The sequence below is a fragment of the Aequorivita todarodis genome (genome assembly GCF_028561335.1).
Classification (GTDB): Bacteria; Bacteroidota; Bacteroidia; order Flavobacteriales; family Flavobacteriaceae; genus Aequorivita; species Aequorivita todarodis.
On record NZ_JAQQTG010000048.1, the window covers coordinates 1 to 56985 of the forward strand.

Annotated in this window: 60 protein-coding genes and 1 tRNA gene; 28 read left to right on the top strand and 33 right to left on the bottom strand. The window is 40.9% G+C overall.

The window, feature by feature from the left end; genetic code table 11:
- A partial coding sequence (locus POV26_RS12990; RefSeq protein ID WP_272856902.1) for a hypothetical protein occupies positions 1–225 on the top strand: 225 nt, incomplete at its 5' end.
- A 27-nt stretch (positions 226–252) separates the two neighbouring features.
- On the opposite strand, the gene POV26_RS12995 is transcribed toward POV26_RS12990, so the two are convergent.
- The 7 genes from POV26_RS12995 to POV26_RS13025 all read right to left on the bottom strand — a co-directional run bounded on the left by POV26_RS12995 (position 253) and on the right by POV26_RS13025 (position 5516).
- Complete coding sequence (locus tag POV26_RS12995) at positions 253–603, bottom strand: hypothetical protein (RefSeq protein ID WP_272856903.1); 351 nt, start codon at positions 601–603, stop codon at positions 253–255.
- An 89-nt stretch (positions 604–692) separates the two neighbouring features.
- Positions 693–1058: a hypothetical protein gene (locus POV26_RS13000; protein ID WP_272856904.1), complete on the bottom strand. Its 366-nt coding sequence runs from the start codon at positions 1056–1058 to the stop codon at positions 693–695.
- Between the two features lie 142 nt (positions 1059–1200).
- On the bottom strand, positions 1201–1641 hold the full coding sequence (locus tag POV26_RS13005; RefSeq protein WP_272856905.1) for a cbb3-type cytochrome c oxidase subunit I: 441 nt from the start codon (positions 1639–1641) through the stop codon (positions 1201–1203).
- Between the two features lie 21 nt (positions 1642–1662).
- Positions 1663–2040, bottom strand: a complete 378-nt coding sequence (locus tag POV26_RS13010) for a hypothetical protein (RefSeq protein WP_272856906.1) — start codon at positions 2038–2040, stop codon at positions 1663–1665.
- Positions 2041–2243: 203 nt separating this feature from the next.
- Positions 2244–3770 (bottom strand): short-chain fatty acid transporter, encoded by a 1527-nt coding sequence (locus POV26_RS13015; RefSeq protein WP_272856907.1) that lies wholly within the window; start codon positions 3768–3770, stop codon positions 2244–2246.
- Between the two features lie 39 nt (positions 3771–3809).
- Positions 3810–4286, bottom strand: a complete 477-nt coding sequence (locus POV26_RS13020) for a DUF6155 family protein (RefSeq protein WP_272856908.1) — start codon at positions 4284–4286, stop codon at positions 3810–3812.
- 93 nt (positions 4287–4379) lie between these two features.
- Positions 4380–5516: a tyrosine-type recombinase/integrase gene (locus POV26_RS13025; RefSeq protein WP_272856909.1), complete on the bottom strand. Its 1137-nt coding sequence runs from the start codon at positions 5514–5516 to the stop codon at positions 4380–4382.
- 129 nt (positions 5517–5645) lie between these two features.
- On the opposite strand from POV26_RS13025, the gene POV26_RS13030 reads away from it, so the two are divergent.
- Together POV26_RS13030 and POV26_RS13035 are read left to right on the top strand one after the other, a co-directional pair.
- Entirely contained in the window at positions 5646–6002 is a 357-nt protein-coding gene (locus POV26_RS13030) for a hypothetical protein (RefSeq protein ID WP_272856910.1), read from the top strand.
- A 368-nt stretch (positions 6003–6370) separates the two neighbouring features.
- A complete protein-coding gene (locus POV26_RS13035) occupies positions 6371–8242 on the top strand; it encodes a vWA domain-containing protein (RefSeq protein ID WP_272856911.1) in 1872 nt (623 codons plus the stop codon).
- 69 nt (positions 8243–8311) lie between these two features.
- Here the strand turns inward: POV26_RS13035 and POV26_RS13040 are convergent, their stop codons facing one another.
- The 5 genes from POV26_RS13040 to POV26_RS13060 form a co-directional block, all read right to left on the bottom strand.
- Complete coding sequence (locus POV26_RS13040) at positions 8312–10738, bottom strand: T9SS type B sorting domain-containing protein (RefSeq protein WP_272856912.1); 2427 nt, start codon at positions 10736–10738, stop codon at positions 8312–8314.
- Positions 10739–10965: 227 nt separating this feature from the next.
- Positions 10966–11802 (bottom strand): ABC transporter permease, encoded by an 837-nt coding sequence (locus POV26_RS13045; protein WP_272856913.1) that lies wholly within the window; start codon positions 11800–11802, stop codon positions 10966–10968.
- Between the two features lie 7 nt (positions 11803–11809).
- Positions 11810–12706, bottom strand: a complete 897-nt coding sequence (locus POV26_RS13050; protein WP_272856914.1) for an ABC transporter ATP-binding protein — start codon at positions 12704–12706, stop codon at positions 11810–11812.
- 160 nt (positions 12707–12866) lie between these two features.
- The gene (locus tag POV26_RS13055; RefSeq protein WP_272856915.1) at positions 12867–13211 is read right to left on the bottom strand and encodes a hypothetical protein; all 345 of its coding nucleotides are present in this window, start codon (positions 13209–13211) and stop codon (positions 12867–12869) included.
- A 2-nt stretch (positions 13212–13213) separates the two neighbouring features.
- Positions 13214–13768 carry an ADP-ribosyltransferase gene (locus tag POV26_RS13060; RefSeq protein WP_272856916.1) on the bottom strand — a complete coding sequence of 185 codons (555 nt, stop codon included), beginning with the start codon at positions 13766–13768 and terminating at the stop codon, positions 13214–13216.
- A gap of 202 nt (positions 13769–13970) precedes the next feature.
- Between POV26_RS13060 and POV26_RS13065 the strand changes: the two genes are divergently transcribed.
- Positions 13971–14903 carry a peptidylprolyl isomerase gene (locus POV26_RS13065; RefSeq protein ID WP_272856917.1) on the top strand — a complete coding sequence of 311 codons (933 nt, stop codon included), beginning with the start codon at positions 13971–13973 and terminating at the stop codon, positions 14901–14903.
- A 143-nt stretch (positions 14904–15046) separates the two neighbouring features.
- Here the strand turns inward: POV26_RS13065 and POV26_RS13070 are convergent, their stop codons facing one another.
- Positions 15047–15610 carry a thioredoxin family protein gene (locus POV26_RS13070; RefSeq protein ID WP_272856918.1) on the bottom strand — a complete coding sequence of 188 codons (564 nt, stop codon included), beginning with the start codon at positions 15608–15610 and terminating at the stop codon, positions 15047–15049.
- A gap of 223 nt (positions 15611–15833) precedes the next feature.
- Between POV26_RS13070 and POV26_RS13075 the strand changes: the two genes are divergently transcribed.
- Genes POV26_RS13075 through POV26_RS13085 form a run of 3 tightly spaced genes read left to right on the top strand, consistent with a single transcriptional unit; the run spans position 15834 to position 17025 of the window.
- The gene (locus tag POV26_RS13075) at positions 15834–16145 is read left to right on the top strand and encodes a phosphoribosylpyrophosphate synthetase (RefSeq protein WP_272856919.1); all 312 of its coding nucleotides are present in this window, start codon (positions 15834–15836) and stop codon (positions 16143–16145) included.
- Complete coding sequence (locus tag POV26_RS13080) at positions 16135–16473, top strand: tRNA-binding protein (protein WP_045081475.1); 339 nt, start codon at positions 16135–16137, stop codon at positions 16471–16473. The genes POV26_RS13075 and POV26_RS13080 overlap by 11 nt, the downstream gene beginning before the upstream one ends.
- A gap of 45 nt (positions 16474–16518) precedes the next feature.
- On the top strand, positions 16519–17025 hold the full coding sequence (locus tag POV26_RS13085) for a DUF6265 family protein (RefSeq protein ID WP_272856920.1): 507 nt from the start codon (positions 16519–16521) through the stop codon (positions 17023–17025).
- 36 nt (positions 17026–17061) lie between these two features.
- Here POV26_RS13085 and POV26_RS13090 read toward each other — a convergent pair whose 3' ends face one another.
- The 7 genes from POV26_RS13090 to POV26_RS13120 form a co-directional block, all read right to left on the bottom strand.
- Positions 17062–18024, bottom strand: a complete 963-nt coding sequence (locus POV26_RS13090; protein ID WP_272856921.1) for a cation diffusion facilitator family transporter — start codon at positions 18022–18024, stop codon at positions 17062–17064.
- Positions 18021–18443, bottom strand: coding sequence for a transporter substrate-binding domain-containing protein (locus POV26_RS13095; protein ID WP_272856922.1), 423 nt, complete (start codon positions 18441–18443; stop codon positions 18021–18023). The genes POV26_RS13090 and POV26_RS13095 overlap by 4 nt, the downstream gene beginning before the upstream one ends.
- 79 nt (positions 18444–18522) lie before the next feature.
- The gene (locus tag POV26_RS13100; RefSeq protein WP_272856923.1) at positions 18523–20139 is read right to left on the bottom strand and encodes a SulP family inorganic anion transporter; all 1617 of its coding nucleotides are present in this window, start codon (positions 20137–20139) and stop codon (positions 18523–18525) included.
- A gap of 77 nt (positions 20140–20216) precedes the next feature.
- On the bottom strand, positions 20217–22094 hold the full coding sequence (locus POV26_RS13105) for a mechanosensitive ion channel family protein (protein ID WP_272856924.1): 1878 nt from the start codon (positions 22092–22094) through the stop codon (positions 20217–20219).
- Positions 22095–22134: 40 nt separating this feature from the next.
- Positions 22135–23730 carry a phytoene desaturase family protein gene (locus POV26_RS13110; RefSeq protein WP_272856925.1) on the bottom strand — a complete coding sequence of 532 codons (1596 nt, stop codon included), beginning with the start codon at positions 23728–23730 and terminating at the stop codon, positions 22135–22137.
- 118 nt (positions 23731–23848) lie between these two features.
- Positions 23849–24244, bottom strand: a complete 396-nt coding sequence (locus POV26_RS13115) for a PUR family DNA/RNA-binding protein (RefSeq protein WP_272856926.1) — start codon at positions 24242–24244, stop codon at positions 23849–23851.
- Positions 24245–24310: 66 nt separating this feature from the next.
- Positions 24311–26068, bottom strand: coding sequence for an ABC transporter ATP-binding protein (locus POV26_RS13120; RefSeq protein WP_272856927.1), 1758 nt, complete (start codon positions 26066–26068; stop codon positions 24311–24313).
- A gap of 184 nt (positions 26069–26252) precedes the next feature.
- Between POV26_RS13120 and POV26_RS13125 the strand changes: the two genes are divergently transcribed.
- From POV26_RS13125 to yajC, 4 genes are all read left to right on the top strand, one after another.
- Positions 26253–27350, top strand: a complete 1098-nt coding sequence (locus tag POV26_RS13125; RefSeq protein WP_272856928.1) for a Glu/Leu/Phe/Val family dehydrogenase — start codon at positions 26253–26255, stop codon at positions 27348–27350.
- Positions 27351–27436: 86 nt separating this feature from the next.
- On the top strand, positions 27437–28381 hold the full coding sequence (gene nusB / locus POV26_RS13130) for a transcription antitermination factor NusB (RefSeq protein WP_272856929.1): 945 nt from the start codon (positions 27437–27439) through the stop codon (positions 28379–28381).
- Between the two features lie 56 nt (positions 28382–28437).
- Entirely contained in the window at positions 28438–28920 is a 483-nt protein-coding gene (locus POV26_RS13135; protein WP_272856930.1) for a DUF1573 domain-containing protein, read from the top strand.
- Positions 28921–28948: 28 nt separating this feature from the next.
- The gene (gene yajC / locus POV26_RS13140) at positions 28949–29239 is read left to right on the top strand and encodes a preprotein translocase subunit YajC (RefSeq protein ID WP_272856931.1); all 291 of its coding nucleotides are present in this window, start codon (positions 28949–28951) and stop codon (positions 29237–29239) included.
- 82 nt (positions 29240–29321) lie between these two features.
- Here yajC and pepT read toward each other — a convergent pair whose 3' ends face one another.
- The 3 genes from pepT to POV26_RS13155 all read right to left on the bottom strand — a co-directional run bounded on the left by pepT (position 29322) and on the right by POV26_RS13155 (position 31320).
- Complete coding sequence (gene pepT, locus POV26_RS13145; RefSeq protein WP_272856932.1) at positions 29322–30584, bottom strand: peptidase T; 1263 nt, start codon at positions 30582–30584, stop codon at positions 29322–29324.
- 84 nt (positions 30585–30668) lie between these two features.
- Positions 30669–31025, bottom strand: coding sequence for a helix-turn-helix domain-containing protein (locus POV26_RS13150; RefSeq protein ID WP_272856933.1), 357 nt, complete (start codon positions 31023–31025; stop codon positions 30669–30671).
- A 1-nt stretch (position 31026) separates the two neighbouring features.
- Positions 31027–31320: a type II toxin-antitoxin system HigB family toxin gene (locus tag POV26_RS13155; RefSeq protein ID WP_272856934.1), complete on the bottom strand. Its 294-nt coding sequence runs from the start codon at positions 31318–31320 to the stop codon at positions 31027–31029.
- A gap of 249 nt (positions 31321–31569) precedes the next feature.
- On the opposite strand from POV26_RS13155, the gene POV26_RS13160 reads away from it, so the two are divergent.
- The 10 genes from POV26_RS13160 (at position 31570) to guaB (ending at position 40768) form a co-directional block, all read left to right on the top strand.
- The gene (locus tag POV26_RS13160; RefSeq protein WP_272856974.1) at positions 31570–32628 is read left to right on the top strand and encodes a quinone-dependent dihydroorotate dehydrogenase; all 1059 of its coding nucleotides are present in this window, start codon (positions 31570–31572) and stop codon (positions 32626–32628) included.
- Between the two features lie 95 nt (positions 32629–32723).
- Complete coding sequence (locus POV26_RS13165; RefSeq protein WP_272856935.1) at positions 32724–33338, top strand: LysE family translocator; 615 nt, start codon at positions 32724–32726, stop codon at positions 33336–33338.
- A 61-nt stretch (positions 33339–33399) separates the two neighbouring features.
- On the top strand, positions 33400–34263 hold the full coding sequence (locus POV26_RS13170; RefSeq protein WP_272856936.1) for a hydroxymethylglutaryl-CoA lyase: 864 nt from the start codon (positions 33400–33402) through the stop codon (positions 34261–34263).
- A complete protein-coding gene (locus POV26_RS13175) occupies positions 34264–35805 on the top strand; it encodes a bifunctional metallophosphatase/5'-nucleotidase (RefSeq protein ID WP_272856937.1) in 1542 nt (513 codons plus the stop codon).
- 2 nt (positions 35806–35807) lie between these two features.
- A complete protein-coding gene (locus POV26_RS13180) occupies positions 35808–36290 on the top strand; it encodes a heme-binding domain-containing protein (protein WP_272856938.1) in 483 nt (160 codons plus the stop codon).
- Positions 36291–36404: 114 nt separating this feature from the next.
- Positions 36405–37583: a hypothetical protein gene (locus POV26_RS13185; RefSeq protein ID WP_272856939.1), complete on the top strand. Its 1179-nt coding sequence runs from the start codon at positions 36405–36407 to the stop codon at positions 37581–37583.
- A 54-nt stretch (positions 37584–37637) separates the two neighbouring features.
- The gene (locus tag POV26_RS13190; protein ID WP_272856940.1) at positions 37638–38165 is read left to right on the top strand and encodes an FMN-binding protein; all 528 of its coding nucleotides are present in this window, start codon (positions 37638–37640) and stop codon (positions 38163–38165) included.
- Positions 38166–38660 carry a hypothetical protein gene (locus POV26_RS13195; RefSeq protein ID WP_272856941.1) on the top strand — a complete coding sequence of 165 codons (495 nt, stop codon included), beginning with the start codon at positions 38166–38168 and terminating at the stop codon, positions 38658–38660.
- 115 nt (positions 38661–38775) lie between these two features.
- Positions 38776–39219: a hypothetical protein gene (locus POV26_RS13200; protein ID WP_272856942.1), complete on the top strand. Its 444-nt coding sequence runs from the start codon at positions 38776–38778 to the stop codon at positions 39217–39219.
- A gap of 76 nt (positions 39220–39295) precedes the next feature.
- Positions 39296–40768: an IMP dehydrogenase gene (gene guaB / locus POV26_RS13205; protein WP_272856943.1), complete on the top strand. Its 1473-nt coding sequence runs from the start codon at positions 39296–39298 to the stop codon at positions 40766–40768.
- A gap of 75 nt (positions 40769–40843) precedes the next feature.
- On the opposite strand, the gene POV26_RS13210 is transcribed toward guaB, so the two are convergent.
- The 3 genes from POV26_RS13210 to POV26_RS13220 all read right to left on the bottom strand — a co-directional run bounded on the left by POV26_RS13210 (position 40844) and on the right by POV26_RS13220 (position 42110).
- Complete coding sequence (locus POV26_RS13210; protein ID WP_272856944.1) at positions 40844–41359, bottom strand: OmpH/Skp family outer membrane protein; 516 nt, start codon at positions 41357–41359, stop codon at positions 40844–40846.
- Positions 41360–41427: 68 nt separating this feature from the next.
- On the bottom strand, positions 41428–41871 hold the full coding sequence (locus tag POV26_RS13215; protein WP_272856945.1) for a DinB family protein: 444 nt from the start codon (positions 41869–41871) through the stop codon (positions 41428–41430).
- Positions 41868–42110, bottom strand: coding sequence for a hypothetical protein (locus tag POV26_RS13220; protein ID WP_272856946.1), 243 nt, complete (start codon positions 42108–42110; stop codon positions 41868–41870). The genes POV26_RS13215 and POV26_RS13220 overlap by 4 nt, the downstream gene beginning before the upstream one ends.
- A 242-nt stretch (positions 42111–42352) precedes the next feature.
- On the opposite strand from POV26_RS13220, the gene POV26_RS13225 reads away from it, so the two are divergent.
- The 6 genes from POV26_RS13225 to POV26_RS13250 all read left to right on the top strand — a co-directional run bounded on the left by POV26_RS13225 (position 42353) and on the right by POV26_RS13250 (position 50660).
- The gene (locus POV26_RS13225) at positions 42353–44308 is read left to right on the top strand and encodes a peptidylprolyl isomerase (protein ID WP_272856947.1); all 1956 of its coding nucleotides are present in this window, start codon (positions 42353–42355) and stop codon (positions 44306–44308) included.
- Complete coding sequence (locus tag POV26_RS13230; RefSeq protein ID WP_272856948.1) at positions 44305–45162, top strand: peptidylprolyl isomerase; 858 nt, start codon at positions 44305–44307, stop codon at positions 45160–45162. The genes POV26_RS13225 and POV26_RS13230 overlap by 4 nt, the downstream gene beginning before the upstream one ends.
- The gene (locus POV26_RS13235; protein ID WP_419180019.1) at positions 45119–46591 is read left to right on the top strand and encodes a peptidylprolyl isomerase; all 1473 of its coding nucleotides are present in this window, start codon (positions 45119–45121) and stop codon (positions 46589–46591) included. The genes POV26_RS13230 and POV26_RS13235 overlap by 44 nt, the downstream gene beginning before the upstream one ends.
- Before the next feature lie 12 nt (positions 46592–46603).
- A complete protein-coding gene (locus POV26_RS13240) occupies positions 46604–47551 on the top strand; it encodes an AAA family ATPase (RefSeq protein WP_272856950.1) in 948 nt (315 codons plus the stop codon).
- Positions 47552–47761: 210 nt separating this feature from the next.
- Positions 47762–50026, top strand: a complete 2265-nt coding sequence (locus POV26_RS13245; RefSeq protein ID WP_272856951.1) for an aconitate hydratase — start codon at positions 47762–47764, stop codon at positions 50024–50026.
- 70 nt (positions 50027–50096) lie between these two features.
- Entirely contained in the window at positions 50097–50660 is a 564-nt protein-coding gene (locus POV26_RS13250; protein ID WP_272856952.1) for a TlpA family protein disulfide reductase, read from the top strand.
- Here the strand turns inward: POV26_RS13250 and POV26_RS13255 are convergent, their stop codons facing one another.
- From POV26_RS13255 to POV26_RS13280, 6 genes are all read right to left on the bottom strand, one after another.
- The gene (locus tag POV26_RS13255; protein ID WP_272856953.1) at positions 50661–51245 is read right to left on the bottom strand and encodes an SET domain-containing protein; all 585 of its coding nucleotides are present in this window, start codon (positions 51243–51245) and stop codon (positions 50661–50663) included.
- A 119-nt stretch (positions 51246–51364) separates the two neighbouring features.
- Positions 51365–52069, bottom strand: coding sequence for a lycopene cyclase domain-containing protein (locus POV26_RS13260; protein WP_272856954.1), 705 nt, complete (start codon positions 52067–52069; stop codon positions 51365–51367).
- Positions 52070–52071: 2 nt separating this feature from the next.
- Entirely contained in the window at positions 52072–52521 is a 450-nt protein-coding gene (locus POV26_RS13265; RefSeq protein WP_272856955.1) for a sterol desaturase family protein, read from the bottom strand.
- A 93-nt stretch (positions 52522–52614) separates the two neighbouring features.
- On the bottom strand, positions 52615–53457 hold the full coding sequence (locus POV26_RS13270; RefSeq protein ID WP_272856956.1) for a phytoene/squalene synthase family protein: 843 nt from the start codon (positions 53455–53457) through the stop codon (positions 52615–52617).
- Positions 53454–54917, bottom strand: coding sequence for a phytoene desaturase family protein (locus POV26_RS13275; protein ID WP_272856957.1), 1464 nt, complete (start codon positions 54915–54917; stop codon positions 53454–53456). The genes POV26_RS13270 and POV26_RS13275 overlap by 4 nt, the downstream gene beginning before the upstream one ends.
- A 119-nt stretch (positions 54918–55036) precedes the next feature.
- The gene (locus POV26_RS13280; RefSeq protein WP_272856958.1) at positions 55037–55939 is read right to left on the bottom strand and encodes a MerR family transcriptional regulator; all 903 of its coding nucleotides are present in this window, start codon (positions 55937–55939) and stop codon (positions 55037–55039) included.
- Positions 55940–56239: 300 nt separating this feature from the next.
- On the opposite strand from POV26_RS13280, the gene POV26_RS13285 reads away from it, so the two are divergent.
- A complete protein-coding gene (locus POV26_RS13285; protein ID WP_272856959.1) occupies positions 56240–56716 on the top strand; it encodes a c-type cytochrome in 477 nt (158 codons plus the stop codon).
- A gap of 104 nt (positions 56717–56820) precedes the next feature.
- Here the strand turns inward: POV26_RS13285 and POV26_RS13290 are convergent.
- Positions 56821–56903 (bottom strand) — tRNA-Leu (locus POV26_RS13290).
- Positions 56904–56985 lie beyond the last annotated feature (82 nt).

A 56985-nucleotide genomic window follows, 5' to 3' on the forward strand; every position in this document is an offset into this window, starting at 1 on the left:
CAAACAGGCACCGCCCCAAGTGGGGGTTTTGCGGTCCCACAGCCCAAAAACCGTGTTTTCACCTTTGCGGACATTCCCGGACTTTTTTTGGGATATGCTCTCTTGCCCAACTGGCCCACAACGGTCTTGTGTATGGCTCGTTGCGGAAAATCAGCTATGATTTTCCGCCGAAACCGAAAGATAGCAAATTGCAATGAATTCCGATTAGGAATTCAGCCGCAATGAGCTATACACGTTGTTGCCACACGTTTTTTATTCCGTTGTTTGTTTTTCCAGTATTTTTTCTCTAAACCTTGAGATAAAACCAACAACCTTTCTTTTTTCAGTCGTCCATTTCCCATTATATCTTTTATTACCTTTATCATAATCGTGCTGTAATTCACCACCTAAATCCGCCAGATAAATATCCAAGTCCATTTTAATTGAATGTAGCCAAGGGTCGAATTCATTATTTTGTTGTCTAATCTGTTTTACTAAATCCAAAAGAGTATTTCCAGCTCGTTCCAAACTGTATATACTTGGTGTTTTTAAAAACTCGCCTTCAAATAGCTCTTTTTTAATAGGTTTTAATTTCTCGTCAAAATCCTCAATTGTTATATTCATAGCCTTTCTATTTTATATAGAACAAAGATATGAAAAATATCAATACAATAGTTTTTGCCTATAGCTCTCTTAAAGTTTATTTGTCAAAACTATTTATCCCCTTGATGTGGAAGAGCCACTTTTAAACTGAACTTTATTCGGGACGTTGTTTCGTTAGTCAAATTTTCAGAAGTTGAAGCGCCCAAATTCAGAACTTGAATTTTAAGTCCGCCACCTATTTTGCTGTTTTCTTCATTAGAAGCAGTTACAGCAACGTCAAAATCCACAGTTGTTAAATGTCTTCTGCCATCTTTACCATCCTTTCTCCAAATAGAAGTTGTTTGGTCGTGGTCTTCTATTCGTTCCATTATGACTGGATTTATTATTGCTCCATTCGATTCGGCAAATTCCTTTGTATCATTAACAGACTTAATAATCGATTTCAAGGTTGTGGTAATAAATTGGTCTAATTCCATATGTTTTCTCAAATGTGTGGCAACGTAATTGTGTATGGCTCGTTGCGTAAAATGTCCAACGGACTTTTACGCCGTAACCGAAAGATAGCAAATTGTAATGAATTCCGATTAGGAATTCAGCCGCAATGAGCTATACACGGTGTTAGCCACTGGTTTTATTTTTCTTTTTTATTAATACGTAAATAATATTAATCGGAAAAATAAGCTGTCCGACAATTATAAGCAAGATAATCAGAGTGATAACTAAAGTCAGATTATTATTGAATTCATATTCCATAATTTCAGTCCGATAAAATTTGGTTAAAATCCAGACAATTAAAGTTCCGCCAAAAGTCAGTCCAATGTGAGTCCAATTTAGCCATTTTGATAGTTTTCTATCCGCTTTTATCATAATCCAATATCCAATTCCAATTATTCCAAACAATATTGATATCAGCGTTGTTAAATGTAAATAAGCAATCACATAATATGTGTCGTGAACATTTATGTCCAATACTGCATCACCGCTCAAAATTCCAATTAGCATTATAATTGGAATAGCGAGTAAAAAAATCAGATGTGGTTTATTAGTCAGGAATTTCATTTTCCTTTTTAAGCTGCTTTTTTATTCAATATAATCGTTCACGTCATCTTCAGGAATCCATTCTTTCATTTCTGGCAAAACTCTTTTTTGCATAAATTCAAAAAAATCCAAATGTTCAGATTCGATAATATCCCAACCTTTCACATTTGTCCCGAATGAAGGATGAAAGACTATTATATTTTCTTTTACTTTTCCGTTTACAATTTCAAATCCAACAAAGGTGTCCATATCTTGCCTGCGTCCGAAAGTCAGAACTTCTCGATTCTGCTCGCATTCAATTTTAAATCTTTCGTTGATTGATGAATTAGGATTAATTTCCGTTTCAAAATTCCAAGGAATGAATTGGGTTAAATTCAGTTTTGCAAACCAATTATATGAATTAGGTATTTCGTAGTTCATCTGTTTCTTCAACTTGTGGCTAACGTTTGGTGTATGATTAGGTGCGTGGCTAGCGACTAATTTAGTAAACAAATACGAACCCGAAAAAATTCCGCAGGAATTTTCCAAGTACGCACTAGCCAAAGCAATTAATTATACACGGTGTTGGGCAATCGTTTTTTGTTATTGTAAAAATACTATTATCTTTTTTTAAAAGGATTAAATTATAGCGGACAGAAAGAAACTAAAATAGATTGAATAATAAATAGGATGATAAAAGGTAAAACTAAATAGCCCATAATATCACGTGCTTGTATTTTAATACCCGTCGCCATTATTGGTAATACAAGTAACAAGTAAAAAGGTTGTAATAAATTACTTAAGCTTTCTCCATACGCTACAGATAAAGAGGCTCTTGCAATCATTGCAGTAATTTCTTCTGCAGGTAATCCAACACCTATTTCTTTTACGGCATTAATTATACTTGGGCCTACCACGGCAAATTCACCTCCAGCCGATGGAATTGCAAAATTGGCGATGCCTCCGGTTAAATACGCGAAAAAAGGATAAGAATTCACACTCGCTTGTGATCCTAATATTTGTCCAAGTTTTTCACCTAACCCTGTATATAACATAATACCCATAATGCCAGCATAAAAAGGGTACTGAAATAATATTCCAGAAATATTACTACTTGCTTGCTTCATTGAAATAACATAGCGCATCGGTGTTTTATGCAGAAGTAAACCAAGAATAAGGAATATGAAAATCATGATATTAAAATTCAAATCAAATCCTTTTGTTATAAAATGATAAAAGATATAAACAAAGCCCATTAAAACAATGATCATCTGAAGGATTACGCTATTATTCAACTTGTCAGAATATGATTTAAATGGCAATTTTGAACTTAAAGCCTCTTCTTTTATAGTTTGAGTACTTGAAGATTCTTTAACGATCATTAAATCTGTTATTTCTTTATTATGTGTGTCCCTAGGTCGTAGAAAAAGTAAAATCAATGGTGTTGCAATAAGCAGTGTAATGATCATTGTAATATTTAAGATTGACCCCAAGGTATAAGAGGTTGGAATAACTTCAGTCAATACATCAGATTTAATCAAAAAATTATTTTCTGTATTTAAAAGTAAAGGAATCGAACTTGATAACCCTGAAACCCAACTGCCACTTGAAATATAAACACACGCAATCAAAAAAGGATAGTTAATCCCTTTAACTCGTAATGCCAATTCTCTTGCTAAAACACAGGTAATAACGATCCATCCAAAACTTACAAGGGTTAATAATAAACCGATTAAAACAACTAAAAAGTATACCTGTTTTGGAGAATTAATATGTCGAGCAATGGAATCTATTCCACTTTTAATTATAGGAGACAACGCGATGCTGAATCCAGTAATAATAATTAAAATAATTTGCATCGCAAACCCTAATAAATCAAAAAATCCATCATACCATGAGGTTATGATTTTTATTGGTGTGGTGTCTATCCAAAGAAAAGCTCCAAGAGCGGTTATAAGAGTTAAGAGTATTGCAAAAACAAATGCATTTGGCATATATTTTAAAAATAGATGCGTTAGTTTTTTTCCAAGTTTTTCAATCATATTTAACTTATAAATGGTGCCCAACGTGTTTGTATAAGGAAAGTTGCGTGTTTGTGTGCGAGGATTTTCCGAAGGAAAATCAGAAGCTAGCAAACGAGCAATTAACTTTGGTTTAGCTAAAACTAGCAATTTTTTTTATACGGTGTTAGCCACTGGCTTTTTTTTTCGTTAATACTCTAATTCAATTCCATATTCACTGGCTTTTGAAGATAAAGATATTACTTTCTCGTTATATTTATCTTCCATTCCAAGTTCAGAAATTCCATTTATTGCATTGTCAAACATTTTTTCTAATGCTATATAATAATTCTCATCCCAATATCCAAAATCCTCAATAATTTCTAGGCAACAGCTTACATAATGTAATTCCAATTCAATATTGAGTTCTGTGATATTCATTTTGCGAACTGTGCGAATTATTTTTCGAGCCTCAGTCTCACGTAAATCCATATTTCTCCCATTTGGATAAATATATCTTTCGATTTCTTTTTTATATTTTTCAGTTAGCTGTTCAATATCACCTGTGGTGAATATGTTCAAGTAGTTTTTTGCATCAGGAATTTTTTTATACATCTCTAAAATCAGTTTAATGATTTCAGTTTTGTTCATTTGATTTAATTCCTTTTTCAATTCTCTAAGTGCCATATTTAGCTCTAATGTTGTTGTTTTTCCCAGCTTGTGGCTAACATGTTTATAAACAACATGGCAATTGCGTTTATACCGCACATGTACACCATGCTATTTCAGTTTGTTTTTATCAAATGTAACCGATTCGTACAACGTATCCAAAGGACTCTTTAATGTTTTGTTGTTTATGCCCAAAACGCGTGTGTAAACCTCCGTGGTTTTGGTACTGGCATGGCCCAGCGCGCTTTGTATATACCGAATGTTAACACCCCGCTCCATCAAATGGGTCGCGAAACTGTGGCGTAGCGTATGTGGCGTACTCCAAGGGTTGCAATTGGTGGCCTTTACCGCGGTTCTAAATATTTGCTGAATGCTCGTGGCGCTATATTGGCCGCCATCTTGTCCCTCAAAGAGCCAATAACTGGGCTTGTGCTGTTTATAATAGGTTCGCAAGAGTTCCAAAAGCAGCGGACTCAAAACGGTATGCCGGTCTCGTTTGCCTTTGCTGTCTTTTATGAATATGTAGCCGTCCTCGCTCCTAATGTCTTTAACGCGGAGCCTTATTACTTCGCCAATCCGCAACCCTCCCCCGTAAATTACGTGCAGGATGGCCTTGTGTTTTATGTTGCTGGGATGGTTTATGATCAGCCGCACCTCTTCCACGCTCAGGACGTTGGGGAGGTCCTTGCTCTTTTTGGGGCGGGTAATGTTGTAGTATTCCCTCGGCATGCCCAGTGTGTGCTCATAATAGCACTTAATAGCATTGATGACCATATTCTGTTGCCGATCGCTTATTTTATATTTGGTGATAAGGTGAAAAACATAACCCTCAATTTGTTCTTTGGTGATGGTTCTTAAATCTGCGGTTTCAAAATATTTAAAAAACTGCAGCAAACAGCTTTGATAGCTTCGGATGGTGCTGTTGCTATACCCTTTTAAAATCATTTTCTGGTTGCAGCTGTCCAGGGCTTCCTGTATTTTTTTGGAAGGGATAATCTCCGGCATTTTTGCAGGGGTTGCCTCATTTTCCACAATCAGCTTTTTTCCAAAGAGCCGCTGCAATATTTTTATGTTTTCTTCGGTATTTACTATGCTCCACAGCTTTTGGTGATAATGGTAAAAGGTGCTGTCCAGTTTTTTAAAGGCTTCCCGTTCGGCCTTCAGCATATAAGGAATTTTAACCTTTATGCGTCCCGCATTGTTGCGCGGCCAATAGAGAATTATCGAGAGGTTTTCCGTGGTGTTCATTGCTGAAACGTTTTGAGCTATTCCCAAAATTAATCAAAATATTGACCCAAAAGAGGACCTGATATTGCAATAAAAGTGTTTATCCGTTAGGAACGAATAGTGTATATTTGTAGGTATAGCTTAAAACCAATGGACAGGAAATGCAAAATATGCGAAAAACCATTAAAAGGGCGTTCAGATAAAATTTTCTGTTCCACCTACTGCAAAAACCAATACCACAAACACCTTCGGTATGCCGCAAAAAAGGCGGCCATTGAAATAAATGGTTACCTAAAGCGCAACTATTCCATCTTATCCGAATTGTTGGGAAATAATAAAATGCAAATCAAGGTATATAGAAACGTACTCGAAAAAAAGAAATTCCGTTTTATGTATCATACCCATTTCCACATCAACTCCCAAAACAAAATGTTCCACTATATTTATGATTTGGCCTGGATGAAATTTTCAGATGACGAAATCCTCATTGTCAAAAAAAGAAAGTAATATAAAACTGAAAATTCACAGATTCAAAGACACATCACCCTTTTTTACTTCCTTTTTGAAAACCATGCCTCTCGGTATGACACCATTGTATAACTAATTCTCGCCGATGAAGCCGTTGGCGTACCTTGTTTGGCTGCCTTTTTGTCGTTTACGGGCTTGCGCGGCTACTGCTTTTTTTAAATTCCAAATTCCAAGAAATCCAAACCTGCCTGTCGTACCTCTGGCAGGCAGGTTCCAAGATCCAAACCATTCAAAAAATACGGTTCCCCTCTTTCCCTCATCCAAACCCTCCATTCCCTCATTCCTTATTTTGCAGTTCTGTTATGTGCGGTAGTTTTACTTTAAGTTTAACACTAAAACCATATATTATGAAGACACTTTTCACACTTTTAGCAATAGCGTTGTTGGGCCTCCAACTGAACGCACAGACCGTTACCATCAGCGGTACGGTAACCGATGACACACAGCTTCCGTTGCCGGGAGCGAACGTAATAATTAAGGGAACAAGCACCGGCACCCAGACGGATTTTGATGGCCGCTATACTATTGAGGCCCAGATTGGGCAGATTCTGACTTATTCGTATGTGGGTTTCGACACCAAGGAAGTAAAGATTAAAAAGGCTGGGGAAATTAACGTATCCCTTAGTGCCGCTGCGGTTTTGGAAGAAGTTGTGGTTACTGGTTATTCCGGTGAAAATGATGCTATTCGCAAAGCGATGGGTTATGGGGTTCGAAGAAATACTTATACACCCCAAAATAAGAATAGGGAGGCTAAATTGGTTATTCGCGGAACCTCTTCATTACCTGGATCCCGAGGTTATACCAATAATAACCTTGTTTCCGAAAACGAATCTTACGGCCGAATCGAGGAAAACATCTTTAAGAGCGTTACCACCGCACCGCTTTCCACATTTTCAATAGATGTTGATAAAGCGGGTTACAGCAACATTCGCCGAATGCTCAACAATGGGCAGAAAGTGCCGGAAGACGCTGTAAAGATTGAGGAAATGGTAAACTATTTTGCCTATGACTATCCACAACCCAAAGGCGATGACCCTTTTTCCATAACCGCAGATGTGGTAAATTCCCCATGGAATGCCGATGCCAAGTTGGTCCGAATCGGTTTAAAAGGAAAAGATATTTCTTTGGAAAAGGTGCCGCCATCAAACTTGGTGTTCCTATTGGATGTTTCCGGCTCGATGGATTCGCCAAACAAATTGCCTTTGCTAAAATCGGCACTGAATGTTTTGGTGGACAAATTGCGCGAAAAGGACAAAGTGGCCATCGTGGTCTATGCCGGCGCAGCGGGACTGGTGCTGCCACCAACTTCGGGAGCAGAGAAGGCTATTATTCGCCAAGCTATTGACAATCTGAGTGCGGGCGGTTCTACGGCTGGCGGAGCGGGGATTGAACTTGCCTATAAAATTGCAACAGAAAATTTCAGCAAAGGAGGTAATAATCGCGTAATTCTTGCAACAGATGGCGATTTTAATGTTGGCAATTCCAGCGACCGTTCCATGGAAAACTTAATTGAAGAAAAGCGCAAAAGCGGCGTATTCCTAACCTGTTTAGGTTTCGGAATGGGGAATTACAAAGACAGCAAACTGGAAACCTTAGCCGATAAAGGCAATGGAAATCACGCTTATATTGATACGATGCAAGAAGCGCAGAAAGTGCTGGGTACAGAGTTTTTCGGAACGCTTTACACAATTGCAAAAGATGTGAAAATTCAAGTAGAATTCAACCCTGCAAAAGTACAGGCTTACCGGTTGATTGGCTACGAAAACCGTCTGCTGAACGATGAGGATTTTAAAGACGACACCAAAGATGCAGGCGAATTGGGAAGCGGCCACACCGTGACTGCTTTATATGAAATAATCCCCGTGGGAGTAAAAAGCAAGTATCTGAAAGACATCGATAATCTGAAATATACAAAACAGATTACGGGAAATTACACAGATGAAATGCTTACCGTAAAATTCCGCTACAAAGAACCTGATGGCGATGTAAGCAAACTGATTGTAAAAACTGTGAAAGATGAAAACAGCGCTATAGAAAGTGCTTCGGAAGATTTAAAGTTTTCAGCTGCGGTGGCACTCTTCGGGATGCAGCTTCGCAATTCGGAGTTTATTAACACCAAAAAGAAGGCAGACGTAATTGCTTTGGCCGAAGCAGGCAAGGGAACCGATAAGGACGGCTACCGCGCCGAGTTTATCCGCTTGGTGAAAAGCAGTAAATAATTCTAAACTACAGTTTTGTGAGGTGGTTTGGTTTTTTGATGGAAAGGGCGCGCGAGCGCTCTTTCTTTTTTAATAATTCACATAAACCCAGCCAATAACAGCCTCGGGATATTTGGGGTCGTTTAAAACCAAAACATAATAATATGTACCCACGGGAACGGGGCTTCCGGTAAAGAGTAACCCTTTTGTAGCCACCCCATCCCAAAAACCATCGGCGTTGTGGGCGGTATGGATTAGGTTTCCTTCGCGGGAGTAAATATTCAACTCAAAATTTTCGTAAATGTTGAGGAGGTTGCTGATTTCAAATGTATCATTAATGCCATCGCCATTGGGCGAAAAGCCTTGGGGGATAAAAGGCGCGCAATTTTCCGTAGTCAATAAGAAGGAAGCAGTGGCAAAGCATATTTCGTTTTCCAAACGCACATAAATAGTTTGCGGATCTGTACTGTTTTGATATTCGGAAGGATTGCCAATAGGGTTTGTGTTTTGCAAAGCATCTTCAGGAGTTGTGAAATACTGAACCACATCATCGGGCCCTGTTCTAATCAATTCATCCTGTTGGGTCAAGTCGAAAATCGCCGTGTCAAAACCTGTGTCGCACTCCAATAAATCCGGCAAACTGGGGATGGGCGGGATACTTTCAAAAGAAATGGTTTGCGTAAAACTGTTATTGTCTTCCCTAAGTTCTTCCACTGCACCATTGCCGTTGCCGTCATCGTCCACCACGGCGGTGATTGAAAATGTGTTGGGTAAATTATCGGGAAGCAGCATTTCCACTTCGCCATTTTCGCTGCCATCAATGGGGATTTCCTGCTGTGTTTGGGAAAGTGCGAGCAACACACCTTCCGCATAAAAAGCCACCGAAGTATTGGCCGGCAAAGGCCCCGTGGCTTCTAAATTATAAACGGTAAATGGAAGCAATAATGCCCTATCGCGGCAAGCGGACACTTCCGGAATGGCAATAGTAGCGTCGGGCAGTGGGCAGGGGAGCACTTCCACCGTAAAACTATCAACCAAAAAACAGTCTGGATTGGAAACCCGGATGTAAATGGTCTGCGGGTTTTCGGTATTCTGAAAATTTTCGGGATTGACGATTGGGCTCACATTATTTTCGGCATCCGCTTCCGAAAGGTGAAAACTCAATTCATAAATAGGGTCTATTTGTGAAGTGGCTTCGGTTAAATCGAAATACTCTTCGCCAAAAACATCGCAGGTTTCCAGATTGCGCAGCCCCGTGATTACAGGGTTTAACAATAAATGAATAGGCGCTTCGTCTTCATTATTGTCTTCGTTGGTTTCATTGACAATCCCCGTACCGTTGCCGGTATCGTCCACTACCGCTTTCAGAATAAAATCTGCTTCAATATTGTTGGGAACCGTGAACGTAATGCTTCCGTTTTCCTGTCCGTCAATGGGAATTACGGCCACGGTTGCACTTTGGGCCACCAGCGTTTCATCTGCATAAAAAGCGATGGGCGTTCCTGCCGGAAGCACATCGGTGCTGTTGAGGTTGTAAACCGTGTAATCCAGCGTTAGTTCGCGATTGCCGCATTCGGTACCGCCGATAATATTGTCTATGGAAATGGTGGCATCGGGCAACTCCGTGTTTAAAACGGTAATAATATTGTTTACCATCACAAAATCCTGGCCGCTGGTAAGTTGGATGTTGGCCGAAGTATCGCCCGGGTTTATAAAATTTGAAATAGGATACACGTCAATATCCATATTGTAAAGCACATCGCTACCGGTAAAACTGTTGGTACCGTTAAAGGCGTTGTCCGCGGGGTTTAGCGGCGGATTGCTAAGAATATTTCCATTGATGCGAAGGGTTTCGTTTACGGCAATGCCCCGATCGCCTTCCCAAGCCAGGAAGCCAATCTTTGCGCCTTGGGTGTCCAAAACCATCAAATTGTTTAACGTTATATCGAGTGTTTGGTTGTTTCGGGAAACGCTTTCCAAACCATCAAAAACATTTACTTGGTTGTTGGGAAGGGTAGGGTCCTCATAAACAATCGTAACCGCCCAGCCCCCAAAGTTGGTACCCGAGCCCGGCGGACTGCAATATGCTGGAATTATAAGAGTAAGGTCCAAATCGGAAAGCGTATAGTTGCCATTGCCCGTAGTCTGGATCTGTTCGGTAACATCGGCAAAGGCTGAAAAATAGATATAGTCCTGTCCACCCGTATTGTAGGTAACATTGAATGTACGTTCCGCGGTGATGGGAACTTGGTTAAAAGTAACATTGAAATCGCCCGGTCCCGAACCGGCCCAATACAGATAAGCTGCCACCACTTCCTGGTTTGGCTGTAGTTGAAAATCGGCACTGCTGCTTGTGAGGATGAAGCACTGTCCGCCTTGGCCGTTCTCCTCAACGTTTAAGGTATTTCCGAAAGCGGTATAATCGTAGTGCCCATTAAACTGTTTGTACAATGAAATATCCTGTGAAAAAACCACAACGGAAAGCAAAAGAAAAGGTATGAAAAAATAACGTTTCAAAAGAAAAACCCAGGTTGATTGTTTGCTAAATATAGGAAAAAAATGACGCTATATTGTTTTTTAAAGGTAGGTATTTAGTATCCAAAACTCTTTGTGCTCCTTTGCGTTTTCTTTGTGAAACTTTGTGGTATAACTATTCCACAGAGGACCGCAAAGAGCCACAGAGTTGCACAAAGAAAAAAATAACAAAATATTTTCTAAATATTAAGTAACTAGAAGTTATGTTTTTATAAGTCTCTTTTCTTTAAAATTGCATAAGACCAATAAATAAAAAGTGAGGTCCAAATTAAGACAATCAATACGTTGAGCCAAGTAACGTGATAGTCTTTCGTGAAATTTTCACCCAATTGGTTTGCGGCAGATTGTATCGCGCCCAAACGGCTCAGCGGTTCCTTGATGAGGTTTGCCATGGCGTTCAGCGGAAAGAATAGCGAAATAGTATCGGCTATTTCGGTGTCCTTAAAAAATTGCCATTTCATCAAGCCGTACAGCAGCCATTCAATAACCTGCCATACAATTAAGAACCCGAGCGCAAAGGCAGAACGTTTCACCAAAACGCCGAGAAAAAGACAGAAGGAGAAGAAGGCTACGAGTTTTATAAAATAGGCCGCAATGTATTCCATATCGCTAAACATGATGCCTATTTCAGTGTAATCCGAAAAAGCCAGCCCGAGGATAAGGGATACCAAAAAAATAAAAACGGTGGAAATTACGGCAAAAAGCAATACCGTTAAAAACTTTGAAAGCACAAACTCTTTCTTGCTCAACCCATCAATTAAATTCTGTTTTAGGGTGCGGTAACTGTACTCGTTGCTCATCATAGAGACAATTACAATAGCCAAAAACAGTTTTAAAATTGCCGCCACATACGTGTTGAAATGCCAGATATACGGAAAATTGAAAATTCCTTGGTCCGCCACCCGAAAGTGAAAGTCACCAAAATTGAATTCGATGGAAGCAATCAAGGCGATGAAAGTGATAAGCACAAAATAAATAATGGAAATAACCTTTGCCGAACGGTTATAGCGCAGTTTTTGGAGTTCTATATTTAATAATCGTAGCATCGGGTGGTCAATTTTGTTTGGTAAGTTCAAGGAATTGTTCTTCAAGGCTTTCCTTGCGTTTCACAAGGTGGCTCAGGGTGATGCCTTTTTCAAAAAGCAGTTTGTTCACTTCCGAAGCGTCCATTGGATTGATGAGGTAAGCGATGATAAACTCGCCCTCGTGTTTTACGGTGCCAAAGGCCGTGTTTCCTTCCAAAGCTTTTTGCAACTTTTCCATATCGTTGCTCTGCATTGTTAAAAAACCGTGACTGGCGTTCATCCCGTCCACGCTGCCAGAATAGAGACTTACCCCTTTCCGAAGAATTACCACGTGCGTACAAACCTTTTCAACCTCGTCCAATAAATGCGAAGCCAATAAAATAGTTGTTCCCTGGGAGGCGATTACTTTTATAATTTCCCGAATTTGGTGGATTCCCTGCGGGTCCAAGCCGTTTGTGGGTTCGTCGAGAATCAATATTTCGGGGTCGTTCAGCAGTGCCGAAGCGATTGCCAAACGTTGTTTCATCCCTAAGGAAAAGGTGCTGAACTTGCTGTCCTTTCTATCCAAAAGTCCTACGAGCTTTAGTTTTTCAGAAATCTTTTCTTCCGAAACTTCCTTTATTTTACACACCAGTTGCAGGTTTTGCACGGCGGTCATATACGGGTAAAAGTTGGGGCGCTCAATGATGGCGCCCACTTTTTTTAAGGCATTGTGCGTATCGATGTTGCCATCAAACCATTTAAAGTCGCCAGCGGTTTTGTTTACCACATTAAGCACAATGCCCAACGTAGTACTTTTACCGCTACCGTTTGGGCCGAGAATGCCGTAAACGTTGCCTTTTTCAATGGAAAAGGAAAGATTATCCACGGCAGTTAACGCGCCAAATTTTTTGGTGAGGTTGTTTATGGTGAGAATGTTTTCCACGGAATTGTTTTTGGTCCCGATAGTTATGGGTGGTTGTTTGTATGACGAATGGGTTGGGGAATTGTTACAAATTTGTGATTTGGGATTCGCGGAGTGAGTGGATGTGCTGGAAGGTTTTACCGAAGATTATGTCAGCATTTGGCTCTTTACGGGATAGTCCCTAAAATGCGGACTGCGATTTTTTACCCAATCGATTTCCAGCCTTCTCGATGTCGTTGAATTTTATTTTGGATTTTATAACTTCTAAAACTTCCTTTCTAAAACGCAATTTGTCAAGAACATCAATAATTTCAAGTTTCTGGGATTTGTCTTTTACAATGTCCAATTCTAAATATTTCTCTAACAATGAAATGATTTCATCAACCATTTCTTCCTTTTTGTCAACCGTTGAAATTTTTTTGTAGTCTTTTTTGATATTAGTAAAATTAAAAATTGAAAAAATAACTTGATGTAAATTTTCATCTTCAATTTTTGTCTTCTCTATGTATTTATCTATTGCAGTCATCGTTACACCTCTTGTAATGTTATTAACGTTTTGGCATTCTCTTTTCTTACATCTAAAACATAGAACACAGTGTTTGCCTTAAATAAGATTTCCTTTTCGTTTTGCCCACTTTCAATTCCAAATTTAGCAATCTTTTGAATGTCTTTTCCTTTTTTTGATTGAATTCTGAACAATACATTATGATTAAACTGCATAGCGATTAACCGAGAGGAGCTACAAGATAAGAAAGAATGTTCAATTATCTTATTTGAAGATTCAAATGCGTCGATATATTTTTTCAGTTCATTTGGTTTTAAGTGTACTGCACGAAAACATAATTTTCTATAATTAGGCAATTTATCTAAACTAATGTCAAGTAGCTTGCCGAAATCATTCAATCTCCCGTTGTTAATTCGAAGATACTGATTCACAAACTCATATTCATCATCGGAATATTTATAGATTAGTGCTTTCTCGGCATTGGATAATTCGGGAATTTCATTCTTTCGAAAAGTTGATAAAATTTCTCCCAGGATTTCTGGCAGGTATTTTTCAACATATTTCTCCATTTCGTCCATTATAGGCGCTGTGCATTAGCTTGAATATTCTTATTGAATACACTTATTGCATTTATTTCCAATTATTTCTCTAATTCCAAATATACAAATTTACCCTTTCCAAAATCCTTCAACATACTTCCCTAATCCCTAATCCCTAATCCCGAATCCCGAAAAATCACACTATTTCACTACTTTTGCATTTCATTTAAAAAACAAAGCAATGAAAGACGGAATCTACGCAAAAATAACGACCGAAAAAGGAGAAATCCTTATAAAACTTACGCACGATAAAACCCCGGGAACGGTTGGAAACTTTGTGGCCTTGGCTGAAGGAAACTTGGAAAATTCAGCAAAACCACAGGGAACGCCTTATTACGACGGCTTAAAATTTCACCGTGTAATCCCAGATTTTATGATTCAGGGCGGCGACCCAAAGGGTACGGGTTCCGGCGGACCGGGTTACGCTTTTGAGGATGAATTCCATCAAGACCTTCGCCACGATACTCCGGGCGTGCTTTCTATGGCAAACGCCGGGCCAGCGAGCAACGGCAGCCAGTTTTTTATAACGCACGTTGCCACGCCGTGGTTGGACAACAAGCACACCGTTTTTGGAAATGTAGTGGAAGGGCAGGATGTTGTGGATAGCATTGCGCAGGGCGATACGATGCAAAAAGTAGAAATAATCCGCGTGGGCGAGGAAGCCAAAAACTGGAACGCTGTGGAAGCTTTCAGAAAATTTACGGGCGAAAGGGAACAGCGAATTGCCGCAAAAAAAGCAAAAGAGGAAGCAGAGCTTAAGAAAGTTTCAGAAGGTTTTGATAGAACCGATAGCGGACTTCTTTACAAAATAATCCAAAAAGGAAACGGTAAAAAAGCTGAAAAGGGAAAAACGGTTTCCGTGCATTACAAAGGCGCTTTAACTGATGGAACCGAGTTTGATTCATCATACAAAAGAAAGCAACCCATCGACTTTCAACTGGGGGTTGGGCAAGTAATAGCTGGGTGGGATGAAGGCATCCAATTATTGCAAGTAGGCGATAAGGCCCGTTTTGTAATTCCTTCGCATCTTGCCTATGGCGAGCGCGGCGCTGGCGGGGTTATTCCTCCAAGTGCTACCTTAATTTTTGATGTGGAATTGATGGACGTGAAGTAGGCCCCCTAGCCCCCAAAGGGGGAACTCGTACATAGGCGGCTTCTGCTCCGCCACCGGACGACCCGAAAGGTACATTTATGGAATCTTAATAATCAAGTCCATAGATATTTTTTTTCACAACAGTGGAATTCCCCCTTTGGGGGCTAGGGGGCTTCCTTCCACTTAATATTGCACCCAATACTCGGTTTTTGATCCTTCCGTTGGGGGTTGTTGTTTAGGATATTATCCAGCGCTTCCCGGAGGTCTCTACCGTTTACGGGAATGCCGTTTCCGGGACGGCTGTTGTCCAATTGGCCTCTGTAAACCAGTTTCAGTTCATCATCAAAAAGATAGAAATCGGGCGTGCAGGCAGCATCGTAAGCCTTTGCTATCTCTTGTGTTTCATCATATAAATATGGAAAAGGGTAACTGTGCCTGCGTGCAGTTCGCCACATTTCGGCAGGGGAATCCTCGGGATATTTGATAATATCGTTGCTGTTTATTCCCACAAATCCAAAACCGGTTACCCGGTAATCGTTGCAAATACGCACCAGTTCGTCATTTACATGTTTCACAAACGGGCAGTGGTTGCAGATAAACATAACCACAGTGCCTTTTTCGCCACGCACATTTTTTAGTGAAACAGGTTTGTTCGTTACTGCGTCAATCAATGTAAAATCGGGGGCTTGGGTTCCCAATGGAAGCATTTTGGATTCTGTTCTGGCCATTTTTTCTTTTCTGTAGTGGTGTGAAAATATTTTTAAAGTTACGATTTTGTGAATTCTCTCGCAAAGGCGCAAAGGCGCAAAGTTTCTTTATTTTGAATAACAATATTGGCACGCGATAAATCGCGAGCCTACTGACTTACTGCGTTCTGATTTTCCTAAAGAAAATATAAAACTTTGCGGTTGCAAATTATCTCCTTTAACTTTAAAATCTAAACCAAAAATTATGAAAAACTCATATTCATCGCTCTCCGTGGCAATCTCAGATTTGCAAAAACACGGCTATACCGAAGACTTTAACCTTGTGGGCGAGGGCATAGAATCGAAAAACCTTAAAAAGAAGTGGAAGGCCGGCGAACTGGATGTGGTAAAGTTCTACCGTTTTGAAGGAATGACCAATCCCGGCGACAACACCATTCTTTACTTAATAGAAACAAACGATGGCATTAAAGGCTTATTGGTTGATGCCTATGGCGCTGACCAAGGTGAAGTTTCACCAGAAATGATTCAGAAGTTAAAGTTGCATCATGACGAATAATTTGTCTTGGTCTGATTTTGAAAAGGTTGAAATGCGCGTGGGAACCGTGATTGAAGCCCATGATTTTCCCGAGGCCCGAAACCCTTCCTACCAACTTTTAATAGATTTTGGAAGTGAAATAGGCCAGCGGAAAACTTCTGCCCAGCTTACTTCACTTTACAAAAAAGAGGAATTGATTGGAAAGCAGGTGGTTGCAGTTGTAAATTTTCCGAAGAAACAGATAGCCAACTTTATGAGCGAATGCCTCGTTTTGGGCGCTGTGGAGGGTAAAGATGTAACGCTCTTGCAGCCCGGAAAAGAAGTACGGAATGGTCTAAGAATTCTATGATTAATTGTTTTTTGTGATACCTTCGCCAAAACAAAGCTGTCAATTATGAAGAAACTCCTTTTATTTTTAGCCCTTCCATTATTTTTAAATTCCTGTAAAAACAATTCTGAAGAAAAATCCAAAACTGAAATTACTTCCGGTAAGTTTGAGCAAATTGAACAATTGCAGTGGCTTTTGGGGACTTGGGTAAACCAGAACGGAAAGGAATATTCCCAAGAAACCTGGTCGCAGGAAAACGACAGCACCTTTACGGCCTATAGTTTTGTGGAGATGAATAAAAAGGAAATAGTTTTTGCCGAAACCATGGCGCTTGAGAAAAAAGGGGAGGACGTGATATTGACTGTAGCCTCAGTATCGGAAAATGGCGCGAAGCCGGTTAGTTTTAAAATGATTTCCCAAGAAAACGGACAGGTTATTTTTGAAAATAAGAACCACGATTTTCCCGAAAGAATAGTTTATACAAATCCTGCGAAAGATTCCCTCCACGCTTGGATTGAAGGCACTGTGAACGGTCAGCCGAAAAAGACGGACTTTCATTTTTCGAGACAGTAAAAATTTCACAAGAGGAATTCAATATTTCGTCGGCTCTCAGGAATCTTTTTCTGAATAGTCCTTAATTTGCTCCACGGGCATCAGGGTTACATCATAAATTTTCCAATGGAACTCATATAGTTTTTCCAACCCTTCCTCAATGGCTTTGGAAACGTTGGTTCCGGGTTTTACAATAAGTTGTACATCGCCAAAATACACTTGCCCTTCCTCGCGGAAACGCACTTTGGCATCTTCAACCCAATCCCACGATTTTATGAAGTTTTCTACCTTATCTACCAATTCATCGGGCTCGTCGTCTTTAATATGCAACGGTTTTCGGTCCATCAAATCTTCTACGGCATCCTTTAAATTGGTATAGCCATCCTTTAAAACAGAGAAGGAAATAAACAGCGCCGCGCTGGCATCTGCCCACCACCAACCCATCCCAATGCCAAGAATACCGGCCATTGCCGCAAAGCCAGTCATATAATCGGCTTTTTGTGCATTGGCATCGGTAAATAGAATTTTGTTGTGGAGCTTCTTTGCCAAGGGCAACTTTTTGTATCCCAAATACATTGCGGGCAGCGAGCTATATACCAATGCGGCAATCATAATCCAACCCATCCAAATTTGATGGCCGAATAAGACGATGGTTCCGATAGTGGGATGTTCGGCTTTTATCAAGGTAATAGCTGAATCTACCAAAAGAAAAAGCCCCATTCCAAAAAGGGCAATACTTCCCGTTAAAAAAGCAATGCTAAATACACGGTGAAAACCGTATTGAAATTTTTGTGTGGGCTTTTTATTGTAAATGCGGGAAGCTATCAAAAAGGAAATTGCCGGAACCATACTAAGGGCATCCTCCAGCCACGCGGTTTTCATGGCTTGCGAAGAGCCCATTACCAAATACATGAGTATCACCACCGTTACCAAATATAGTATGGTAATCCACTCCATTTTTTTGGCTTTTGTCAGCTTTTCCTTTAAATTTTCGGGAAGTTCAAAGGGTTCTACTCTCATGGCTTTTGATGTTTGTGGATGAAATTTTCAAGATGAAATAACAGCCGATTTTCACCACGGGGAACGAAAAAAACATGGGTAGAATCGTAGGGTTTTGTCATTCCGACCTTGCTTTTCCAATTCGATTTTTTTTTGAAACCGCCCAAAACGACATCTAATTGATATTTTTCGAGTTTTTTTATGAGTTCCGTTTCATTGTCTGTTATGAATTGGGTCTGCATATTTTCCCGTTCGGCAAAATTTTGTATAAGCTTCTTTTCAAAGGACGTTTGGGTGGAATCTGTTTTTGAAACCACGCCAACGCGCAAGGAAGATTTTTTTGCGTTTTCGTAGGAATTTTTTGGGTCTTTAGGGAAATTGCAGGCGCCAAAGAAAAAGACACACAGCAGTAAAATCCCGAAACGTAGAAATTTCAGCATCGTATTTTCTTATAAATTTATAAAGAACCTTAAAAAGGCATTTATAAATTTATGCTAAAATGCAGGAACCAAACGCAAATTATACTTCAGCATCCAAAGTATCCGTCACCACATAATAACGCGGGTCTTCAACAGAGTCTTCAATGATGGTATCAAATTCAGGATTCCACTTTAATAGTAAGGCCTTGCAATCTGGACTGAGATGCGTCAACTTAATTTGCTTTCCGCTATCGAGATATTTATTGGCAATATTGCGGACAGCCTCTACTCCCGAATGGTCCGAGATTTTGGATTCTATAAAGTCAACTTCAATGGAATCGGGGTCGCTGGATACGTCAAATTTACTATTGAAAGCTGTAGTGGAGCCAAAGAATAAAGGGCCCCAGATTTCGTACACCTTTGTGCCGTCTTCTTTAATCCGCTTTCGGGCGCGAATTCTTGTGGCGCTTTTCCAAGCAAAAACCAGTGCGCTCATAATTACGCCCACAAATACGGCTATTGCCAAGTCCTGCCAAACGGTTACTGCAGAAACGGTAATCAAAACGATGGCATCGGAAAGGGGAATTTTATGTAAAATCCGAAAACTGCTCCAAGCAAAGGTGCCGATAACTACCATAAACATGACGCCCACCAAAGCAGCGATTGGGATTTGCTCAATTAATGGAGCTCCAAAAAGCACGAAACACAACAGGGCAATGGCCGCCGTTGCTCCCGAAAGCCTTCCGCGACCGCCAGAGCTCACGTTGATAATGGATTGCCCAATCATGGCGCAGCCGCCCATCCCCCCGAAAAGTCCGTTTAGTATGTTCGCCCCGCCTTGGGCCACACACTCGCGGTTGCCGCTGCCACGGGTTTCGGTCATTTCATCAATTAAATTCAGCGTCATCAACGATTCAATCAAACCTACCGCTGCCAATAAAAATGCTGTGGAAAGTATCAGGTCCCAATGACCGGTAAGGGTATCGATAAACGTAAAAATCTGTGTCTGAAAAACGGGCAGCGAACCTTTTAAACCGCTTCCGCCGCCGTCGCGAATAAAGGAGCCAACTGTGCTCACGTCAAGATTTCCGAAGATGGTTATACACGCCACGACAATAATGGCGATTAAGGCGGCCGGAAGTTTTTTGGTAAGTTTCGGCAAGCCGAACATAATGCCCATTGTTAGCCCGACCAATGCCAGCATCACCCACAAATCCGGTCCTGTAAGCCATTGTGGCACGGTGCCACGGCTTTCTTTAAATAGCCCTAATTGCGAAAGAAAAATTACAATTGCCAATCCGTTTACAAACCCCATCATTACAGGATGTGGAATGAGCCGAACAAATTTTCCCAATCTAAAAACCCCGGCCATAATTTGAATGGCGCCCACAAAAAGAAGCGTGATAAAAAGCCACTGCAAGCCTAAGTATTCTACGGGTTCAGCCAAGTTTAGGCCTACTTCGTTTCCTTTTTGGATTAAATGGACCATTACCACCGCCATTGCGCCCGTTGCTCCGGAAATCATTCCCGGACGCCCCCCGAAGAGGGCGGTTACTATTCCCATAATAAAGGCGCCGTAAAGCCCTACTAAGGGGTCAATGCCCGCAACAAAGGCAAAGGCAACAGCCTCGGGCACCAAAGCCAAGGCTACGGTAAGGCCGGAAAGGATATCGTTTTTTGGGTTTTGTGTGAAGGATAAAAGGTATTTTGCAAGCATTTGGTTTTTTTTAAAGGCGGCAAATATACGGTTTTCAAAATAGACGAGCCTTTCTATTGTTCAGTGGAAGAAAGTTGTTACACTCCGTCTGTTTTTTTTGTCTTCACATTAAAACTGGGCGCTTTATAATCCTTCGGTCTATAGCCTGAGGGAATGGTAGTCTCATTGCCATCGCGTGCGGCACGATAATGAGGAGACATTATCTCAATGCCACGCTCGTTAAAAACGTCCTGAATATTTTGATGGAGTACCGAATAAATAAGGCCCTGCCTATTTGCTTCGCGCACGTGGGCGTGAATTTCATAGGCTACATAAAAATCATCCAGACTGGTCTGAAAAACGAAAGGGGAGGGTTCCTTTAAAACAAGCTCGGTCCGTAGGGCAGCATCTATTAAAGCGGTATGTACATCCTGCCACGGAACGTCGTATCCTATGGTAACGGTGCTATGTATTATCAACCCTTTTTCCTGTGCGTCACTGCTGTAGTTTATGGTATGGCTGTTCATAACAGTGGAATTTGGAATGGAGATAATTTCGTTGAAAGGAGTTCTAATACGAGTTACCAGAACTGATTTCTCAATCACGTCGCCCGATACATCGCCAATTTTCACCCTGTCGCCAATTGTAAAAAGACGCATATAGGTCAAAATCAAGCCAGCGATAATGTTTGATAATGAACCTGCCGAGCCGAAGGTAAACAGAAAACCCAAAAACACGGAAACCCCTTGAAATACGGGAGAATCACTTCCGGGTAAATAAGGAAATAAAACCACGAACATAAAGGCAATTAGCAGAATGCGTACTATTTGATAGGTAGGTTCTGCCCAATCGGGATAAAAACCGTTGATTTGAAGATTGCCGCGGGCTATTTCGTCCTTTAAGAAACGTATTCCCCGTTGAATGTATCGGAAAACCAAGACAATTACGATTATCGTAATAAGGTTGGGCAGGTAATTCCAAAACGACGTCAATATGCCTTTTACCGGATTGAGAATGTAACCGATAAGGGTGCCGGCAAAATGCTCGGTCCAGGGAAATATGCCAAATAGAATGGGAAGCGCAATGTATATAGCCGTAATTATGACAATCCATTTCAGAATTCGGTTCAGTATTAAGAGAGCGTTTATCTGTCTTTTGGCATCAAACAGGGTGTAATTTTTTATTTGCACTCCTTTGATTCTTTTGTCTTCCTGCAGTTCAATTTTTATGGCAGTCCAAGCAAAGAACTTTGAAATATACTTGACCAGAGCGGCAATAATCAACAAAACCAAAATTGCCAGCCCTATTTTTTTAGCAAGGTTGAAAAAGTTGGTTTCATCCTTATATTTTAAAACGGCCGCACTTATTTTATCCTTGTATTCTTTGGCCAAGGCCTCTTTTGTGGTATCGTTCCACAGGGCATCGTTCTCAATAACGGTCATTATGGTTTGGTCGCCAAAAATGATATCCAACTCGTTTTCAGATTTATGGATTTCAAGGGACGTTTCATCAAAATTGAAATTATCGGTAAGCTTGTCTATACGCATGTTTATGGCTTCTGCCCGGTCCTTGGGTGAAAAACTGCCCAATTTTGAGTAGAGCACAAAAAGGGTGTCGTTAAAAAAGCCAAAAACCGGAAAGCCCTTGGTAACCTTTTTTAAAGAGTCAATTTTTGTTTTTTTGTCTTCAAGCCGTCTTATTTCCTTTTCGTTCAGGGCAATAAGCTGTGCCTGCAGCTCTTCTTTTTTAAGGTTGTCAGTGGTTTTTAGGGCGCTTAGTTCGGCTTCCAGTTCACTTTTTTTGATGGAATCGGCTACTCGCTGGCGTTCTATCTCAGCCAAGCGTTTGTTATAGTTTTCCAATAGCACGATATTCAGGGAATCCGCTTTTACCGAGGTAGTGTCTTCTTGGGAAAAACCAAAAGATGCGGAGAAAGCAATTGCCAGAATTGCCAGACCAATTTTTAAGCGTTCCATAGGCTGAAATTTTGGGCTAAAGTAATTAAAAACTAATTGATTATTGCCTGCTTTTAATTTCCCGAAAAATTTTCCACGAACCAAACTTCAAAATGGCGGTTGCGCACAACAAACCGGAAAGCATCGCGCCTGCCACACCAACTAAGGTGATATCCTGGCCTGCTAAGAAAAGGCCTTTTATTTTAGTTTTCGGTCTTAAAAATGGAAGCGCAAATCGTTCGGGCGAATGTGCCAAACCGTAAATTTCGCCACTTTTATAATTGGTGAAATTTTCTGTGGAAAGCGGGGTTGAAACTTCAGAAGCCACAATGGTTCCTTCAATCTGCGGAAAAAATTTGTAGAGCACCTTTAGCATTTCGGTTTCAAAATTCTTTTTTAGTTGAAGGTATTCCTCGCCGCGTTTCATCCAGTTCGAATCTTTATAATCTTTAAACCAATCCATATTACCCACGGAAATTGCTTGGATTGTCGCCGTACCGGGATTTTGGGTTTCCCAATTGGGGTCTTTTGCGGAAGGGAAGGAGATGTATGCAAAATTTTCCGGCGCGTTTTCCAAAGTAGCTTTGTCAAAAATTGCGTCAATGCCCTCGTGTTTGTAATACCAAAGATTGTGTTTCGGAAGGTTGAGGGCTTCACTTGATTTGTTCAGCCCAAGATATAAACAGATATGCGCACTGGCAGGCTGCACATTTTTTAGATTGAATTTGCAAACCTTTCTATCAGTTTCAGAAAGCAAATGATTGAAGGTGTTGTTTACGCCCACATTGCTTATCACGCTTTTGCAGGCAATGAATTTTTCCCCAAGCTCGATTCCTTTCACCTTATGGTTTTCGGTAACGATTTTGGTGACATCGGCGTTTATAAAAATTTTGCCGCCATGCGCTGTAAAGACTTCCAAAGTTTTTTCACAAATTTGGTCGGCGCCGCCAATGGGGTAGTAGCCGCCTTCCAAAAAATGGCCAATCACCATCGCGTGTGCGGCAAAACTGCTATTTTTTGGCGACAGGCCGTAATTGCCACATTGGGCGCAGAGCACGGCAATCAACCGCTCGTTTTTGGTGAGTTCACTTAAAACCTCCCAAGTGGTTTTTTGGGAAAATCTGGCATATCGTTTTCTGAAAATCCAACCCACGGATTTACTGAACCAAGGCTCAAAAATTTTTTCAAAGAAGAAGGCACTGCCGCGCTTGTTTGTTTTTTCAATCAGGGAAAGATAGCTGTCAATTGCCATTTCCTCTTTGGGAAAATAGGCGAGAAATTGTTTTCTGAAATTTTCCTTTCCGGCTTTAAAAAGATATTCCGTGCCATCGATGTTTGCTACATCGTACACTTCGCCCATCGTTTCCCACCGCAAATTTCCATCCGTCAAAAAGTCGAAAAAACCGCGCAATGAAGACCCTTCTGCCATATTGCCCACGTAATGCACGCCAACATCCCACTGAAATCCATCCTTGCGTTTAAAGCTGTGTGTGAAACCGCCGGGGACGTAATGACGTTCAAAAATTGCCGCTTTTTTTCCGGCCTTTGCAAGCCAAGTGGCAACGGTGAGTCCGCCCATTCCACTGCCAATTACAATATGGTCCAACCCCGAAAAATCCAGATTTGGTTTGTAGGGTTGGTACAGTTTGTTTACCATGAAAGTTGTTGGGAAAAAGTTTTATTTCTGAAAAATAAGCAAAGTATTTGAGCTTCTGAAATAAAAAACCGGCAGCGGTTTTTGACCGTGCCGGTTTATATTTTTTAAAACTTGAAAATTATATATCGTCAAATTCAATATCGGTAAAGTTGCTGGTGTCCGGTTGCCCGTTTTCTGAAGCCTTTTCAGCAGTGGCCGCAACGTCATCGGTTTCTTTTTTATAATCTTTTTGGTGACGCTCGCTTATAACCTCTTCACCTTTTTCTTCGATTACGTAATTTATCATTTCCTCAAGGTTGTCCTTAAACTCGCTGAAATCCTCTTTGTAAAGATAGATTTTGTGCTTTTTGTAATGGTAGGAACCATCATCATTTGTAAATTTTTTGCTTTCGGTAATGGTAAGGTAGAAATCGCCTGCCTTTGTGGACCTTACGTCAAAAAAATAGGTGCGTCTTCCCGCGCGCATTACTTTTGAAAAAATCTCTTCTTGCTCCATCGTATAGTGGTCACTCATAATTTCTGTTTTTTGCTAACGTTTTGCCAAAAATCCAAAAAAAATCCAAACCAGCCAAAGTAAAATTTACATTTCTTTTTCCAAAAGTTGTTTTGCGTAAAGTTCCTTGTAGTAGCCTTCGCTGTTTACCAATTTATTGTGCGTGCCCTGCTGTATGATTTTTCCGTCTTCCAGCACAATTATTTTATCGGCATTTTTTACCGATGATATACGGTGGCTCACTATAATCGTGGTTTTGTTTTCTGAAATTTTATGGAGGTTTTGTAGTATTTCTTCTTCAGTTTCCGTATCAACCGCTGAAAGGCAATCGTCAAAAAGAAGTATCTGTGGGTCTTTAATAATGGCGCGGGCAATGGAAACGCGTTGTTTTTGGCCGCCGCTCAAGGTAATGCCGCGCTCGCCCAACACGGTGTCGTACCCTTTGGCAAAGCCGATGATATTTTTATGCACGGCGGCGTTTTTGGCAGCTTCAATCACCTCTTCTTCCGAAGCGTCCTCTTTCCCAAAGCGAATGTTGTTGCGAAGCGTATCACTGAAAAGAAAAGCATCTTGGGGCACGTAGCCAATGCTATTTCGCAAATCCTCCAAATTTAACTGGCGGATGGGCGTATTGTCTATTTTCAGCATCCCTTCCTCTACATCGTAAAGCCTTCCTATCAATTCCAAAATCGTCGATTTTCCCGACCCTGTGTTTCCAACAATCGCCAAAGTTTCACCGGGTTTTACCGTAAAGGAAACATCCTTTAGCGCCGTAATCCCTGTGTCTGGATAGGTAAATGATAAATGGTCGAATTCAATATTTCCCCCAATCGGAGTATTTTCTGCCACTAAATTCTCGATGGAAGGTTCGGTCTCCAAAAATTCGTTGATTCGTTTTTGTGAAGCCTCTGCCTGTTGCACCATGGAAGTAACCCAGCCAACCACGGCAACGGGCCAAGTAAGCATATTCACATAAATCAAAAATTCAACAATGGTTCCAAATTCGGCAATCTGGCCGTTTATGTAGCGTGTTCCGCCTATATAGATTACGAGTATATTGCTAATGCCGATGAGCAAAATCATCAAAGGAAAAAATAGGGCCTGCACCTTTGCGAGGTCTATGTTCTTCACTTTGCTGCCCTCAGCGAGTTCCTCAAAATTGGCGTTGGTACGTGGCTCTATTCCGTAGGCCTTTATTACCGCAATCCCGCTAAAACTTTCTTGTGTGAAGGTGGTGAGTTTTGAAAGATATTGCTGCACGATGGTGGTGCGTTGGTTAATAAGCACGCTCAGCCGGTATATGGCAATTGAAAGGATGGGCAACGGCGCAATGGCGTATAAGGTAAGGGTGGGTGCTTGATAGAACATATAGCTAATTACCACCACGAAAAGCGTTACGGTAGTGATGCTGTACATAAGTGCCGGGCCCACGTACATTCGCACTTTGGAAACGTCCTCGCTGATGCGGTTCATCAAATCGCCCGTGCGGTTCTGTTTGTAAAAGCCGAGGGAAAGTTTTTCGTAATGTTTAAAAATTTCATTCTTAAGGTCATATTCCACGTAGCGGGAAACCACAATAAAGGTCTGCCGCATCATAAATGTGAAAAATGCCGAGAGCAGGGCAGCGCCCAGAAGTAGGAGGATGTTTATGAGCAGTTCGTGCTTTACAACGGCAATGTCGGTAATTTCACCATTCATATACTGCTTTACCGCCGTTACGGAATCGCCCACTTTCATAGGGACGACCAATTTAAAAACGGTAGCGATGATAGTTATAAAAACGCCCAAGAGCAGGCGTCCTTTATATTTCAGAAAATATTTATTTAGATATTTTAATTCTTTCATGTACTCTTTTGGGTTATTGGGTTACTGGGCTGTTCATGTGTTCAAGTTTAAATAACCCAATAACTTTGTCACGTATTAACCATTCAAAAATTCTTAATTTAACGACCATTGCTTTGTGGAATTGACAACAATAAGTTACTTTTGCACCGCCATTTTATAGGATGGTTAAAATAATTTAAAAGCTATGGTAACTGAAGTAATTAAAACAAGCGAACTTCATAAAGTTGACCCCGTTTTCGGGCAAATGTCCTTTGACAATCACGAGCAAATCGTTTTTTGCAACGACAAAGATACTGGTTTAAAAGCAATAATTGGTATCCACAATACGGTTTTGGGACCTGCCTTGGGCGGCACCAGAATGTGGAACTATACCAGCGAGTGGGAAGCACTGAACGATGTTCTTCGCCTGTCGCGCGGGATGACCTATAAGAGTGCAATCACGGGCCTAAATCTGGGCGGTGGAAAGGCTGTCTTGATAGGCGATGCGAAAACACAGAAAACCCCGGAATTGATGCTGAAGTTCGGCGAGTTTGTTCACTCCCTTGGCGGAAAATATATTACTGCCGAAGATGTGGGAATGGCAACTTCAGATATGGACTTGGTGCGCACGGTTACGCCATACGTTACCGGAATTTCAGAATCCAAAGGAGGCGCCGGCAATCCTTCTCCGATAACCGCGTATGGTGTTTTTATGGGAATGAAGGCTGCCGCAAAGTATAAATTTGGAAGCGATATCCTGGAAGATAAGGTTATTTACGTGCAGGGAATCGGAAACGTGGGGGAAGCCTTGGTGGAAAACCTGAGCAATGAAGGCGCGAAAGTATATGTTTCAGACATTAACCAAGAACGCTTGGAAGAAGTGCGCGATAAATACAGCGTGAATATTTACGGGGGCGACAACATTTATACGGAGGAAATGGACATCTATGCGCCTTGTGCCTTGGGTGCTACCATTAACGATTTCACCATTAACCAGTTGAACACAAAGATTATCGCAGGTGCCGCAAACAACCAGCTTGCCGAAGAGCAAAAGCACGGAAAAATGCTACGCGAAAAGGGAATAGTTTACGCCCCTGACTTTTTGATTAATGCGGGTGGAATAATAAACGTTTACGCAGAACTTGAAAATTATGACCGAAAGGAAATAATGCGCAAGACCGAAAATATATACAACACCACGCTTGAAATCTTGAAAAAAGCCGATGCGGATAATATTACAACGCATCAAGCGGCATTCAATGTGGCACAGGCCAGAATTGATGCAAGAAAAAACGAAAAATAGGTTTCCATTTTTTTAAAACACTATCTTTGCAGCGCACAGGAATTTTCTTGTGCGTTGTTTCTTTAAACCAGTTCTTTCAAAAAAATATGCTTACAAGAAGACATATCCGAGTAAAAGTTTTGCAGTCCGTTTACGCATATAACCAGCGTGCAAACCCGAATATAGATTCGCAGGAAAAATTTTTGCTGTACAGTATAGATCAAATGTTGGATCTTTATTTACTGCTTTTGCAGTTGTTGGTTGCACTTCAGGAACAAGCAGATAATTATCTTGTAATCTCACAGAAAAAACATCTTGCCACCGTTTCAGAAAAAAATCCGAGCCGAACCTTTGTCGATAACAAATTGATTCAACTTATAGCCAATAACTCCACTTTTTCCGACGTGATTAAAAAGAAAAAGCTCGATTATTGGTCGCTGGATGGCGAGTATGTGAATATCATTTTAAAAGAATTGCGCCAACTGGAATGGTACGAAACTTATCTTTCCAAAAAGGAAACCACCTATAAAGAAGACCAAGATTTTGTGGCCAAGCTATTTAAGGAAGTGATCGCGCCCAACGATAAACTTTATGATTATTTGGAAGACAAGCGATTGACTTGGGTGGACGATTTCCCGATAGTTAATACGGCCATCGTTAAAATGCTGGGCAAGCTTTCAGAAAAAAACGCATCTTCCCTTTTGGTCCCCAACCTATATAAAAACGAAGAAGACCGTGAATACGCTTTGCAGCTTTTCAGAAAAGTAATTTTGAACGAGGACAAGCTAAATGCACAAATTGAAGGGAAAACCCCCAACTGGGACCAAGAGCGAATTGCCGATGTAGATTTGATAATTCTGAAAATGGGAATTGCGGAATTTTTATTCTTTCCGTCCATTCCCGTTAGGGCCACAATCAACGAATATTTGGAAGTTTCCAAAGAATATTCAACCCCCAAAAGTAGCATTTTCGTCAACGGTATTTTGGACAAAATAGTGAAGGAATTTGAGAAAAACGGCAAACTGAATAAAATTGGTCGGGGCCTTCAATAAAAGCAAAAAAATGCCTACTTTTGGCGTGCTAAAAACATAAAAAAATCTAAATTATCATGAAAAAATCAGTTTTAATAGTAGCAATACTATCTGTTTTTGCTTTCTCTTCTTGTAAAGACAATGCAGCAGACAAAGTAAACGAAGAAAACGTTGCCACAGCAGAAGCGCGTGACGCAGAATCTGGAAAATTTCCAGTAATTACTTTTGAAGAAAGCCAGTTCGATTTTGGAACCATTGACCAAGGTACTCCGGTTGAGCACGTTTTTAAATTTAAAAACACGGGGGAAGCACCTTTGATGATCGTAAATGCAAAAAGTAGCTGCGGCTGTACCGTTCCAGAATACACAAAAGATCCAGTTGCTCCAGGCGAGGAAGGTCAGTTGTTGGTAAAATTCAACGGAAGTGGCCAGAACCAAGTTAGCAAAACAGTTACCCTTACTACAAACACAAAAGCGGGAACAGAAACTTTGACAATAAAAGCTTTTGTAAACCCTAAAGCTGGTGCTGCAAAAGCCCCAATTAAAACCCCAACTTCCTAATTTCAACTTTTAGGAATAAAAAATTGCTATGGAACAAATACAAAGTTTTTTACCGATAATATTATTGTTTTTGGTGATGTATCTCTTTTTGATACGTCCCCAAATGAAAAAGGCCAAACAGGAAAAACAGTTTGCCGCCCAACTTAAGAAAGGCGATAAAGTGATAACCACTGGCGGAATACACGGTAAAGTGCTAGAGCTTTATGACGATGGAACCTGCATTATTGAATGCGGCGCCGGAAAAATAAAGTTTGAAAGATCTGCCATTTCTATGGAAAGAACAGCAAAACTAAACGCTCCCGTAAAGGAAAAGAAATAGCAATAAAAATTATAAATTAAAAGCACCAAATTCCAATTATCCATTTGGAATTAGGTGCTTTTTTATTTTTGCAATTTCCAAATTATTCTTCCTCTTTCTTAAATTTTGAAAGATCCTGCGCCGTTATTTGGGCAATATTCACAATTACCTCCACGGCCTTTTGCATACTTTCCACAGGTACATATTCATACCTGCCGTGAAAGTTGTGCCCTCCCGCAAAAATGTTCGGGCACGGAAGCCCCATAAAGCTCAGCTGCGAACCGTCCGTTCCGCCGCGAATGGGTTTGATAATAGGTTCTATTCCAGCTTGCTCCATGGCCTGTTTCGCAATTTTCACAATGTGCATAACCGGCTCGATCTTTTCGCGCATATTGAAATATTGGTCTTTTATTTCAACAGTTACCACTTCCATTTCGTGCTGCTCGTTCAGATCGTCAGCAAGTTTTTGCATCATATCCTTTCGGGCCTCAAAATGCTTACGGTCATGGTCGCGGATTATGTATTGGATTTTAGTTTCATCAACCGTTCCTTTAATGCCGTGCAGATGAAAAAAGCCCTCCCGCCCTTCGGTATGCTCAGGGGTTTCCAGCCTTGGGAGCGAATTGATATAGTCCGTAGCGATGTACATACTGTTCACCATTTTTCCCTTGGCATAACCGGGATGCACAATTTTTCCCTTTACGGTAACCGTGGCACCGGCTGCGTTGAAGTTTTCATATTCCAGTTCGCCCACTTGGCTGCCGTCCATGGTGTAGGCCCAATCGGCACCGAATTTTTTCACATCAAACTTATGCGCACCACGGCCTATTTCCTCATCGGGAGTAAACCCAACGCGGATTTTTCCGTGCTTAATCTCGGGATGGTTTATAAGATATTCCATGGCCGTAACTATTTCGGTAATTCCCGCTTTATCATCAGCGCCCAAAAGCGTGGTACCGTCTGTTGTGATAAGGGTCTGGCCTTTGTAAAGCAACAAATCCTCAAAATAATCGGGTGAAAGCACGATGTCCTTTTCCTTATTCAGAATAATGTCCTTTCCGTTGTAATTCTCAACAATCTGGGGTTTTACGTTGGCTCCGGTAAAATCTGGCGAAGTATCAAAATGTGAAACGAATCCTATCACTGGAACGGGATGCGAAACATTGGCAGGCAAAGTAGCCATTATATAGGCGTTTTCGTCAATGGTTACGTCTTCCATTCCTATTTGTTTCAGCTCTTCCGCAAGTTTATTGGCGAGGTCCCATTGTTTTTTGGTGCTGGGCGTGGTGTCGCTGTTTGGGTCGCTTTCGGTATCTATGGTTACGTAGCTTTTAAAGCGGTCAATAAGGTGTTGTTTTTCAATCATGTTTGTGATAATTTTTCTGTTTCTCTGTGCAATTTTGGTAAATGGACGGTATGTAAATCGTCAATGATTATTTTAAGCCGGCTGCTAATATTCCTGGACCAACACCTCGGTGGGAATCTGCAAAGCGTCACTTAACTTCCGAATCATATTCAATGTAAGTTTGCGTTTTCGGTTAAGAATTTCACTTACCCTACTTGTAAAACCTACAACTTCTGCTAGGTCCTTTTGGTTCATCCCCATTTGCTCCATACGGAATTTTATAGCTTCAATGGGGTCTGGCATTCCTATGGGGAAATTTTCGTCTTCGTATTTTTCTATTAATATTGATAGCACCTCTGCCTCGTCGCCATTGGGCGTGTCCTCATCGGCATGGAATATGGTTTTTAGTCTATCCAATGCCTTTCGGTAATCTTTTTCCGTTTTTATTGCTTTAATTTCCATATTAAATAGTATTTGCATCAATGGTGTCGTATTCTTTGTGTGTGCCAATAAAAAGGATAAAAACCCATTTTCGAGGATAATTTATCTCAACAATCAAGCGGTATTTGTTTCCGCAAATGTTGAATACCACACGATTATTTTTGAGAATACTTGCCGTGGTATATTGTTCTTTTATTTGGTTAGGGTCTTTCCATTCAGCTTTTGAAACTTCTCGATACCAAGCCAAAAGTTGTTGTTCGCAATCGGGGTTTCGCTCCCAATATTCCCGTAACGTTCTTTTTGCAATAACTCTCAAAATGAATATTTGGCCAAATATAAAACAAAATTACCAAATTGGTAATAATATTGGGTTTTAATAAATGATTGATTTTATTTTGGAAAATGTTCAAGAATTAATCTGAAAGCAGGGCGCATAGGCTCTAAATTGATTTCAAAGTGGGTGCATATTTGGGCGCTTCCTTTCATATTTATCTCGTATAAAATTTGATTGTATTTAGAAAAAAGTTATGCCATTTATGGTATTTTTGCAGCACATTTCTCAACCATGTACAAAACCATCATCCGTCCCATTTTTTTCAGTTTCGATCCTGAAAAAATCCACCATTTCACCTTTTCCCTGATTCGGTTTTTCCATAAAATTGGCTTCGGAAGTATTTTCAGAAGCATTTATAAAATTGAAGACCCAAAACTGGAGCGCGAACTTTTTGGATTGAAATTTCCAAACCCAGTGGGGCTTGCCGCGGGTTTTGACAAAGATGCCAAGCTTTATAAGGAACTTTCAAATTTCGGTTTCGGTTTTATTGAAATTGGGACCGTAACCCCAAAACCCCAGCCCGGCAATGAAAAGCCGCGATTATTTCGATTGAAGGAAGATTCCGCAATTATAAACCGAATGGGTTTTAACAACGGCGGGGTGGAAGAAGCGGTTGAAAGATTGAAGGCAAATTGTTACCCTGAGCCCTCCGACTCCGCTCAGGACAGGCTCCATCGAAGGGTTTTAATAGGCGGAAATATTGGGAAGAATAAAGTTACGCCCAATGAAGAAGCCGTAAACGATTACATACTCTGTTTTGAGGCACTTTTTGATTATGTGGATTATTTTGTGGTAAACGTAAGTTCGCCCAATACGCCAAACCTGCGCGCACTGCAGGAAAAGGAACCGTTGACAAAACTGCTGCAAGTTTTGAAAAAAACAAATTCCAAACATCAAATCCCAAAGCCCATTCTTCTGAAAATAGCGCCAGATTTGACCGATGAGCAGCTTTTGGATATTATCGAGATTGTTGAAACTACCAAAATCGACGGTGTTATTGCAACCAACACCACCATTTCCCGAGAGGGACTTGCTTCGGAAAACAAAAACCAAATGGGCGGTTTAAGTGGAAAGCCTTTAAATAAAAGAGCTACGGATGTAATCCGTTTTCTTTCCGAAAAAAGTAACCGTGCATTCCCGATTATAGGCGTGGGCGGAATCCAATCGACCGAAGATGCTTTGGAAAAACTAAATGCGGGCGCAAGCTTGGTGCAGCTTTATACGGGTTTTATTTACGAAGGTCCGGGGTTGGTTAAGCAAATAAACAAAGCGATACTAAAAAGGACGTAGGACGGTCCCCTCCCGACCTCCCCAAAGGGGAGGAGATTGATCCAGTTTTTTTCAAACCGTCCTGTTTCAAACCGTCCTGTTTCAAAACGTCATTTATGCTCGAAACATTAATTTCTTTTTCAATCGCCACTTTAGCGCTCGCCATCTCTCCGGGGCCAGACAATATTTATGTGCTTACGCAATCCTTGGCCAACGGCGCCAAAAGCGGCATCGCAACCACCGCTGGGTTGATAAGTGGTTGCATAGTGCACACTACCCTTTTGGCGTTTGGCATTTCTGCGATTATAACCGCTTCCGAGGAAATTTTCTACGGAATAAAAGTTTTGGGCGCGTGCTATTTGCTGTATTTGGCGTACAGAGTCTATAAAAGTGATGAACATATTTCACTATCAACAGATGCCCCAAAAAAATCATACAGCCAACTTTTCAAAATAGGGGTAATTATGAATTTGGTAAACCCGAAAGTGATGATTTTCTTTTTGGCGTTTTTCCCGGGATTTCTTTGGAATGAAGACGGAAACACTGTGCTGCAATTTTACATTTTGGGAATTACTTTTATGGTAATTTCTTTTATAACCTTCAGCAGCATCGCACTGGCGGCGGGCAGCATCTCAAAATTGCTTTTAAATTGGAAAAGCATGGGAATGGTTTTAAAATGGTTGCAGGTTTTGGTTTTTGTGGGGATTGCGGCCTTTATATTAATCCCCTAAATCTGTCATTTTTTAAAACCGAAAGATTCCTGCCTACGCAGGAATTCATATCTTTGGGGCAATGCAGCAAGTAAAAATAATAGAATGTCCGCGCGATGCCATGCAAGGCATCAAAACCTGGATTCCCACGGAGGAAAAGGTAAAGTACATTCAGTCGCTTTTGCGCTGCGGTTTTGATACGATTGACTTCGGAAGTTTCGTTTCGCCAAAGGCAATCCCGCAAATGCAGGACACGGCAGAAGTGCTTTCAAGACTGGATCTTTCCACGACCAAAAGTAAATTGCTTGCCATTGTAGCTAACCTGCGCGGGGCGGAAGATGCCGTAAAACACCCTGAAATTGATTATTTGGGTTATCCTTTTTCTATCTCGGAAAACTTCCAAATGCGGAACACGCACAAGACCATTGCAGAATCGTTGGTGCTGCTTCAGGATATTTTAAATCTTGCCCATAGAAATAATAAAGAAGTAGTGGCCTATCTTTCCATGGGTTTCGGAAATCCGTATGGGGACCCTTGGAACGTTGGGATTGTAGGCGAGTGGACGGAGCGGCTTTCTTCAATGGGGGTAAAGATTCTTTCCCTTAGCGATACGGTTGGTTCATCGACGCCTGCAATTATTTCATATTTATTTAGTAACTTGATAGCCAAATATCCCCACATAGAATTTGGTGCGCATTTGCACACCACTCCAAACGCTTGGCACGAAAAAGTAGATGCAGCCTATAAAGCAGGTTGCAGAAGATTTGATGGTGCCATACAAGGTTTTGGAGGCTGCCCAATGGCAAAAGACGAATTGACGGGAAATATGCCCACCGAAAAAATGCTCAGTTATTTTACTGCTGAAAAAATTTCGTGCAATATTAACCCGATGTCGTTTGAAAGCGCGCACAATGAAGCAACTAAAATTTTTACTAAATACCATTAAATGAGAAACTTTTTACTTTTGGCAGTTGTGGGCTGTTTTTTTTCGAGCTGTGAAATTCTTCAACAAGTATATCCCGAGGATCCCATAAAAGGCGCGGGCGCTATTACCCTAAAATTTGTTCAGATGAACGATGTTTATGAAATTGCTCCTTTGAATGGTGGCGAATACGGAGGTTTGGCACGTGTAGCCCATATTCGCGATTCTATCAAGGAAAGATTTCCGAATACCTTTCTGTTTTTGGCGGGCGATTTTTTAAATCCATCTTTAATAGGGACCCTAAAAGTTGATGGCGAACGCGTAAATGGCAAACAGATGATAGACGTGCTCAACGCCATGGATATCGATTTGGTAACCTTCGGAAACCACGAGTTCGACCTCAGTGAAAAGGATCTGCAAAAAAGATTGAATGAATCAAATTTCAATTGGACTACCGCAAACGTACGGCACGTTACGGAAAAAGGTATTGTGCCCTTTACGACCAAATGGGAATATTCTACGGTACCCACTTCAGATTTTTCAACATTTAGCGCCATTGATGCAGATGGCAATAAAATGAAATTTGGCGTATTTGGCGTAACGCTTCCCTCAAACCCAAAAGATTACGTTTCCTATGGCGATATTTATGAAAATGCAGTGAGAGCCTATGATTTGGCAATCCAGAAGTCCGATTTTGTCGTAGGCCTTACCCACGTTTCCATAGACGAAGACAAAAAAATAGCCAGACGTTTGAGAGCTTTACCTTTAATTATGGGCGGGCACGAACATTATAATATGCTGGAGAAAGAAGGCAGAACTATTATCGCTAAAGCAGATGCCAACGCAAAAAGTATATATGTCCATACGCTTATTTATAATTTACGCACAAAATACCTCCACATAAATTCTGAATTGATGATGGTAACAGATAAGATAGCATCCTCTGCCAAAGTGGAGCGAGTGGTAAGCAAATGGACCGATCTTGTGAACGAGAAACTCAAAGAAGTGGTCGAAAATCCCGAAGAAGTAATTTATTATGCCGCATCGCCGTTAGATGGAACGGACACTTCCAACAGAAGCAAACAGACCAACTTGGGCGAGCTCATAGCACGCGCTATGGCCTTTGCCTATAACGATAAAGTAGCGGGTGCCCTGGTAAATGGCGGTTCAATAAGAATAGACGACAGGCTGGTGGGCGATATAACGAGTACCGATATTTTCAGGGTGCTTCCCTTTGGGGGGAGTGTCCTTAAAGTAGATTTAAAAGGAAATTTATTAAAGGAAGTCTTGCGGTACGGAAAACAACAAAAAGGCGAGGGGGCCTATCTGCAACGCTACAATTTTTCGGAAAATGAAAATGGAGAATGGCAAATAGATAACAAAACAATTCGCGACAATCAAACCTATACCGTTGCATTCAGTGACTTTTTATTGAAAGGGCTGGACATCCCGTTTTTAACCTCTGAAAACAAAGACGTTGTAAAGATTTACACTCCAAACGAAACCGAAACAGCGGCCGATATTCGGAAAGCAATAATTTTCTATTTAAATTCGCTGAAAAAATAGCAATGTTTAAAAAGGTCATAAAATTTCTTCTTGTTTTAGCACTTATTGCATTAGTAGCCATTCAGTTTATACGTCCCGAAAAAAACGCTGATGGATACAAAAGTGTCGCTGCTTTTGAGTCCGAAACCAAACCCTCTGCAAGAGTAGCGTCAATTTTGAAGGAAAATTGCTACGACTGCCATAGCGACCAGACGCAATATCCTTGGTATGCGGAAATTGCGCCATTTTCATTGTGGTTGGATGGCCATATAGAGGACGGAAAGAAACATTTCAACGTTTCGGCCTGGAGCACGTATTCCATTAAAAAGAAGGAGCACAAGCTGGAAGAATTAGTTGAAAAGGTGGAAAATAATGAAATGCCGCTGCAATCATACGCCCTTCTCCACGGCGGTCTTCCCGAGGCAGATAAAAAGCTGCTGCTGCAATGGGCGGGAGTGGCACGGCTTCAGTACAAGCACCAAATGGAGGTTTCTTCGACCGAATAATTAATTTCCGATTTAATTTAAATTTATTCTAAATAAACTTGTGAGGTTTCATTTTCGCTATTATTTTTGCCGCTGAAAAATCAATCTATTTTAATTCAGTCTAAATAATATTTAATGAAAAATTTTATTCGTTTAAGTGCGCTGTTTTTAAGTACAATCGCTATTTCACAAACAGTCCCTGATTCAATTCCATTGAACCCCCATGTTCAACAAAACAGTGCCCAACGCATTCTTTCCGGTAATTTTGGAAAAGCCGTAACCCTTGGAGGCTATGGCGAAATGGTCTATAACCAGCCAGAAGGAGATAACGGCACCCTTGATGTCCACAGATTGGTTCTACTTGTGGGCTATAAATTTGATGAAAAAATACAGTTTGTTTCCGAAATTGAAATTGAACACGTAGAGGAAATATATGTGGAACAGGCATTCGTTAATTATTCCATTAGCAACAACGTAAGTTTACGCGGGGGACTCATGCTGGTTCCAATGGGCATCATAAACGAATACCACGAGCCAACTACTTTTAATGGAACTTCGCGGCCCGCAGTAGATCACGATATTGTGCCAACCACTTGGCGCGAACTTGGAGTAGGGGTAACCGGACGTTTTCCTGATCTTTCTTTAGGCTACCAAGCCTATGTTTTTAATGGTTTCAAATCTACTACTTCTGATGGGGAGGGAGGAATAAAGGGATATTTAAAGGGCAAGGACGGTTTGCGTGGAGGCCGTCAAAAAGGAATAGAATCTACCGTGGATAGTCCAACTTTTTCCGCAAAATTGGATTATTACGGAATTCCAGGCCTGCGTTTCGGGTTGGCGGGGTATTTTGGAAAAACGCAGGCCGATGACGATATAGAAGATTTGGATGGCGCAAATATTGGCATCTCCATGGTTGGTTTCGACGTTCGTTATGCTTTCCGTAAATTTACTGCCCGTGGCGAAGTTGTTTACGCATCCCTTACCGACACTGAACAATACAATGCCCTTACCGGAAAAGATCTGGGCAGTGCCTTGATGGGCTATTATATTGAAGGAGCTTATAATCTGCTTCCACTTACGGCCAAGCAAAAATTATTCGCTTTTGCCCGTTATGAACAATATGACACGCATGCCAGCACCGAAGGCAGTTTGGTTAGAAATGACGCTTTTAACCGTCAAGATGTAACCTTAGGTCTTTCATACCATATCACAAATGGAGTAGTGGTAAAAGGTGATTATCAAATTAAGGACAATGCCTTGGCAGGATCTGAAGTCTCGAACCAGTTGAACTTTGGAATCGGGGTTTGGTTCTAACAAAATCCTGCCAAATGCATATATCTTTTATTTTCATTTAAATATCTTTACTTTATGAAAATTAGCTTCTCTCTTTTTTTTGTAGCATTGTTCTTGGTGGCTTTTGCCGATCAGGGAAACGTAATAAGAAAAGCAGATAAAGAGATTGCAAAATTTTACGGGACTGAAAATTTTTCAAAAGAAATAATTTCAGTCCCGAAAGATTTAAACGACAAGACTCTTTCAGAATTCGGAAAAGAGAATTTCTTTAAAATTAGCTCAGGGGGTAAATTTCTTGGATACGGCTATATAGGGAATGCGCCTAGCAAAACCGCAACTTTTGATTACTTGGTGTTGTTTGACAGGAATTTTGTAATTACCAAAAGCAAAGTGCTGATATATCGCGAAGAATATGGCGGTGAAATAGGAAGCAAACGATGGTTGCAACAATTTGAAGGTAAATCTTCTGCTTCCCAAGAGTTTGTTTACAATAAAAATATCATCCCTATCAGTGGGGCTACAATTTCAGTAAGGTCCATGACTACGGAAATGAATGCTCTGTTAAAAAGCATAGCGATCCTTCAAAAATCAAATATTTTATAAATGCAACTTCAGGGTCTTATTCACGCACTTCCAAGATATGTAAAGCAATTTATTGGTGCTTTTGTTATTGTATTGAGTGTAGGATATTTCTCTGGCCTTTCTTTTGTCCGACAAACAGAATCGGTTTCGCCTAATGGCCTGGTAGAAAATTATCTTGGCAATGAGGCGGCCGAAGATGTTGCGGTAATGAAATTTAAAAAAGGTGACCGCGAGATGCTTACCATACTGCATACGCATATTCTTTCCATTTCAATGATTTTCTTTTTGCTCGGCGGCTTGGTGGCTATTACCTCACTTCCGCCAAAACTGAAAGCTTTTTTAATGATTGAGCCTTTCGTATCTATCCTCTTTACTTTCGGAGGTATTTATTTTATGTGGAAAGGAATGCTCTGGATGAAGTGGATAGTAATCGTTTCCGGTACGTTGATGACCGTAGTCTATTTGGTAGCGGCTGGAGCGGTACTGTTGCAATTATTTGTTCAAGAACGGAAATGAGTCATAGCTGCCAATCCGGTGGTGGTGGGTGTGTGCTGCCGCAGATAAGAGATTAAGCTTGAAACATTTAATTTTATTTTTCGGGAATAATCGTAATTTCGAAAAAAACTTTCAGATGAAGTATTTCCTATCAACCCTATTTCTCACTATGTTTTTAGCATCTTGTGGTGCAAAACAACCCGCAATTTTAAGCTCATCAACAAACCCAACGGAAAAAGCCACTGCACATGAACCATTTTTGGATATCACTGAAATGGCGCCCAATAAAAAATATGCCCTAACGGGTGAATATCCTGTAATGGTTGGTGAAAAAAGCGTTTTAAACCAACGTAGATATATTTCATCATTGGCAGGGCCCAACGGGGAAGAACTTACATTTCACCGTCGTGGAAGTTGTTGTCCGTATGAAAGTGAAAACGCTATGATGGGTAGTGCTCTAGTGGACGTTTATGAAGTTACTTATGAAGGCCTAAAAGAACCCGTTTTATTATACATAAGTTTTTATGATGAAGGCCCGCTGTATATTCCCCATGGATTTACAAAAAGAAACCTCAATTAATTACTTAATTTAACGTACATTTGCACGCAATTAATCCATAACCACTTTCGCCCTTTCGGAAGTTAAATTAATTGCAATGACCGCACACGATAACAAAATTCTTGGAGAAGGCCTTACGTACGACGACGTACTTTTAGTGCCCGCCTATTCTGAAGTTTTACCCCGCGAAGTTTCCATCGCCACCAAATTTTCACGCAATATTACATTGAACGTACCTATTGTTTCCGCTGCAATGGATACCGTTACCGAAAGTGCAATGGCTATCGCAATGGCTCGCGAAGGCGGCATTGGCGTACTTCACAAAAACATGAGCATTGAGCAGCAGGCTGCCGAGGTACGCAAAGTGAAACGTGCCGAAAGCGGGATGATTATAGATCCGGTAACTTTAAAGAAAGCAAACACTGTGGGCGATGCCCAAAAAACCATGCGCGAATACAGCATTGGCGGAATCCCCATTACCGACGATGCGGGAAAACTTATTGGGATTGTTACCAATCGCGATCTGCGTTTTGAAAAAGATTTGAAACGCCCGCTATATGAAGTAATGACATCCGAAAATCTGGTTACCGTGGCACAGGGCACATCTTTAAAGGAAGCCGAGATAATTCTGCAACAAAACAAAATTGAAAAACTGCCCGTTGTAAGTGAGGAAGGAAAACTTCTGGGCCTTATTACCTTTAGGGATATTACAAAACTCACCCAAAAACCCATCGCCAATAAAGACAAATACGGAAGGCTTCGCGTTGCCGCTGCATTGGGCGTAACCGCAGATGCGGTGGAAAGAGCAGAAGCTTTGGTGAACGCACAAATTGATGCCGTAATTATTGACACGGCCCACGGTCACACCAAAGGAGTGGTTGAGGTTTTGAAACAAGTAAAACAGAAATTTCCGGAGTTGGATGTTGTGGTGGGAAATATCGCCACAGCCGATGCCGCTAAATATTTGGTAGCCGCCGGCGCCGATGCCGTTAAAGTTGGAATTGGGCCAGGCTCCATTTGCACTACCCGTGTGGTTGCAGGAGTGGGTTTTCCACAATTTTCGGCAGTGTTGGAAGTCGCCGCGGCCATTAAGGGTAGCGGTGTTCCAGTTATTGCAGACGGTGGAATTCGCTATACGGGCGATATTCCAAAGGCCATTGCTGCCGGCGCCGATTGCGTGATGCTCGGTTCGTTGTTGGCGGGAACAAAGGAATCTCCCGGTGAGACCATTATTTATGAAGGAAGAAAATTTAAATCGTACCGTGGCATGGGTTCTGTGGAAGCCATGAAACAAGGCTCCAAGGACCGATATTTTCAAGACGTTGAGGACGATATTAAAAAGCTGGTTCCGGAAGGAATCGTGGGCCGTGTTCCGTACAAAGGGGAACTCGTTGAGAGTATGACCCAATTCATTGGAGGACTTCGCGCAGGAATGGGGTATTGTGGTTCCAAGGACATTGAGACTTTAAAGGAAACCGGGCAGTTTATTAAAATTACCGCCTCGGGCATCAATGAGAGCCATCCGCATGATGTTACTATAACTAAGGAAGCGCCTAACTACAGCAGATAAATTGCTTAAAAAAATTGAAATAAAAAACGTGGAGCCAATAGCTCCACGTTTTTTATTGTTACAAGAAAAATTTAATTATTTTCCTTCTTCCTCGGCTGTTATGGTAATGCCGAGTTCTTGTAGAATTGGCACCGTAAGATCATAAGCCGGATCTAAATAAACCAAATCCTGGGTGGTCTGCATTACTTGGGTGTAGTTCTGTGCTTTTGCCACTTTGTCCAAGGCTTCACCTATTTTTTTATAGAGTGGTTTCAGGGCTTCCGTTTGTTTAATGTCCATCAGTTTGGCACCGTTCTCTTGGAATTTTTGGATGTCTTTGTCCAAATTTATAATTGCGGTCTGTTTTTCTTTTTTCTGCTCTTCCGTAAAGGTAGGTTCGCCCTTTTTGTATTCTTCCACAAGTTTTTTGTACGCATCCACTTTTTTGTTGAGGTCTATGTCCAGTTGTTTTCCGTAGGTTGTCAATTCGTTTTGGACCGAGGTGAGTTCGGGCATTTTGGAAAGAATGTACTCTACGTCAACAGCCCCCACTTTGCTTTGTGCAAAGGTGGAAAGACCGATAAGGAAAATAACGATTTTAAGAAATTTCATTTTGTTTGTTTTTAAATATTCAGAGCGCAATATTACTATAAAAATTGCAAATAGGCAGCCAGTTGCTTTCAGCGTTTGTAAAAAATATAATCCGTAACAATGGGTTCCACTCCCTTGGCTTTCAATAGGCTCATGAGTTGTCCGCGATGATAGGTGCTGTGATTGACGATGTGAAAAAGGATCTCACTAACCGCATTGGTAAAATTTTGGCCTTTGCTATTGGTATAGTTTATAAGTTTGTTTAATTCTTTTTTCTGAAGAATCTCTTTGCTGTGCTCAAAATTTTCGTTGTTGATGTGTTGCAGATCGTTACTATCCAAATGTTGCCAAACCGAAAGTGCGGGAATAACGCCAAAAATACGGTGGTTCCATATATGGTGGGCGTTTAGGGTATGGCTGGCCAAAAGGCTTATTTTTTCTGAATAAGTTTCAGGATTATTGATCAATACCTCAATAAGCTGTTGATTGCAGCGGTGGGTATATTCAAAAGTATCTTGAAAAAATGCTTTCATGGTTCGTCATATATTTGTCCGCGGGTAGGTTTCAGGGTTTCCCGTAGGGTATCCATCATATTTTTTTCAACCACAAAAAACGCAATATGGTGCATTGGCGTCATTTCTTCATGGCCTGTAAAAGCGTTATTTAATTTTTCCGCTTCCGCAAATTCGGCAAGATGCTTGGCGTGGTGTTCGGCAATATGTTTTGCATTCGGGCCCCGGAAGTCCCATATAAGTTTTACTCTTTCAGTCATTAATAGACGTTTTGAAGGTAATGGCTTCGCCTTAAAAAATACTTAGGTAGCCTTTTTATTGGCCTCTGCAAGGTACGGGTTTTAAGAATATTTTTAAAAAAGCAAACACTATATTTATATTAAATTCGTTTGCTTTTCGGGTGTAAGTTCCCGTAGCTTTTTGCTATTTTTGCACCTTTGTCCACCAAAGCGTAAGCGAAGGTGCGTCGCTTCATTAAAAATAAATATTCAATTCAACAGAGATGAAAAATTTTCTTACCGTATGCATTTTGGCCTTTTTGAGCGCCACAACCGTTTTTTCGCAAAATAAAAAAGAAGTATTGATGACCATAGACGGCAAGCCCGTTTATGCGAGCGAATTTGAACGAGTTTACAAGAAAAACCTGGATCTTGTACAGGACGAATCGCAAAAAGATATAGACGGTTATCTCCAGCTTTTTATTGATTATAAACTGAAAATCGCCGAAGCCCAGGCACAGGGTCTGGACAAAGAAGAAGACTATTTAAAGGAATTTTCAAAGTACAGGGACCAGCTTTCCAGAAATTATCTTTTTGAGGACAAGATGACCGAAGAGCTTGCCAAAGAGGCTTACGAGCGCGGCAAAGAAGAAATAAATGCGTCCCATATTTTGATCCGGGTTGATTACGAGGCTTTGCCGCAGGATACTTTGGCGGCGTACAACAAGCTAAAGGGTATTCGCGAAAGAGCGTTGAAAGGCGAGGATTTTACAAAACTTGCAAAAACCTATTCCGAGGAACCCGGGGCAAAGGAATCTGGAGGCAATTTGGGCTATTTTACGGTATTCAATATGGTTTACCCTTTTGAGACCGCTGCCTATAACACCAAGGTTGGTGGAATTTCAGACATTGTTCGTACCAGTTTTGGATACCATATCATAAAGGTTAACGACAAAAGAGCGCGTATGCCAAAAATTTCGGTGTCGCATATTATGATTTCCGACAAAAAGGGCGCGCGCGACTTCAATCCAGAAGAGCGCATCAATGAAATCTACAGCATGCTTAAGCAAGGAGAGAGTTTTGAAAGCCTTGCCAAGCAATTCTCTGACGATAAAAACTCTGCTATCATGGGCGGTAAGCTGAAGCCGTTCACAAAAGGTGATCTTCGCGCGCCGGAATTTGAGGATGTGGCCTATGCCCTTAAAAACCCGGGCGATTTGAGCAAACCCATAAAAACTGACTTTGGATGGCACATTATCCGTTTGGAGGAAAAATTTCCCATGGAAACCTTTGAGGAGCAAATGCCCGAACTTGAGAAAAAAGTAAATGAAGGCGACCGTTCTAAAATCGTTATCAGCGCAACAAATAAAAAAATAAAGGAGAAATACGGCTTTAAAAAAGAAGCAAGCTACTTGCCTTATTTTGACACCTATCTTGGCGACGATATTTTGAAAAGAAAGTGGGTCATGACCCCAATACCTGCAGATCAGGATAAAACACTTTTCGTTATTGGCGATAAAAAAGCTACATATTCAGATTTTGCAAAATATATAGAAGAACGCCAAAGGACCACAAGACCCTATAAGTTGAAGGAAACGCTATTGGTAGATTTTTACGATGAATTTGAAACCAAGCAACTGAAAGATTATTTCAAGGAAAAACTTGAGGACGAAAATGAAGACTATGCTGCCATTCTCAATGAATACCGTGACGGTCTTTTGATTTTTGATGTGATGGACAAAAATATCTGGCAGAAAGGCAAAAATGATTCCATAGGCATTCAGGAATACTACAATAAAACAAAACAGAATTACCAGTGGAAACAACGCGTAGATGCCGATATTTATGCAGCCACTTCGGAAGTGCTTGCGCAACAGGTGAAAAAAATGTTGGATGAAGGGAAAACCGCAGAAGAAATCAAAACCGCCCTGAATACCGAGGATAAAGTAAATGTTATTTTTACCCCGGGCATTTTTGAAATTGACCAGCGCGAACTTCCAAATAACCTCGAAATCAAGAAAGGGGTTTCTGAAGTTTACCCAAGCCATGACTCCTTCGTCGTTGTGAACATTAAGGAAATAATTGCTCCCGGGCCAAAATCGTTGGAGGACGTAAAAGGGAAAGTATTGAGCAATTACCAAAACGATCTGGAAGCTTCTTGGATGAAGAGCCTACATGCAAAATATAAGGTAGAAGTAAACAAGAAAACGTTGAAACACGTTAAGAAAGAACTGAAGTGATAAAGCAATTTCTTTATATAATACCGTGCTGTGTTTTTTTTGTTTCCTGCGATTATTTTAAACAGGATGCAGAGCAGCACGTAATTGCCCGTGTAAACGACAGTTATTTATATAAGGAAGACATTGCAAAATTGATTTCTGAAAATACTTCGCCAGAAGATAGTACGCTCATTGTGAACAACTATATAAACCGTTGGGCAACCCAGCAATTGCTTATTGGTCAGGCGAAAATAAACCTTCCGGTGGAAAAGCTGGAGCAATTTGACAAATTGGTTCAGGAATATAAAACCGATCTGCTTACGGAAGCCTATAAAAACGTAATCGTTGACAAGCAGCTGGACAGCGTGATTTCGGACCGGGAATATCAGGAATACTACAATGAAAATAAGGAAAACTTCAAACAACGGGATATGCTGGTAATGCTTCGTTACGTTCAGCTTCCCTTAAATTATGATGGGCTCGCGTCTGTAAGGGAAAAACTGGGCCGTTATAACGAAAAAGACAAGAAATCGCTAAACAGCCAGGATTTCCAATTTATATCGTCAAATTTCAATGACTCCGTTTGGATCAAAAAGGACGTTTTGCTCAATGCTTTGCCTGTTTTAAAGGGAGCTAACGAGCAAGTGTTAAAAAAATCCAATTTTGCACAGTTGCAAGATTCATTAGGAGTATATTTGGTGAAAATTGAAAACGTGCTCAATCCCAATGATACAGCACCCTTTTCCTATATTAAGCCAACTTTGAGACAAATCATTTTGAACAAAAGAAAGCTTGAGCTCATAAAAAAATTAGAAACAGATATTACAAAAGATGCTATTGAAACAAATAATTTTGAAATCTATAAAAATGAATAAATTTTTATTGGTATTGTTGTGCTCCACTGCCGTACTGCAAGCCCAGGTTGTATTGGAGCCAGACAGTACAGGGGTCGTGAAAAGCAATGACTCATTAGTGGTTCAACAGTTAAAGCAGCGCGACACGCTGAAGCCATTCAAACGTTATAAGGCAGAAGGCGTGAGCGCTGTAGTTGGTGAATACGTTATTTTGGATAGCGATATAGACAAGGCTTACGTTGAAATGCAATCGCAGGGAATTTCAATAGAAGACATAACCCGTTGCCAATTAATGGGTAAGTTGATGGAGGACAAGCTCTATGCACATCAGGCAAAGCAGGACAGTATATTGGTTCCCGATGCCGAAATCAACGGCATGATAGACCAACAGCTGCAATATATGATAAGTGAACTCGGCAGCGAGGAAAAAGTGGCTGCCTATTATAGAAAAGACAATATAGCGGAGCTTAGAAGTGAACTTTTTGAGGCCAACAAAAGCATAAAGCTTGCCCGTATGATGCAGGATAAAGTGATTGAAAAAGTAGAAGTTACCCCAGAAGAGGTAAGAACATTTTTCTTTTCAATCCCCGAGGACGAGCGCCCAGTTTTTAGTGCTGAAATAGAGATTGCCCAAATTGTGGTCGATCCTGAAATAACCCAACAAGCAAAAGACGAGGTCATAGCGAAACTAAATGCAATACGCGCAGATATTATTGACAATGGCGCCAGTTTTTCCACCAAGGCAGTTTTGTATTCCAAGGATCCCGGTTCGGCTTCCAAGGGAGGGCTTTATACCGGTGTTAAAAGAGATTCGCCATGGGCAAAGGAGTTTAAGGACCAAGCATTTTCACTTTTGGAAGGCGAAATAAGCGAACCTTTTGAAACTGAATTTGGATATCATATTCTGTATGTCGAAAAAATCCGTGGACAGGAAGTTGATGTACGGCACATTTTGATGTTTCCCGAAGTTTCGCAACAGTCAATCGATGCGGCACAGAAAAAAATAGAAGATATAAAATCCCAAATTGAATCAGGCGAAATCACATTTGCGGAAGCCGCCCGAAAATACTCTGACGATAAGGATACTCGAAACAATGGCGGCCAATTGATCAACCCAATAACCTTTGACACAAAGTTCGATCTTACAAAAATGGACCCAACCCTTAGTGCGCAGGTCTATAATTTGAAAGAAGGCGAAGTATCAAAAGTTTTTACCGATCGCGACCGCACCGGAAAAAGTAGCTTGAAAATACTTACCGTTACCAAAAAATACCCAGAGCACAAAGCCGATTATTCCAAGGATTACGAACGCATCAAACAGTTGGCGCTTCGCGAAAAACAGATCAAGGTCATCAACAAGTGGCAGAACGAGAAAATAAAAGATACCTATATTAGCATCAACCAAGACTACCAAGATTGTGATTTTGCTAGTAATTGGATGAAAAAATAATAGCAAAAAATTATGTCAGACGTAGCAGCGGTAACGCAACTGGTTTCAAAATACAACGCCCTAAGGCAGGAAATAAAAAAAGTAATAGTAGGTCAAGATGAAGTGGTGGAGCAAGTGTTGCTCGCCATCTTTTCGGGCGGCCATGCCTTGCTTATTGGTGTTCCGGGGCTTGCAAAAACCCTGTTGGTAAACACCGTTGCGGAAGCGCTGGGCTTGAAATTCAAAAGAATCCAGTTTACGCCAGATTTGATGCCCAGCGATATTTTAGGCTCTGAAATTCTCGATCAAAACCGTGAGTTCAAATTCATAAAAGGACCGATCTTTGCCAACATCATTCTCGCAGACGAGATAAACAGGACTCCCCCAAAAACCCAAGCCGCGCTTTTGGAGGCAATGCAGGAACGTGCCGTTACGGTTGCCGGCCATCACTATAAATTGGATTTGCCTTATTTTGTGCTTGCCACCCAAAACCCAATAGAGCAGGAGGGAACCTACCCATTGCCAGAAGCGCAGTTGGACCGTTTTATGTTTGCCATAAATCTGGAATATCCTTCATTTTCTGAAGAAGTTGAAGTGGTAAAACAAACCACGGCGGGCGAGATCCAAAGGGTAAATCCACTATTTACAGCGCAGGAGATTATAGATTTTCAACAGTTGATCCGAAGAATCCCGGTAGCGGACAATGTTGTGGAATACGCCGTTACTTTGGTCGGAAAAACCCGTCCCAATAGTTCCGCTGCGACCGAAACCGTAAAAAACTATATCGATTGGGGCGCTGGTCCAAGAGCTTCACAGAATTTAATTTTGGCTGCAAAATCGCACGCCGCGCTTCACGGTAAATTCTCGCCCGATATTGAAGATGTCCAAAAAGCTGCAATCGGAATACTTCGCCACAGGCTTATAAAAAACTATAAAGCCGAAGGGTTAAGTATCGAGGAAATAATCAAGAGCTTATATTAAATCGAATATTCCCTTCTTTTGAAATTATAAAACATTCTTTTATAATATTCTGAATTTCTTAATTTTTCACAGTTAACCTTATCATATCGACAATTATATTCAATAATATTTGGTATTTACTGAATTATGTTCATTAAATAAGCATTTTCATTAAATATTTTTTAAATATTCCAAATTTTTGTATTTTCGCAAACAACTAAAAATACAATTATGGCTTTTGATATTGATATGATCAAAAAGGTTTATGCCCAGATGGCAGCACGTGTGGATAAGGCACGTGAAATCACGGGAAAACCGCTTACACTTTCCGAAAAGATTTTATACTCCCACCTTTGGGACGGTAATCCAAACAAGGCTTTCCAGCGTGGAAAGGATTATGTGGATTTTGCCCCAGATAGAATAGCTTGCCAAGATGCAACCGCCCAGATGGCACTTTTGCAATTTATGCAGGCCGGAAAAAAAACCGTGGCAGTGCCAACCACCGTTCATTGTGATCACTTAATACAGGCCAAGCAGGGTGCGGCGCTCGATTTAAAGCGTGCCAACGAAACAAGCAACGAAGTTTTTGATTTCCTGGAATCCGTTTCAAATAAATATGGAATCGGGTTTTGGAGACCGGGAGCAGGAATTATCCACCAAGTGGTTTTGGAGAATTATGCTTTCCCCGGCGGAATGATGATAGGTACCGATAGCCACACCGTTAACGCTGGAGGCTTGGGAATGGTTGCCATTGGTGTTGGTGGTGCCGATGCAGTTGACGTTATGGCCGGAATGCCTTGGGAATTGAAATTTCCAAAACTAATAGGCGTTAAATTGACCGGAGAACTTAACGGCTGGACCGCTTCAAAAGATGTTATCTTGAAAGTTGCGGGCATTCTAACCGTAAAAGGCGGTACGGGCGCTATTGTAGAATATTTTGGCCCGGGAGCGAAAAACCTTTCCTGTACCGGAAAAGGGACCATTTGTAATATGGGCGCTGAGATTGGCGCAACCACTTCCACCTTTGGTTATGACGATGCCATGGAACGTTTCCTTCGTGCAACGGACCGTGCAGAAATTGCTGACGAAGCAAATAAGATTAGAGAATATTTAACCGGTGATGATGAAGTGTATGCAAACCCGGAAAAATACTTCGACCAAGTTATTGAGATAGATCTTTCCGCCTTGCGTCCACATTTAAATGGGCCCTTTACTCCAGATTTGGCAACGCCGGTTGGCCAGTTGGGTGAAAAAGCAAAGAAAAACGATTGGCCCATAAAAGTGGATTGGGGCTTGATAGGTTCGTGTACCAACTCTTCTTATGAAGATTTATCCCGAGCAGCTTCCATTGCACAGCAGGCTGTCGATAAAAAGTTAAAACCGAAAAGTGATTTCGGAATAAACCCCGGTTCGGAACAAATTCGTTTTACGGCGGAGCGCGACGGACTTTTGGAGGTATTTGAAAATCTTGGAGCAACGATATTCACGAATGCCTGTGGCCCCTGTATTGGCCAATGGGACAGAAGCGATAGAAAAGGCGATGAAAAAAATACCATCGTGCACTCCTTTAACCGAAACTTTTCAAAACGCGCCGATGGAAACCCCAACACACACGCTTTTGTAGGCTCTCCGGAAATGGTTGCCGCAATAGCAATTTCGGGCCGTTTGGATTTTGACCCGATGAATGATACGCTTCTAAATGAAAATGGACAAGAGGTAAAATTGGACGTGCCAGTTGGTTTGGAACTTCCGCCAAAGGGCTTTGAAGTAGATGACAATGGTTATTTAGCCCCAACAGAGGACGGAAGCTCAGTGGAAGTTAAAGTTGCGAAAAACAGCGAGCGTCTTCAGTTATTGGAGCCTTTCCTTCCTATTAAGGATTCGGAATTGCGGGGCGTAAAATTATTGATAAAAGCTTTCGGAAAATGTACTACCGACCATATTTCTATGGCAGGTCCGTGGTTGCGATATCGCGGTCATTTGGACAATATCGCCAATAATACCTTGATTGGTGCCGTGAATGCTTTCAACAAAAAGACAAATTTTGTAAAAAACCAGCTCACTGGCGAATACGGCGGTGTGCCAAATGTGCAACGCGAGTATAAAGCAAAAGGAATTAAAACCATCGTTGTGGGAGACCATAACTATGGCGAAGGCTCCTCCCGCGAACACGCGGCTATGCAGCCAAGATTTCTGGGAGTTGCAGCGGTTTTGGTAAAATCTTTTGCACGTATCCACGAAACAAACTTGAAGAAACAGGGAATGTTGGGATTGACGTTTGCCAACGAAGCAGATTACGATTTGATCCAGGAAGACGATACGTTCAACTTTGTGGATATCGCTGATTTTTCTGAAAACAAACCTCTGACCATTGAAATCGTCCATAAAGACGGCAGCAAGGACACAATTAAAGCGAACCATACCTATAACGATGCCCAAATAAAGTGGTATCGCGAAGGTTCAGCCTTGAATTTGATAAAAAAGCAGAACGCTTAACCCCTCCGCTTATCGGCACCTCCCCTTGAAAAATGGGGGAGGAACGTGCTGGATTTTAATTTCTTTTTAAGTGAAAATTTTCTTAAAAAAACACTGGAGCAATATCTTGTTTTTTGCATTCTTGGCATTGCTGATTATTCCGCAAACGCGAATGCCGATCCAGGTTTTTGTGCAGCGGCTTATTTCCTTTTCGCCTTCGGAAACTGCTGAAACAAAAAGGGTAACCTTAGAGGATTACAGTTGGAATTTAAAGGAATTACATGCTGGGGATGTAAATTTTTCGCGATCAAAAGGAAAGGTTGCTATTGTGAATTTTTGGGCTACGTGGTGTCCGCCGTGCGTTGCGGAAATGCCATCCTTCCAAAAATTATACGATACGTACGGCGATAAAGTAGATTTCTATTTTGTGACTTCAGAAAAACCTGAAAAGGTAGTGGGCTTTATGGCAAAAAACGGTTATTCCCTGCCCGTTTTTCTACAGAACTATGAAGCGCCAAAACAGTTGCAATCCAATGCGCTGCCCACCACTTATGTTATTTCAAAAACGGGCGAAATAGTTATTGATGAAGAAGGTGCGGCAGACTGGAACAGCAAAAAAACGCGGGCGTTGCTGGAGCAACTGCTCAGTAAATAATTAACCCGGAAAATAATTTTCCTTAATAGACTTCATTTCTTTTTTTCCTTCCGCGATGGCGGTAATTTCATTCCACAATTTTGGAGTTATCAACGATTTTAAAGGTTGTTCTACTTTGAGGATATTCGGGAAATTTTTAAGGAGTTGTTTATCCCAGATGTGATGATGGTTTAGAAGATCATCGGGATATACGGTCTTGCGGCGCGTACCTTCATCTATCCCTTTAAAAGGTTCGGAAACATTTAAGTAGCCATAATCGTCCGTCAGTTCTTCCCCGGGCTGGATATCGCGGATGGCAATTTCAAAGTCATAGGCCGTGGAGATGCAATTGCTTTTAAAACTGTGGTTTACATATCGGCCATAATCCCAGCAAAGCACGAAGTTTCCTTTGTTGTTTCTGTAGCAATAGGTTTCTAAAATATTTTGGTAAAGCGGGTTCATTTTCTTGAGTTTGGCTGGCGTGAATTCCCGGTCCAGATCGTCCAAGGCCCAGGTTATTGTCCCGGCGGGAATGAATTCCGTAGCAACCACGCCATAGCCAATTTGGTTGCTTATAAATTTCAGTTCAGTTTTGGGATGTATCATAAACAATAATTTTTTTAGGATTAAATGTAATGCAAATTCCTAATCAATTTACATGCTTAAATCTATTGTATATGAAATTTTATAGCTGTTAATTTGCCGATTTTTTCAGAAAAAGTAAATTACTGCGGTACTGTTTTCGGAGGATATTTTTCTTTGAACCTTTCCATCAAAACATAAACAGTCAAAAGCATGCTCAGGGCATAAACGCTGTCCTCAACCGGTACGGTTCCAATTCTGATTCCCAGGTTTTCGGTATCGTTGTACCAAACCACCTGCTCGTGGATCCAACTGCCGGTGAGAAATCCATTCACAATAAAAAATGGAACCAAGAGAATGAGGAACACGGGGAAGAAGACCTGTAGGGCTTCACGTTTGTAATTAAAAATTAGGGCCAGCAAAACAATGGCATAACCAAAATTTACCGCAGTGTACCAACGATCGTAAAAATAGAGCAGGCATACGATTAAAATGGTCTGCAATGAAAAATATACAATTCCCGTTACTTTGCTTGAAAAGGAAAACTTCGGCAATAAATTTTTGAAGGCATATATGGTGAAAATACAGGCATAGGGAATGCAGATAAAGAAGAGCCACTCTTCAATAGGCAGGTTTCCAAAATGTATTCCCGAGAGATATTTTTCGTTGAAGCCCCAAAATCCGTGCTGTGTAAAAAGGATGTCCCACGGAATAAAAAAAGCCATCATTATGAACGTGGCGGGGATGAAATATTTCCAAAGTTTATAAAATTTCAGCTTCGGGTGAAAGCTGAAAAGAAATGGAATACTCAAAGAAGCTATGTCCAATAAAAGATACAGATGCCACATAGTTATTTTTTGAAGTATTTCAATGGTGGAAGAAGCATCCCGAAGCACTCGCCCTTATCTTTTCCCAAATGCTTATGATGTATTTTGTGGGCTCTTCTAATGCCACGGGCATACCAATTGTCAGCATTTCTGAACATCTTGAAACGCTGGTGTATAAAAATATCGTGAACCAAAAAATAGGTAACTCCATAAGCGAAAATCCCCAAACCGATGGGCAACCCTGCCCAAAAGCCAAAATAGCTCCAGCCCACAAAACAACTGATGCTCACCATTGCATAAAAAAGGAAAAAATAATCGTTTCGTTCCCACCAACTGCCGTGGTCTTTATGGTGGTGGTCTTTGTGCAGTTTCCACAAAAAACCGTGCATAATGTATTTATGGGTAAACCACGCCATAAATTCCATAATGCAAAAAGTGGTTATGAATATTAATATCCAAAGAAGGATTGTCATTGTTGTTTGTTAATTTGTTATTTCGGGATTTGTTATTTCGGGATTTGGGTCCCGATAGCTATCGGGATGGGATTTGTCAGCACCCCGTACTCATCATTTTACCAAATTTAATTGATATTTCACATAGCTCCTCGTTAAAAGCCCAATTTTTTCAATGTTTGGCACTCGGATTCGGGTATTTTTTATTTCAACTGCAGGAGTTTGTTGAAGCTTTTTCAATAACCTTTTGTAGTATCTGTATGCAATGAAAACACCCAGTTTCGCTTCGTGTGGCAAAAGGAGGATTCCCTCATACCCTTTGTTGAAGTTGTCCATAATTTCCTCAACGATCCGCTGTTTCGAAATTTCGTCCAAGGAATCTAAATTGGTATTTGGAAAGTATGTTCGGCAAAGGATTTCATGGTCTTCCTTCAAATCGCGCAAAAAATTCACTTTTTGAAATGCGGAACCCAGGTTCATCGCAGCTTCTTTTAGGGAGTCATATTTCTCGACATCGCCCTTCACGAAAACTTTTAGGCACATCAGCCCCACAACATCCGCGGAACCGTAGATATATTCATTGAATTCTTCCGCAGTGGAATAGGTGCTTTTTGTAAGATCCAACCGCATGCTGGCCATAAAGGTATCGATCAACTCTTTGTCGATATTGTATTTGTAAACCGTTTTTTGAAACGAGTTCAAAATAGGGTTCAGACTTATGCGGTCTTGCAGTGCTTCCTCTAAAGCGTTCTCAAAACGGTTGAAAAGAATTTCCTTTTCATATTCGTGAAACGAATCCACAATTTCGTCCGCAAAACGCACGAAGCCATAAATATTGTAAATATCCTGTCTGATGGAAGGCCCTAACATACGGGTGGCCAATGAAAAGGAGGTGCTGTAAGTTTCAGTCACTTTTTTGCTGCACGCTTCGGATACTATGTCAAAAAGCTCTTTCAATTTTTTTGTTCTTTTTCAATTAAACCCGCGGCCAATTTTCCCGAAATCAGGGCTGGGGGCACTCCTGGGCCGGGCACGGTCAGTTGTCCGGTAAAAAAAAGGTTTTTTACTTTTCCGCTTTTCAGTTTTGGTCTTAAAAAAGCCGTTTGTAGCAGCGTATTTGCCAATCCGTAAGCGTTTCCTTTGTAACTGTTATAGTCGGAAACGAAATCGTTTATACAAAATGACTTTTTAAATATAACGTAATTTCTGACCTCTTGGTTGGTTACTTTTTCAAAACGGGCCATTATTTTTTCAAAATATTCCTCCCGTATTTCCGGCATATCATCCAGGTCGGGAGCAAGGGGAATAAGAAAAATTCCAGCTTCTTTTCCATTTGGAGAAACATTTTCATCGGTTTTTGATGGAAAACTGGCATAAAAAAGAGGCTCTTTTGGCCACTGTGGCGCATCGTATATTTCTTGGGAATGCTTCTCAAAATCAACATCAAAAAACAGGGTGTGGTGATCTACGTTTTCAATTTTTTTATCGAACCCTACATAAAATAACAGGGCGGAAGGGGCAAAGGTTTTCTTTTCCCAATATTTTTCAGAATACTGGCGGAATTTTTCCTCCAACAGCATTTCAGTGTAGTGGTAATCTGCACCGCTCAAAATTATGTCTGCCATAACTTTCTCGCCATTCACAACTATTGCTGAGGCTTTCCCTTTTTCAACAAGTATGTTTTCTACGTTTTGATCAGTTTTTATTATTACGCCAAGTTCTTCGGCAAGATTTTTAATTCCTTCAATTACGGAATACATTCCGTTTTTTGGGTGAAAGGTTCCAAGCCCAAAATCTGCATAGTTCATAAAACTGTAAAAAGCAGGTGTTTTGGAAGGTTTTGCGCCCAAAAACAAAACTGGAAATTCCAAAATTGAAACGAGTTTTGGGTTTTTGAACTCATTGCGTACCTCTTTACTAACGGTGCTGAAAAACTGTCCAATTTTGCGCATCGTCGCAAAAGTGACCAATTCCATAGGCGAAGCTCCTGGCCGATATACCAAGTCTTTTATGGCAATATTGTAATTGTCCATGGCCTGGTCCATAAATTTCCGAAGTTTTATTGAACTTCCCGGTTCCTCTTTCTCAAATGCTTGGCTAATTTTTTCCAGCGTATCTTCAATAGTTATATAATCATCGGCTCCAAAAAACACGCGATATGCGGGATTCAGTTTTTCCAATTCGTAAAAATCTGAAGGAGCTTTTCCAAAATCTGCGAAAAAACGCTCAAAAACATCCGGCATCCAGTACCAAGTTGGCCCCATATCAAAGGTAAAGCCGTCTTTTTTAAACTGTCGGGCTCGTCCCCCAATGGTTTTATTTTTTTCGTATATGGTTACGTTATAGCCCGCTTGTGCCAGATAGCACCCGGCCGCGAGCGACGAAAAGCCAGAACCAATAACTACGATTTTTACCATATTGTTTAACAAATTTACGATTTAATTAAACAAAAAAGAAATTGAATTTTAATTTTGGCTTTTATTTAATAATCGAGAGACGGTTGGACGCTAAAATTTTTTTTGAAAGATACCGAAACCTATATATTTGAAAGACTTTCAATGTGGTCCGTAAATTGTTTGAGGTCTTTGAAAAGCTTAATGTTTTTAGAGCTTTTGGGCTTTTTCTCAGCTTTGCGCCCCAAAACCCATAGTTCGCAGGCGCTCTTGGCATATACCTCATCCTGAAAATCCTTGAGGTAATTTTCGAGGTTTTCGTTTTCTGGAAGCACTGTGAAATATGTTACGAAGATCACTTTCGTTTTCATTTTAAGAACGTGTGTCAAGCTTTCCAATGGAATGTTTGGGCCTAAAAATACGGTCCTGAAACCGGCCGACACAAGTTCATAATTGGCATACAGCAGACCAATTTCGTGAATTTCCTTGTAGGGAAGGTAAAGTGTAAATAGCTGGGAGTCATTTTCGGAAGCAATTTTTTTATGTTTGGCCGTATGCTCAATTATGGAATGTTTGATTTTTTCTGAAATAAAATGTTCGTGAGATGGGTCGATGGTTCCCGAGTGCCAAAGAATGCCCATTTCATTGAGCAGGGGCACAAATACTTCTGAAAAGGCTTCGCGGAAGGATTTTTTTTCCAACAGTTTAGCAAGGGTTGCATCGAACAATTCACCGTCAAATTCAAACATTGCCGATTTAAATACATTGCCCAAATATTCGGGATCGACCCCGTTGATATTTTTTTTAATCAGGGCCTGGATTTGATTTGAATCTAAGCTGGCAATTTTCGAAATTTTATGTCCGGCATTGTAGAGATAGGCGACATTCAATAATTTTTTCAGGTTTTCGAGGTCGTATTTTCGGATGTTGGTATCCGTTCGATCTGGCGCAAGAAGATTGTAGCGTTTTTCCCATATCCTGATGGTATGGGCTTTAACGTTTGATAGGTTTTCAAGATCCTTGATTCCAAACTGTGTTTTGACCACTGGGAAAGGGTTTTTATATATAAGGAGTTAAAGTACTAAAAAGAAGTGAATACTGTTTATAAAACGCTAAAATTCTTTAAACACATTGAAAAATCACCCACTTAAAAAAGAAGCTACATTCTAATGGGAATTTAGTGATAAGCCTTTTCAATATTGCAGGTTTCCATCCATTCAACCAAGTATGCTCCCCCGTATTTCAATCCTTTAAACAAACGTTAAGGTTTAAAACCGTGGATGGATTTTTCGTAAATTTAGTAGAGAAAAAGTGTGGTACACGCATAAATTGCTAAAAATAATGTTATGAAAATCAGTAAAAAGATAGTCGTTCTCTTGCCAATGTTTTTTTTGGTATTGGCTTGCAACTGGGGTCATGAAGGATCCGAAAATGGATCTACTGGAAAAAGTGAAGACACTTCCGATGTTAAAATTATTGAAGCCGCGTCCAATTCCAAAGCGGGCGTAGGGCCGATTAAGGATCCGGTGGTGCTGGGTGATCAAATTGATGCGGAAATGGCCGCCAAGGGCGAAAAGCTATTTAACAAAAAATGTTCCGTATGTCATGAAATTCACGACAGTAATAGAGGGCCAGCATTGGGGGGTGTTTTGGAGAAACGCTCTCCGCAATTTGTTATGAACATGATTTTGGATCCTGATGGTATGATTGAAAACGATCCGCAGATTAAAGCTTTGAAAGCGGTTTATGAAGTCAGGATGGATAATCTACACCTTACGGAAGAAGAGGCGAGGGAAATCGTAGAATATTTGAGGAAGTATTAGTAAATATTTTAATTTCACACCCAATTATAGGTTCCCCGACCAACAGTAATCCCGAAATATAGGTAGGTCCCCCGGAATCGATTTATAGCTATATGCTTAATTTGTACCCGGGATGGGACTTGAACCCACACGCCCAAAGGACACATGGCCCTCAACCATGCCTGTCTACCAATTCCAGCACCCGGGTGGATACTTAGTTGTAAAAGTATAAAAGAACTAAAACAAAAAAAGTTAAACCGAAGGCTTAACTTTTTGTGACCTGGCTGGGG

What these genes read in the sequence shown, in the direction of transcription:
- POV26_RS13105 (WP_272856924.1), bottom strand. Translation starts at nt 22,094, where the DNA reads ATGGAACGCTTAAAAATTGGTCTGGCAATTCTGGCAATTGCTTTCTCC.
- POV26_RS13070 (WP_272856918.1), bottom strand. Translation starts at nt 15,610, where the DNA reads ATGGCCAGAACAGAATCCAAAATGCTTCCATTGGGAACCCAAGCCCCC.
- POV26_RS13075 (WP_272856919.1), top strand. Translation starts at nt 15,834, where the DNA reads ATGAAAAACTCATATTCATCGCTCTCCGTGGCAATCTCAGATTTGCAA.
- POV26_RS13210 (WP_272856944.1), bottom strand. Translation starts at nt 41,359, where the DNA reads ATGAAATTTCTTAAAATCGTTATTTTCCTTATCGGTCTTTCCACCTTT.
- POV26_RS12995 (WP_272856903.1), bottom strand. Translation starts at nt 603, where the DNA reads ATGAATATAACAATTGAGGATTTTGACGAGAAATTAAAACCTATTAAA.
- POV26_RS13045 (WP_272856913.1), bottom strand. Translation starts at nt 11,802, where the DNA reads ATGCTACGATTATTAAATATAGAACTCCAAAAACTGCGCTATAACCGT.
- POV26_RS13245 (WP_272856951.1), top strand. Translation starts at nt 47,762, where the DNA reads ATGGCTTTTGATATTGATATGATCAAAAAGGTTTATGCCCAGATGGCA.
- guaB (WP_272856943.1), top strand. Translation starts at nt 39,296, where the DNA reads ATGACCGCACACGATAACAAAATTCTTGGAGAAGGCCTTACGTACGAC.
- POV26_RS13150 (WP_272856933.1), bottom strand. Translation starts at nt 31,025, where the DNA reads ATGGAAATTAAAGCAATAAAAACGGAAAAAGATTACCGAAAGGCATTG.
- pepT (WP_272856932.1), bottom strand. Translation starts at nt 30,584, where the DNA reads ATGATTGAAAAACAACACCTTATTGACCGCTTTAAAAGCTACGTAACC.
- POV26_RS13170 (WP_272856936.1), top strand. Translation starts at nt 33,400, where the DNA reads ATGCAGCAAGTAAAAATAATAGAATGTCCGCGCGATGCCATGCAAGGC.
- POV26_RS13060 (WP_272856916.1), bottom strand. Translation starts at nt 13,768, where the DNA reads ATGGACGAAATGGAGAAATATGTTGAAAAATACCTGCCAGAAATCCTG.
- POV26_RS13055 (WP_272856915.1), bottom strand. Translation starts at nt 13,211, where the DNA reads ATGACTGCAATAGATAAATACATAGAGAAGACAAAAATTGAAGATGAA.
- POV26_RS13225 (WP_272856947.1), top strand. Translation starts at nt 42,353, where the DNA reads ATGAAAAATTTTCTTACCGTATGCATTTTGGCCTTTTTGAGCGCCACA.
- POV26_RS13065 (WP_272856917.1), top strand. Translation starts at nt 13,971, where the DNA reads ATGAAAGACGGAATCTACGCAAAAATAACGACCGAAAAAGGAGAAATC.
- POV26_RS13100 (WP_272856923.1), bottom strand. Translation starts at nt 20,139, where the DNA reads ATGCTTGCAAAATACCTTTTATCCTTCACACAAAACCCAAAAAACGAT.
- POV26_RS13215 (WP_272856945.1), bottom strand. Translation starts at nt 41,871, where the DNA reads ATGAAAGCATTTTTTCAAGATACTTTTGAATATACCCACCGCTGCAAT.
- POV26_RS13010 (WP_272856906.1), bottom strand. Translation starts at nt 2,040, where the DNA reads ATGAACTACGAAATACCTAATTCATATAATTGGTTTGCAAAACTGAAT.
- POV26_RS13005 (WP_272856905.1), bottom strand. Translation starts at nt 1,641, where the DNA reads ATGAAATTCCTGACTAATAAACCACATCTGATTTTTTTACTCGCTATT.
- POV26_RS13125 (WP_272856928.1), top strand. Translation starts at nt 26,253, where the DNA reads ATGGTAACTGAAGTAATTAAAACAAGCGAACTTCATAAAGTTGACCCC.
- yajC (WP_272856931.1), top strand. Translation starts at nt 28,949, where the DNA reads ATGGAACAAATACAAAGTTTTTTACCGATAATATTATTGTTTTTGGTG.
- POV26_RS13135 (WP_272856930.1), top strand. Translation starts at nt 28,438, where the DNA reads ATGAAAAAATCAGTTTTAATAGTAGCAATACTATCTGTTTTTGCTTTC.
- POV26_RS13030 (WP_272856910.1), top strand. Translation starts at nt 5,646, where the DNA reads ATGGACAGGAAATGCAAAATATGCGAAAAACCATTAAAAGGGCGTTCA.
- POV26_RS13200 (WP_272856942.1), top strand. Translation starts at nt 38,776, where the DNA reads ATGAAGTATTTCCTATCAACCCTATTTCTCACTATGTTTTTAGCATCT.
- POV26_RS13260 (WP_272856954.1), bottom strand. Translation starts at nt 52,069, where the DNA reads ATGTGGCATCTGTATCTTTTATTGGACATAGCTTCTTTGAGTATTCCA.
- POV26_RS13180 (WP_272856938.1), top strand. Translation starts at nt 35,808, where the DNA reads ATGTTTAAAAAGGTCATAAAATTTCTTCTTGTTTTAGCACTTATTGCA.
- POV26_RS13255 (WP_272856953.1), bottom strand. Translation starts at nt 51,245, where the DNA reads ATGATACATCCCAAAACTGAACTGAAATTTATAAGCAACCAAATTGGC.
- POV26_RS13275 (WP_272856957.1), bottom strand. Translation starts at nt 54,917, where the DNA reads ATGGTAAAAATCGTAGTTATTGGTTCTGGCTTTTCGTCGCTCGCGGCC.
- nusB (WP_272856929.1), top strand. Translation starts at nt 27,437, where the DNA reads ATGCTTACAAGAAGACATATCCGAGTAAAAGTTTTGCAGTCCGTTTAC.
- POV26_RS13165 (WP_272856935.1), top strand. Translation starts at nt 32,724, where the DNA reads ATGCTCGAAACATTAATTTCTTTTTCAATCGCCACTTTAGCGCTCGCC.
- POV26_RS13095 (WP_272856922.1), bottom strand. Translation starts at nt 18,443, where the DNA reads ATGCTGAAATTTCTACGTTTCGGGATTTTACTGCTGTGTGTCTTTTTC.
- POV26_RS13185 (WP_272856939.1), top strand. Translation starts at nt 36,405, where the DNA reads ATGAAAAATTTTATTCGTTTAAGTGCGCTGTTTTTAAGTACAATCGCT.
- POV26_RS13220 (WP_272856946.1), bottom strand. Translation starts at nt 42,110, where the DNA reads ATGACTGAAAGAGTAAAACTTATATGGGACTTCCGGGGCCCGAATGCA.
- POV26_RS13240 (WP_272856950.1), top strand. Translation starts at nt 46,604, where the DNA reads ATGTCAGACGTAGCAGCGGTAACGCAACTGGTTTCAAAATACAACGCC.
- POV26_RS13090 (WP_272856921.1), bottom strand. Translation starts at nt 18,024, where the DNA reads ATGAGAGTAGAACCCTTTGAACTTCCCGAAAATTTAAAGGAAAAGCTG.
- POV26_RS13110 (WP_272856925.1), bottom strand. Translation starts at nt 23,730, where the DNA reads ATGGTAAACAAACTGTACCAACCCTACAAACCAAATCTGGATTTTTCG.
- POV26_RS13190 (WP_272856940.1), top strand. Translation starts at nt 37,638, where the DNA reads ATGAAAATTAGCTTCTCTCTTTTTTTTGTAGCATTGTTCTTGGTGGCT.
- POV26_RS13235 (WP_419180019.1), top strand. Translation starts at nt 45,119, where the DNA reads ATGCTATTGAAACAAATAATTTTGAAATCTATAAAAATGAATAAATTT.
- POV26_RS13195 (WP_272856941.1), top strand. Translation starts at nt 38,166, where the DNA reads ATGCAACTTCAGGGTCTTATTCACGCACTTCCAAGATATGTAAAGCAA.
- POV26_RS13115 (WP_272856926.1), bottom strand. Translation starts at nt 24,244, where the DNA reads ATGAGTGACCACTATACGATGGAGCAAGAAGAGATTTTTTCAAAAGTA.
- POV26_RS13020 (WP_272856908.1), bottom strand. Translation starts at nt 4,286, where the DNA reads ATGGCACTTAGAGAATTGAAAAAGGAATTAAATCAAATGAACAAAACT.
- POV26_RS13085 (WP_272856920.1), top strand. Translation starts at nt 16,519, where the DNA reads ATGAAGAAACTCCTTTTATTTTTAGCCCTTCCATTATTTTTAAATTCC.
- POV26_RS13285 (WP_272856959.1), top strand. Translation starts at nt 56,240, where the DNA reads ATGAAAATCAGTAAAAAGATAGTCGTTCTCTTGCCAATGTTTTTTTTG.
- POV26_RS13175 (WP_272856937.1), top strand. Translation starts at nt 34,264, where the DNA reads ATGAGAAACTTTTTACTTTTGGCAGTTGTGGGCTGTTTTTTTTCGAGC.
- POV26_RS13265 (WP_272856955.1), bottom strand. Translation starts at nt 52,521, where the DNA reads ATGACAATCCTTCTTTGGATATTAATATTCATAACCACTTTTTGCATT.
- POV26_RS13035 (WP_272856911.1), top strand. Translation starts at nt 6,371, where the DNA reads ATGAAGACACTTTTCACACTTTTAGCAATAGCGTTGTTGGGCCTCCAA.
- POV26_RS13025 (WP_272856909.1), bottom strand. Translation starts at nt 5,516, where the DNA reads ATGAACACCACGGAAAACCTCTCGATAATTCTCTATTGGCCGCGCAAC.
- POV26_RS13080 (WP_045081475.1), top strand. Translation starts at nt 16,135, where the DNA reads ATGACGAATAATTTGTCTTGGTCTGATTTTGAAAAGGTTGAAATGCGC.
- POV26_RS13160 (WP_272856974.1), top strand. Translation starts at nt 31,570, where the DNA reads ATGTACAAAACCATCATCCGTCCCATTTTTTTCAGTTTCGATCCTGAA.
- POV26_RS13000 (WP_272856904.1), bottom strand. Translation starts at nt 1,058, where the DNA reads ATGGAATTAGACCAATTTATTACCACAACCTTGAAATCGATTATTAAG.
- POV26_RS13120 (WP_272856927.1), bottom strand. Translation starts at nt 26,068, where the DNA reads ATGAAAGAATTAAAATATCTAAATAAATATTTTCTGAAATATAAAGGA.